A 55,949-nucleotide genomic window follows, 5' to 3' on the forward strand; every position below is an offset into this window, starting at 1 on the left:
ACCTTGGGCGGGGCCGCCGCCGCCGCCGGCCCCGCCCAAGGTTGCGAAGAAGCTGACCCCGCGCGGTTCGCCGCAAAGCTGGGTGACCGACGACGACTATCCGCCCGCCGCGTTGCGCTCGGGCGATGCCGGAACCGTCGGCTTCCGCCTCGACGTTGCTGCCGACGGACGCGTGACCAGCTGCACGGTTACATCGTCCTCGGGCTCGTCACTCCTCGACCAGACCGCCTGCCGCCTTCTTCAGCGGCGCGCCCGGTTCAATCCGGCCGAGGACGAGAATGGCAACAAGATCCCGGCACCGTTCGTGAGCCGGTTCACCTGGCGCATCCCACAATAAGTATAATCGCCGGGTTCCCCCTCCCCGGGGCCCGGCAGACCATGACGATTTAGATAGAGGAAAGACCCAACATGCTGACCACCATCCTTGCCGGTGCCGCTGCCGCAACCCCGCCGCCGCCGCAGAACTTCGACATTCTGCACGCCATGAACGAAGGCGGCGTCATCGCCTGGGGCACCGCAATCATCCTGACCGTGATGCTGTTCTTCTCGCTCTACATCCTGTTCACCAAGGTGTTCGAGCAGCAGAAGATCCTCAACCAGTACAAGCGCGTCCGCAGCACGTTCTGGAACAACCCCAGCCTGCGCGAAGGCGCGGCGAAGCTCGAGAAGAACTCGGCCTATCGCCAGATCGTCGACGACGCCCTGCTGGCCCAGGATCAGTACAAGCAGCTGACCGACCCGATCGAAGCGCATGACTGGCTGCACGGCTCGCTGCGCCGCTCGGAAGACGCAATCAACTCGCAGCTCGGCAACGGCCTGTCGTTCCTCGCGACCGTCGGCGCGACCGCACCGTTCATCGGTCTGTTCGGTACCGTCGTCGGCATCTTCCGCGCGCTGATCAAGATCGGCGCAGCGGGCGACGCTTCGATCGGCACGGTGGCCGGTCCGGTGGGCGAAGCGCTCATCATGACCGCACTCGGCCTGGTCGTCGCCGTCCCGGCAGTGCTTGCCTACAACTGGCTGCAGCGCCGCAACAAGGCGATCGCCGAGCAGATGAGCGGCTTCTCGAACGACGTGCTGGGCTATCTGGCTTCGGACGGCCGCGTGCGCCCGACCGCGTCGGGTGCCAAGGTTCCCCCGGCGGCCAAGCCGCCGGTGACCAGCACCACCGCGACCACGACTGCCAAGGCCTGAACGACCAAGGTCGCGCGGCGATGAGACCATCGCCGCGCGGCCAGCATCCCGGTTCGTTCCCGGGAGCAGGATGCGAAAGATAGGATTGCGCCAATGGCGATGAGTGTAGGCGGTTCCTCCGCAGAAAAACCGATGTCCGACATCAACACCACGCCCCTGGTGGACGTGATGCTGGTGCTCCTGATCATCTTCCTGATCGCGATTCCGGTGGCCATTCAGTCGGTCCAGCTGGAACTGCCGAAGGTGGCGTTCATCCCGACTCAGACCAAGCCGGAGAACGTGCTGCTCGCCGTTCGCGCCAGCCCCACCGGTCAGTGCGAAGTGTTCTGGGGCCAGACCCCGATCAACAGCGAGGATCTGCTGAAGCGCGGTTCCGACAAGCTGAAGGCAGTTGTCGATCGCCTGGGCGACGCGATCACGCCCGAAGACATTCCCGAAGTGCATGTGCGCGGCGACATCAACACGCCGTATCGCTGCATCGGCGGCGTGATCTACACGATGCAGAACGCCGGGTTCGTCAAGGTGGGCTTCATCTCCCAGCCGGTTGTCGCGCAGTAAGCGAAGTTCAGGAGTAATACGTCATGGCAATGAGCGCCGGCAAAGACGATGGCGAGCCGATGATGGAAATGAACACGACGCCGTTGATCGACGTCATGCTCGTTCTCCTCATCATGCTCATCATCACCATCCCGGCTCAGACCCATGCGGTGAAGGTCGACCTGCCCCAGAATACGGGCCAGAACACCCCGCCGCCGGTTGAGCCGCAAAAGAACAAGATCACGATCGACCCGCAGGGCCTGATCTACTGGAACGGCAGCCGCGTCGATCAGGTCACGCTGCGCCAGTATCTCGATGCCAGCGTACAGATCAGCCCGGAGCCGGAGCTGCACTTCCAGCCCGATCCGCAGGCACGTTACGAGGTCGTCGACAGCGTACTGGCGACGATCAAGCGTTCCTCGGTCACGAAGCTAGGCTTCGTCGGCAACGAGCAGTATCGCAACGACTTCTGATCCTGATCCAGGATCGAACGATATAGGGGCGGCTCCGGCCGCCCTTTTTTTGGCCTCGCCCGTCCCGCCTGGCGGCAATCTTCGTCGGCCTCATGGCGATGCCCGGTGCGATCCGCCCGCTCTGTCATCAAAGTGCAACATTCGCATTTGCGCCCGTGCCGGATCGGTGACAGCTTCATGTCATCGAACTGTAACATACGGGAGAAGATGTCATGCGTGCCATCGTCGCAGCGCTCGCCCTTACAGCCCCGCTCGCGCTCATGCCCGCCGCGCAGGCGGAGCGGCTCGAGGGTCCCTACGCTCACGCCACGATCCAGCGCGGCGACTATGCGACCGCCGAGCGCAAGCTCGCGGCCGAAGCGCGCGTGTTCCCGAACAAGCCAGAAGTGCTGCTCAACCTCGCTGCGATCTACGCCAAGACCGGCCGGGTGAGCGACGCGCGTGCATTGTACGACCGCGTTCTTTCGCTCGAGCCCGTGGCGATGGACGTGGCCGATGGCCAGGTCGCGCCTTCGCACCTGATTGCGAACCGTGGTCTGCGTCTTCTCGACTCGGCGCGGATGGCCGCACGCTAACCGCGCCGCGAAGCCGCGGTTCGCCGCGCCGGAACTAGACTGGATTTTCGGCCGCAAGGCGCGGCACAGTATTCTCGCGTCAAAGCCGCGGCAGCGTCACCCCGCGCTGGCCCATATACTTGCCGGCACGGTCGGCATAGCTTGTCTCGCACGGCTCGTTCCCCTTGAGGAACAGGAACTGGCAGGCGCCCTCATTGGCATAGATCTTCGCCGGCAGCGGCGTGGTGTTCGAGAATTCGAGCGTCACATGCCCCTCCCATTCGGGCTCGAGCGGCGTCACGTTCACGATGATCCCGCAACGGGCATAGGTCGATTTGCCCAGGCAGATGACGAGCACGTCGCGCGGCACCCTGAAATACTCGACCGTGCGCGCCAGTGCGAAGCTGTTGGGCGGGATAATACACACATCGGTCTGGCGATCGACGAAGCTGTTGGCGGCAAAGTCCTTCGGATCCACGACCGCGCTGTCGATGTTCGTGAAGATCTTGAACTCGTCCGATACGCGCGCATCATAGCCATAGGACGACAGGCCGTAGGAGATGCAGCCTTCCCGCCGCTGCGCCTCGACGAACGGCTCGATCATGCCGTGATCCTGGGCCTGTTCGCGAATCCAGCGGTCGGACAATATGCTCATGGACAGCGGTCTAGGCGAGCGTGCGCCCCGGCCGCAAGATCAACCGCCGATACCCAGGTCGGCCGGACCGAAGGCGTGCGGCAGCAGGTCGGACAGCCGGTGTGTCTCGAACCCCTTGCCTTCCGCACCCGCGCAATAGACCGTCAGATCGCGACCCCCCATCTGCGCCGCCTCGTTCAGCACCTGGCGACAGCGGCCGCAGGGACGAATCGGATCACTGCCGCGTGCGACGCCATCGCGCATCATCCCGCCGATGATGCCGATCGCAGTCACTTCGCGCAGCCGGCCTTCGGCATTGGCGCGCGCGGTTGCAACGGTCTCGGCACACAGCGACAGGCCATAGCTCGCATTCTCGAAATTGCAGCCGGTGACGATGCTGCCGTCGCTCAGCAGCAACGCGGCGCCGACCGCGAAGTTCGAATAAGGCGCATGGGCATTGCCGGCCGCCGTGCGCGCTGCCGCGATCAGCCGCAGCGCCTCAGCTTCGTTTCGTTCTCCGCTCATGGCGCCACCACGCTCCAGTTGATCGCTCGCTCGATACCATCGACGCGGCGGAAGCGGTTGCTCTGCCACATGCGCCACGGGCGCGCGGTATAGTCAGGCTTCATAAAGTCGCGCGCCGCCCAGATCGACCGTGGAATTGCTTCGCTGATGCCATATCGCTGCTCGAAATCGGCCGATACCCGCAGGACCACTGGCTTGCCGCTGTGTGTCTCGATCAGCGCTGCAGCCTCGCGCAAGTTTTCAAGCAGCACGTCGCGCGCCGGCCGGGCCGGGCAATCGGCATGAAAGTCGAGGTCAATCGCGGCGGGCAGCGCGCTCGGGTCGCGCGGCACGGCCGCGGCAAAGGCCCCGCCCTGCGCGCCGCCTGTCGCGCAGAGCGAATAGACATGGATCGCACCATGTCGGATACCCGCATCCGCTGCCGCCGCCCAATGTTCGGCGAAACGCGGGTCGCGTCCATCCGCGCCGATCGTCGCGCGCAAGTAGGCAAAGTCCACATCGCGCGCCCGGACCATCGCCCAATCGATCGCGCCGCTTTCCGCCGAGATGTCGATGCCTTGCACCGCATAGTCGGCACGCGGCGGCGTCCAGCCGCCGGCATAGCCCCAGCCCGTGGCGCTCAGCACGGCGATCGCAAGCGCCAGCCCGCCCAGGATACGTAACGACTTCATGCCTTGATGTGCAGCACGCAGATCAGGGTGAACAGCCGGCGCGCCGTGGCGAAATCGATCGCGATCTTGCCCTCCAGCCGCTCCATCAGCAATCGGGCGGCCTCGTCATGGATGCCGCGCCGCGCCATGTCGATCGTCTCGATCTGTTGAGCGGTCGCCTGTCGGATCGCCTGGAAATAGCTGTCGCAGATTGCGAAATAATCCCGGATCGGCCGCCGGAACCGCGCCAGCCCGAGGATCAGCGTCTCGAGATGGCTGTCGTCCTCGCGCTTGATCTCAAGTCCCAGCCGCCCTTCCTGAACCGACAGCGCGATGCGGTAGGGGCCGGCATAGCCGTCGGGATAGGCACGTTGGGGCGCGAAGCTGTTCTCCTCGATCAGATCGAAGATCGCGATGCGCCGCTCCTGCTCGATATCGGCCGATCGCCACAGAATCGTGCGCTCGTCCAGCGTGACATCGATGATCCGGGGGTCGGCCATCGCGCGTATCTACGCATCCCGCGCCGAAACGGGAACCGATTTTGCGTGTCGGCGACGGTAGCGCGAACCCCGTCCACGTTATACACAGCTGCCCGACATTCCGGCGTCGCGACGCCCTGTTAAGAGTGAACCATGGCCACCATCGCCCCCTTCCCCACCGCTGCGGCGGATGCCGCCCCGCGTTTGCCCCAGAATGTCGAGGCAGAGGCCGCGCTGCTCGGCGCGATGATGATCGACAATCGCCTGGCAGACGACATCGTCGAGGTGATCCAGGACCAGCATTTCTTCGAGCCGGTGCACGGCCGCATCTTCAAGGCGATCAAGACGCTGCGAAAGAGCGACATGCTGGCGACGCCGGTGACGCTCAAGCCTCTGTTCGAAAAGGACGAGGGCATGGCGCAGCTGGGTGGGCCTGCCTATCTCGCCCAGCTGACCGGATCCGGCGCCGGACTGATCGGGGCCCGGCAGTTCGCGCGGCAGATCTATGACCTTGCCCTGCTGCGCGAGCTCGTCGTGGTCGGCCGCGACATGGTCGAAAAGGCGCTGGATACCAGCGAGGACGTGAACCCGCGCGAGCAGATCGACCGCGCCGAAGAAGCGCTCTTCAAGGTCGCGGCCGATGGCGGGACGGCGAACACGGTCAAGTCGTTCAACGAAGCGACCAAGATCGCGCTGGAAATGGCCAAGAAGGCGCAGAGCGCGGGCGGCGGCGTCGCAGGGGTCACCACCGGGTTCGATTCGGTCAACGGCCGGATCGGCGGTCTGCACCACAGCGACCTCATCATCCTCGCTGGCCGTCCGGGCATGGGCAAGACCTCGCTGGTCACCAACATCGCCTATAATGCCGCGCGCCGGCTGATGGACGATATCCGCCTGGGCATCCCGCCCAAACAGTCGATCGGTGCCAAGGTCGCCTTCTTCAGCCTGGAAATGTCGGCCGACCAGCTGGCGATGCGCATCCTGTCGGAACAATCGAAGATCGCCTCCGAAGCCTTGCGCATGGGCAACATCAGCAAGGCCGAGTTCGGCCAGCTCGCCGCAGCTGCGGCGGATCTGGAACAGCTGCCGCTTTATATCGACGACACAGCGGGCCTTACGATCAGCGCGCTGCACAGCCGGGTGCGGCGTCTGCAGTCGAAGCATGACGGCGAGCTCGGCCTCGTCATCGTCGACTATCTTCAGCTGCTTCAGGGATCCGGCAACAGCCGCGACGGCAACCGCGTTCAGGAAATTTCGGAGATCAGCCGCGGGTTGAAGACGCTGGCGAAGGATATCAACGTTCCCGTGATCGCGCTCTCGCAGCTCAGCCGTGCCGTCGAAAGCCGCGAGGACAAGCGCCCGATGCTGTCGGACCTGCGCGAATCCGGCTCGATCGAGCAGGACGCCGACATGGTGTGGTTCGTGTTCCGCGAGGACTATTACGTCGCGGCGCGCGAACCCAAGCGGCCGCGCGAGGGCGACGATCCCAAAACGTTCGAGGATCACGCCAAATGGGCACTCGACATGGAGCGCGTCTATGGCCTGGCCGAGCTGATCATCGCCAAGCAGCGCCACGGCGCGACGGGCAAGGTGACGCTGAAATTCGAATCGAACATCACGCGCTTCAGCGACTATGCGGGCGAGGTCGACACGTCACCTTACGAATGAACCACAAAAAGAAGCGGGGGCACGTGGCCCCCGCTTCCCTGTCATGCCACTGGTTCAGCGCTCGTCAGGGCTGAACCCACCCATATTGCGCTGACCATCCTGCTCGCCCAGACCCAGCTGGTCCTCGTCCATGCCACCGGTGCTGCCCTGGCTGGCGCCCGCTTCGCCGCCGCCTTGCTGATTGATGTTCTGCTGGCCTTGTTGCTGGTCGATACCCTGGTTGCGCTGCTGATTCTGCTGCTGGTCACCGCCATCGCCATAGCCCGATGCCTGTCCGCCGCTTTGCTGGCCGGCATCCTGCTGCTGGTTCTGCTGCCCCTGCTGACGCTCCATGCCCTGGCTGCGCTGCTGGTTCTGATCGCGACCCATATCGCTGTTCTGGTCACGCTCGTTCATGGCTTCTCTCCTGAAAAGCCCCGCCCGAAGGATCAACCGATATGGACGACGCTTCGATCCGCCATTCGTCGCAGGCGATGGCAGTTCCACTCGAAACTCAGCCCCTGACCTCGATCAGGGGCAACCTGCGACCCAGCCGGAATGGAGCGCTCCCGAACTGTACGGTTCGGCATGCGTTGGGTGCGTACGTCGTGCATCCAGCGCGACGCTGATCGTCGCTCATGTTCGGCAGGCGCTGGACGCTACTCCGGAGCCGACTGAACCGTCTATTTTCAAATACTGATCAGCCGCCTATAAGGTGGGACGATGAGCATGCCCGCATGAACGAAACGACGGCCGGTGCGGGCAGCCAGACCCTGATGCGCGGCCTCGACGTGATGGAAGCGGTTGCGAGCGGGTCGCTCACGCTCGCCGAGATATCGAAGCGCTCTGGCCTGAGCCGCAGCACCGCCTATCGGCTGGCCGCCAGCCTGGTCGAACGTGGCTATCTGCGCGCCGTCTCGCGCGACGGCTATCGGCTTGGCCCCAAGCTGCTCGAGCTCGGCCATCTGGCGCAGGACCAAACTCAGTTGACCCAGGTGTCGCGCAGCCATCTCGAACAGCTGGCGCAAAGCACCGGCGACACCGTCCACCTCGGCATTCTCGATCGCGATCAAGCGCTGTACCTGGACAAGGTGCCCGGCCAGCGCCGCATCAACATTTCGAGCCGCGTCGGCGATCGCCAGCCGCTGACATCGACTGGCCTGGGCAAGGCGCTGATGCTCGACGATCGTATCGACCTATGGCGCGAACGCCTGAAGCGCGATCAATCGACCGGGACGCCGGCCGTGGATCAGTCGCTGTGGGAAGAACGGATGCGCGGCTATGTCGCGGCCGGTCGCGCCTATGACCTGGAGGAGAACGAAGACCAGATCCGCTGCGTCGCGGCACCGTTGCGCGACGCCACCGGCCGCATCGTCGGCGCGATCAGCGTGTCCAGCGCGGCGCAATATATGGCAGACACGCGCATGGAAGACTTAAGCGCCGAGGTGAAGGCTGCCGCGCATGCGATCAGCCGCGAACTTGGCTGGCGCGCCCCGATTGAAGGAGACGACGATGTTGCTTGAGGGAAAGACGGTGCTGGTGACCGGCGCATCGGCGGGGATCGGCCGCGCCGCGGCGATCGGTGCCGCACGTCACGGCGCGAATGTGGCGATCAACTATCATTCGGACGATGCCGGTGCCGCCGCCTGCGTCGCCGAGATCGAGGCGCTGGGCCGCACGGGCGTGGCAATCAAGGGGGACGTGGCTGACCCGGCGACGGCGCAGGACTTCATCGCCCGTTCGGTCGAGGCGCTGGGCCGTGTCGACGTGTTCGTCAACAATGCGGGCATCTGCCCCTTCCATGCCTTTCTCGACATGCCGGCCGAGACGGTCGACCGCACGTTCCGCGTCAACCTGCACGGCGCCTATTACATGGTCCAGGCAGCCGCCAACCAGATGGTGAAGCAGGGCGATGGCGGCGCGATCGTGGCGGTCTCGTCGATCTCGGCACTGGTCGGCGGCGAGTACCAGACTCACTATACGCCGACCAAGGCGGGTGTGCATTCGCTCATGCAGTCGGCCGCGATCGCGCTCGGCAAGCACGGCATCCGGTGCAATTCGGTGCTTCCCGGCACGATCCTGACCGACATCAACAAGGACGATCTGGCCGACCTCGACAAGCGCGAGCGGATGGCGGCCCGCGTGCCGCTCGGCCGCCTGGGCAAGCCCGATGACCTTGCCGGACCGATCATCTTCCTCGCCTCGGACCTTGCGCGCTATGTCACCGGCGCCGCGCTGCTCGTCGACGGCGGCGCGTTCGTGAATCTGCAATGAGCGTCGCGCCCGCCACCTGAGGCACCGCCCGCTCAGCCTGGCCCGATCAGCTTTTCGACGATCAATTCGGCCGCCTGTTCGGCGGTCAGGCGGGTGGTGTCGACATAGACTTCTGGGTCTTGCGGCGCTTCATAGGGGCTGTCGATCCCGGTGAAGTTGCGCAGGTCGCCGGCGCGGGCCTTGGCATAGAGGCCCTTCACGTCGCGTGCTTCGGCGTCTGCCAGCGGGGTGTCGACATGCACCTCCAGGAACTCGCCCGGCGCCATCATCGCGCGGACCATGTCGCGCTCGGCGCGGAAGGGGCTGATGAACGCCGCGATCACGATGAGGCCGGCATCGGTCATCAGCTTGGCGACCTCGCCCACGCGGCGGATATTCTCTACCCGGTCCGCGTCGGTGAAACCGAGATCACGGTTGAGGCCATGCCGCACATTATCGCCATCGAGCAGGAAGGTGTGGCGGTTCATCCGCGCCAGCTTCTTTTCGACCAGATTGGCGATCGTCGACTTGCCCGCGCCTGAAAGCCCCGTCAGCCAAATCACCGCCGGGCGCTGGTTCTTCATGCCGGCATGGTGATTGCGATCGAGGTCGACCGCCTGCCAGTGCACGTTCTGCGCGCGGCGGAGCGAGAAGTTGAGCATGCCGGCGGCGACCGTCGCATTGGTCAGCTTGTCGATCAGGATGAAGCCGCCAAGGTCGGAACTGTCGGCATAGGGCTCGAACACGATGCCGCGGTCGGTATAGACTTCGGCGACGCCGATGTCGTTGAGGCCGAGCGTCCTGGCCGACAGTTGCGCCATCGTGTTGACGTCGATCGTGTGCCGCGGCGGCTGGACCGTCGCGCTCACCGTCTGCGTGCCGAGCTTGAGCCAATAGGCGCGGCCTGGCAGCAGGTCCTCCTGATCCATCCAGACGATCGTCGCCTGAAACTGATCGGCAACCTGCGGCGGGGCGTCGGCGGCGGCAATCACGTCGCCGCGCGAGCAATCGACTTCATCGGCGAGCGTCAGCGTGACCGATTGGTTGGGTCCGGCCTGTGCAAGGTCGCCGCCAAACGTGACGATCCGGCTGACCGTGCTGGTGCGACCCGAAGGCAGGATGCGAACCGGATCGCCCGGCTTGATCGAACCGCCGGCAACCGTCCCGGCAAAGCCGCGAAAGTCCAGATTGGGGCGATTGACCCATTGCACCGGCATGCGGAACGGCCGTGCGTGGTCAGCCGCTCCGACCGGCACGGTCTCGAGATGCTCGATCAGCGCAGGGCCGGCGAACCACGGCGTGTTTTCGCTGAGCGCGGTGATGTTGTCGCCCTTGAAGCCCGAGATCGGGATGGCGGTGAAGGCGTCGATGCCGATGCCGGTCGCGAACTCGCGATAGTCGGCGACGATCTTGTCGAAGACCGCCTGGTCATAGCCCACCAGGTCCATCTTGTTCACCGCCAGCACGATGTGGCGGATGCCGATCAGGTGCGCGAGGTAGCTGTGCCGCCGCGTCTGGGTCAGCATGCCCTTGCGCGCATCGATCAGGATGACGGCGAGGTCGGCGGTCGAGGCGCCGGTGACCATGTTGCGAGTATACTGCTCGTGCCCGGGCGTGTCGGCGACGATGAACTTGCGTTTCTCGGTCGCGAAGAAGCGATAGGCGACGTCGATCGTGATGCCCTGCTCGCGCTCGGCGGCAAGGCCATCGACCAGTAGCGCGAAGTCGATCTCCTGCCCTTGCGTGCCGACGCGCTTGCTGTCGGCCTGAAGCGCTTCGAGCTGATCTTCGAAGATCATCTTGCTATCGTAGAGCAGCCGGCCGATCAGCGTCGACTTGCCGTCATCCACGCTGCCGCAGGTGATGAAGCGCAGCAGCGACTTGTCGCCATGCTGGGCCAGATAGGCGTCGATATCGGTCGCGATCAGCGCGTCGGGGCGATAGGCGGACGACATCAGAAATACCCCTCCTGCTTCTTCTTCTCCATGCCCGCGCCGCCGGCATCCTTGTCGATCACGCGGCCCTGCCGCTCGCTGGTGGTGGTGAGCAGCGTTTCCTGCACGACGTCACTCAAGGTCTTGGCCTCGCTCTCGACCGCGCCGGTCAGCGGGAAGCAGCCGAGCGTGCGGAAGCGGATCGAACGGGTCGTCAAGTCGAGCTTGCGCCCCAGCACTCGCTCCAGCCGCTCGACATCGTCGGCCATGAACAGCTGGCCTTCCCATTCGAAGGTCGGGCGCGGCGCCGCGAAATAGAGCGGCACGATCTCGATCCCCTCGGCCATGATATATTGCCAGATGTCGAGTTCGGTCCAGTTCGAGATCGGGAAGACGCGCATGCTCTCCCCCTTCGCCTTCTTCGCATTATAGAGGCGCCACAGCTCGGGCCGCTGGTTCTTGGGGTCCCAGCGATGGTTGGCGGTGCGAAAGCTGAACACGCGTTCCTTGGCGCGGCTCTTTTCCTCGTCGCGCCGCGCGCCGCCGAATGCCGCGTCGAAGCCGTATTTGTCGAGCGCCTGCTTCAGCCCCTCGGTCTTCCACAGATCGGTATGCAGCGCGCCATGATCGAACGGGTTGATCCCGCGCGCCTCCGCCTCGGGGTTGCGATAGACGAGCAATTCCATTCCCGCCTCGCGCGCCGCGCGCTCGCGCAGGTCGTACATGTCGCGAAACTTCCACGTCGTATCGACGTGCAGCAGCGGGAATGGCGGCGGCGCGGGGTAGAAGGCTTTCTTGGCCAGGTGCAGCATGACCGCGCTGTCCTTGCCGATCGAATAGAGCATCACCGGACGCTCGGCCTCGGCGACGACCTCACGCAGGATATGAATGCTCTCGGCCTCGAGCCGGGCGAGGTGGTTCATCGAAGTCACTGGGATTTGTCCGTCTGGAGATAGGGGTGCAGCGCCGCCGGCTGATAGGTGCCGGTGGCGACGAAGCCGGGATTGAAGAAGCGCGCCTTGCCATAGCGTAGTGGCGCGCCGTCGAGATCGAGCACCCGCCCCCCGGCGGCGCGCAGGATCGCGTCGCCAGCAGCGGTGTCCCACTCCATCGTCGGCGCCGGACGCGGATAGACGTCCGCCGCCCCGCTCGCGATCAGCACGAATTTGAGCGACGAGCCGATCGAAACGCGCTCCTGCACGCCGGCATCCGCCAGCCACGCTTCGGTTTGCGGCGTGCAGTGCGACGCGGACGCGACCGCACGTGGGTTGGTTTCGCACGGCCGCACTGCCAGCGGCGTCGCATCGCCCGTTTCGCCATGCGGTAGGCGCGGCGCGGTGAATGCCGTGCCCGCGGTCACGTCGCCCCAGTAAAGCTGATCGCGAGCGGGCGCATAGACGACACCCATGGTCGGAACGCCGTGCTCGATCAGGCCGATGTTCACGGTGAAGTCGGTCCCGCGCTTGATGAACTCCTTCGTGCCGTCCAGCGGATCGACCAGAAAGAATGCCGGACCCACTTCGGGTACGCGGCCGGCGGCGGCTTCTTCCTCGGCGACGATCGGTATTTCCGGCACGACCGCCTGCAATCCGTCGAGGATGACGCGCTCGCCATCACGGTCCGCCGCGGTCACAGGGCTGCCATCATGCTTCAGGTCATGCGCGACACTGGCGAGGAAATGATCCCAGATCACGTCGCCCGCCACGCCGGCGATCCGCACCAGATGATCCATCAGCGCCCCCCGGCTCGCCGCCGCCTCCAGCTGCATTCATCGTCTCCATCCTTGGCCACAGCGATCTAGCAGCCTGGCATATCCGACGTTACGCGATGCGGGCACCTGGATCGCACCAACCGTCAAACCCGATCACGACCCCGCCTTACGGCTGCGTCGCTTCAGGCATGTGCCTCTACCAGCCTCCCGCGGCGGAAGGGGGATGGAATTCGATTGCGCGGCAAAGCCAAACTTTGCTGTGGAGCAGCAGCGCGAATGCCGCTGGACCGCCCGATTGGCCGCTCAGTTCCCATGCGATCCCCAGTGCCCGCCCCAATGAATTTGCTCCGTTTTCGGAGTTGATGCGGCGTGGCGAGCGCACGCTCGTTCGCGCTTGAAGGCGGCGGACGCAGATCCACGAGCTCTGGACCGTCAAGCCGCCAAAGACATGGAGGAGAAGGGCATGGGTGCGCAGACGACGGGCACGGCAGAAATCATCGACAAGGCCACAGGCACCGTCACGCGCACTCCAGTCGAAGCGATCGACCTCAACGGCGCCAGCGTCGTGCGTCTGGCAATCGAGCGATCGCAGATCGCAGACGTGGCGCGCGACGGCGATGACTTGCTGCTTCGTCTCTCCGATGGCCGCGAAATCCGGATCGCCGATTATTTCGACGACAGCGGTCAGCCGATAAGCGACCTTGTCCTGCGCGAATCCGATGGCAAGCAGTGGCTGGCGCAGCTGAACCGGGACGGCACGCGCTATTCCGCGATCGAAGATGCAACTGAACTGGTCGCGGGTGCCGGCGGGCCCGGCGGCAGCTCGCTCGCGCCGGTCCTGCTCGGGTTGCTTGGTGCGGGTGGCGGCGCTGCGGCGTTGAGCGGCGGCGGCGGCGGTTCGGATGATCGCGCCAACGGTGGCTCTGGTCCTGGCAATGGCGCGGATACACAGCCGCCGGCCGCACCCACCGCCACGATCAATGCGACCGGAACTACGGTTTCCGGCACGGGTGAAGCGGGCGCGAGCGTCGAGGTGCGCAACGCGGCGGGCGCGGTCATCGGCCGTGGTCAAGTCGGCACCAACGGCAACTACTCGGTCGCGGTGGACCAGGCTCAAGCCAATGGCGAGCGGCTTTCAGTCGTCCAGACCGATGCGGCCGGCAACGCTTCGCCGCCTGCGACGCTCACAGCGCCCGACATCACTGCCCCCGCAGCGCCCTCGCTTACGATTGCGTCGGACGGCGCGAGCGCGGCCGGCACGGGCGAGCCGGGTGCGACGGTCACCGTGCGCGACGGCACCGGAACCATCATCGGCAGCGCAGTGGTCGGGGCGGACGGAAATGTCACGATCCCGCTCTCACCGCCCCAGGCGAATGGCGGCACGCTCCCCGCCGTTCAGACCGACGCGGCTGGCAATGCTTCGTCGGCGGCTACGCTCACCGCACCCGACATCACCGCCCCCGCCGCGCCGTCGCTTACAATTGCCTCGGATGGCGCGGGCGTGACCGGCACCGGCGAGCCGGGTGCGACGATCACCGTGCGCGACGGCACCGGAGCCATTATCGGCAGCGCAGTGGTCGGGGCGGACGGAAATGTCACGATCCCGCTCTCACCGCCCCAAGCGAATGGCGGCACACTCACCGCCGTCCAGACCGACGCGGCCGGCAATGCTTCGCCGGCGGCGACGCTTGCCGCACCCGACATCACCGCGCCCGCTGCGCCATCGCTCACCATCGCGCCGGATGGTGCGAGCGTGACCGGCACCGATGAGCCTGGTGCGACGGTTACGGTGCGTGATGAAGACGGCAATGTCGTCGGTTCGGCAAACGTGGGCGCGGACGGCAGCTTCAGCGTTACGCTGGCACCACCGCTGCTGAATGGCGAAGTGTTGACCGCCGTTCAGACTGACGCGGCAGGCAACAATTCGGCGGAGAGCACGGCTACCGCGCCGGATCTGACCGTACCGGCCGCGCCAGTCGTCACTGTCGCTCCGGATGGTACGGCGGTCACGGGAACCGGTGAAGCTGGGGCGACCGTCACGGTAACCGACACGAACGGCGCCGTCCTTGGCACCGGCGTGGTGCAAGGGGACGGCAGCTTCACGGTGCCCCTAGCGCCGCCCCAGGCGAATGGGGAAACGGTGACGGTCGTTCAAACCGATGCCGCAGGCAACGTCTCACCACCTGTTTCGGCGGTGGCACCCGACATTACCGCCCCGCCTGCACCGACGCTGGTCATCAGCGCCGATGGCACGACCGTCAGCGGTACCGGTGTGCCCGGCCTGTCCGTCACCGTTGCCGACCCGGACGGCAACGTTATCGCCAGGGTCAGGGTTCGCGCGGACGGCACCTTCACAACGGCGCTGACCCCGCCGCAGGTCGATGGCGAAGCTGTCAGCGCAGTTCAGGCCGATGCGGCGGGCAACATTTCGCCGCAGGCCACTGTCACCGCGCCGGACCTTACCGCCCCGGCCGTGCTCGCCGCCACCGTCAATGCCGATGGCACCGCCGTGGTCGGCACGGGCGAGCCGGGCGCGATCGTCACCGTTACGGCCGCGGGCGGCGCGACGCTGGGAAGCGTTGTTGCGGACGCCTTGGGCAACTTCACCGTTCCGCTGACGCCCGCCCAGGCGAATGGCGAGGCGATCACGGTGGTGCAGCGTGATGCGGCGGGCAATTTTCCCCCGCCGCTGCCGCTCATCGCACCGGACATCACGGGGCCCTCGGCGCCCGCCGCCATGATCGACGCGACCGGTACGGTCGTCAGCGGCCTCGGCGAACCCAATGCTACGATCATCGTGCGCAATGCCGATAATACGGTCCTCGCAACCGGTACGGCGACCGCAAGCGGCGCATTCTCGATCCCGCTTCCCACAGCGCAGATCGACAGCCAGGCGCTAGCGGTGACGCAGGCCGACGCCGCGGGCAATGAATCGCTCGCCACCGCGCTGACCGCGCCCGACCTTACTGCGCCGGCTGCGCCGACTGCCACCGTTGCCGCCGATGGCGGCACCGTTAACGGCAGCGGTGAGGCAGGTGCCACGATCATCGTTACCGATCCGATCGGGGTCGAGATCGGGCGTGGCACCGTGCAGGGCGATGGCACGTACGGCGTCACGCTCACGCCCCCCCAGATCGACGGCGAAATGCTTGGCGTTACTCAGACCGACAGCGCGGCCAATGTCTCGCCCCAGACGAACACGGTCGCTCCCGATCTGATCGTGAGCGATGCCCCCGACGCGCCGACCGCCTTCGTTTCCGCCGACGGCCTGACGGTCTCCGGCGTTGGCGAGGCCGGCGCGCTGGTCAGCGTGACGGGTCCGAACGGCGTCCCACTTGGCACCGCGACGGCAGGCGTCGACGGCAGCTATAGCGTGACGCTGACCACGCCGCAGCGGAACGGCGAGAGCCTGCGCGTCGTGCAGCCCGAGGCGGAGGGCGATCGATCCCCGCCAGCTACTGCCATTGCGCCGGCCCTGCCCGCTCCCGCCGCGCCGACGGCGACGCTCGACGCCGCCGGGGTGAGCGTGAGCGGTACCGGCGAACCGGCCGCGACGATCACGATCACCGGCCCCGGCGGCGGTGTGATCGGAACCGCGACCGTGGATGCGCGCGGCAATTATAGCAGTGTGCTGGCCACGCCGCAGACGAACGGCGAAACGCTCAGCGTCGCACAGACCGATGCGGCGGCCAACGTCTCGCCCGCCATTACCTTGATCGCACCGGACTTCACCGCGCCGGCAGCACCCGCCGCCACGATCGCTGCGGACGGCGCCAGCGTGACCGGCACTGGCGAGCCTGGCGCGACGGTCACCGTCCGCGCCGCGAGTGGCACGGTGCTCGGCACGTCGACGGTCGGGGTCGATGGCAGCTATACGGCGCCGCTCTCGCCTGCCCAGGTGAACAATCAGCCACTATCGGTCACTCAGAGCGATGCCGCCGGCAACCAGTCGCCGGCGACCGGCTTGACCGCGCCGGACCTCACCCCGCCCGCCGCGCCGACCATTTCGGTCACCGCGGATGGCACGGCCGTTTCCGGTCTGGGCGAGGCAGGTGCGGCGATCCGCATCACTGATCCGGCCGGCACGGTCATCGGTACCGCCACCGTGGCGGCGAACGGGACCTATGTCGCGGCGCTCAATCCGGCGCAGGTGAACGGCCAGCTGCTCACCGCCGTTCAGAGCGATGCTGCCGGGAACAGTTCGGCGCCGGTCAGCACCATCGCGCCCGACCTTGTCGCGCCCGATGCGCCGGCGATCGCGATCAGCGCCGACGGCAGCGTTGCGACCGGCACGGGCGAGCCTGGCGCGTCGATCGTCGTGACCGATGCCGCGGGCACCGTGGTCGGCGCGGGCGATGTGGCGGCCAATGGTGCCTTCACGATCGGGCTGTCGCCGCCGCAGGCTAATGGCCAAGTGCTGACCGCCGTGCAAAGCGACGCGGCCGGCAACAGTTCGCCGCCGGTTACGCTGACGGCACCCGACATCACGGCGCCCGCTATTCCGACGGGCACCATCTCGCCCGATGGTCTGCAAGTCACCGGTACGGGTGAAGCGGGCGCGACCGTAAGCGTCACGAATGGTGCCGGAACCTCGCTCGGCTCGGCGCAGGTGCAGCCCGACGGCAGCTATGTCGTCACGCTGACCCCGCCACAGACCAACGGCGAAGCGCTCAGCGTCAGGCAGAGCGATGCCGGCGGTAACGTCTCGCCCGCCGCTGCGCTGACGGCACCCGATCTGACCGCGCCCGGTGCGCCCGGCGCAACGGTGGCACCGGACGGCGCCAGCGTCACCGGCACCGGCGAACCCGGCGCAAGCGTCACGATCCGCGCGGCCGACGGCAGCGTGGTCGGCACGGCGACCGTCGGCGCCGACGGCAACTACATCGCGACGCTGAGCCCAGTTCAGGCTAACGGCGGCACGTTGAGCGTGGTGCAGACCGATGCCGCAGGCAATGCGTCACCCACCACCGTGGTGGCCGCGCCGGACATCACTGCGCCCACTGCGCCTGTCGCAACGGTGGGACCGGATGGCACCACGGTAACCGGCACGGGCGAGCCGGGCACAAGCGTCACGGTCACCTCGTCAACCGGCACGCCGCTCGGCACGTCGACGGTCGCTGCCGACGGCAGCTTCACGGTACCGATCGCGCCCGCACAGGCAAATGGCGAGTTGGTGCGCGTTACGCTCACCGATGCCGCCGGCAACGCATCGCCGGCCACGGCGGTCCGCGCGCCCGACATCACCGCTCCGGGCGCGCCCGCCGCGACCGTCTCGCCGGACGGCACTCAGGTCAGCGGGACCGGCGAGCCTGGCGCGACTGTCACCATCAGCGGCCCCGGCGGCGTGCTCGGCACCGCAGTCGTCTCGCCAAGCGGCAGCTATGTCGCGACGCTCACGCCGCCGCAGATCGACGGAGAAACCCTGACCGTCACGCAGCGCGACGCTGCCGGGAACCTCTCCCCGTCGATCAGCGTGGTCGCGCCTGACGGCACTGCGCCGAACGTGCCCACCGCAGCTGTCACTGCCGACGGATCGGCCGTCGTCGGCACCGGGGTGGCCGGATCGACGATCAGCGTGACCGGGCCAGACGGCACCGTCATCGGCACGGCGACCGTCGCGGGCGACGGCAGCTACACGGCAACGCTCACGACGCCGCAGCGCAACGGCGAACTGCTTGGCGTGACGCAGGCCGATGGGTCGGGCAACGTCTCGCCCCGCGTGCCGGCACTTGCACCCGACCTTACCGCGCCGAACGCGCCGACCCTGATCGTTGCCGGCGACGGCGCGACCGTCAGCGGCACGGGCGAAGCGGGCGCGACGGTCACCATCCGCAACGGCGCCGGCGCGGTGATCGGCTCCGCCGTGGTCGCTGCCGATGGCAGCTATGCCGCCGCGCTGACCCCCGCCCAGGCCAATGGCGGCACCCTCACCGCGACGCAGGCCGATACGGCCGGCAACATCTCGCTGCCCGTCTCCGCCGCCGCGCCGGACATCACGGCCCCGCTCGCTCCGACCGGCGTGGCGATCACCCCCGATGGTGCCACCGTCACCGGCACGGGCGAAGCCGGGGCGACCGTCACCGTGCGCAACCCGGCGGGCACGGTGATCGGCACCGGAACCGTCGCCGGCGATGGTAGCTTCAGCATCGGATTGACCACGCCGCAGGTCACCGGCGCGACGCTCAGCGTGAGGCAGGCGGACGCGGCGGGCAATCAGTCTCCGGCGGTTCCCCTCATCTCACCGTTCGACATCGCCGCCTTCGACAACAGCGATACGGTGGGCGTCGACCTGTTGCCCGTCACCAGCGCCGTGGATTTCGGCTCGGCGAACTATCTCGCGCTTGTCTCCCTGGGCCTGCTGAACCTCGACGCCAATGTGCTGGGCACCCCGTCCGTGAGCTTCACCGTCGCACCCGGTCATACGCTCGACGCCACGTTCAACTACGACGCCGTACTCTCGCTCGGTGCAGCCAGCGGTTATGCCGTGGTCGTGCAGCGCTTTGACGGCACGCAATGGGTGGCGGTCGATGGCAACGGCACGAACTCGTTGCTGCAGCTGCGGCTGCTCTCGGGCGATCTGAGTTCGACCGCCAGCTTTGGCCCGGGCCAGTATCGTGCGTTCGTCACATTCCAGGGCGCGGCAGGCGTCGGCGTGCTTGGCAGCCTGAGTGTGACGGGCACCGATGCCGACTTCACCGAGATCGGCGGCGTGGTGCCCAGAATCACGACCGGCAACGTCATCACCGACCCAGGTCCCGGGGGCCAGATCGATATCGTCAGTTCGCAGACGGTGGTGACCAGCGTCACCATCGGAGGCATTACGACCTCGATCGTCGCTGACGGCACCGTGGTCGATGGCGCGTTCGGCACGCTCACCATCAATCGCAACGGCAGCTACAGCTACACGCCGGATGCATCGGCGAGCGTCATCGGTCAGACCGAGACGATCGGTTACACGCTGCTCGACCCGAGCGACGGTGAAACCGAAAGCGCCGCGCTCTCGATCGCGATCACCAGTTCCGACGTCACCGCCGCACCGGTCGCCACGGATGACAGCGATATCGCCACGGTCACCTATCGTAACGTCGAAACCACATTGCCGCCGGCGCTGGAATTCAGCTTCAGCACGCCTGGCGCACTCGTCCTGCCGGTCACGCGTTCCGGAAGCGACAGCTTTACGGTTGCGGCCAATACGGTGTCGGACGTCACGATCACCGCGGTACGGACCGGACTCCTCTCGGTTCTGCCAAGCTATACCATCACGGTCACCGATGCGGCGACCGGCACGGTCGTGCGCACGGTGACACAGACGGCGGTTGCCGGCCTGCCGCTGGGTTCGGGTGTCACGGTCACCCTGCCCGACCTGCCGGCAGGTAGCTATAATTTCACCGTGTCGAGCACCAACGTGATCGGCACGGGCTACGACACCAGCGTGTATGTCGGTCAGACAGTGACGTATCTCAACGACTTTACCGTCGCGACCACCGGCCCGGCAGCGGGCAGCTTGCTGGCCAACGACACGGCCGGAACCGACTTCGTTACGGTTCGCGTCGATACCGGCGCGGGATTTGTCGAGGTGGGCGACGCAGGACTTACCGTCAATGGCAGCTACGGCCTGCTCACGCTGGATGAGGTCGGCAACTATGTCTACCAGCCCAGCGCCACGCTCGGCTATTCCGCGACCGACCTGCTCGACAGCTTCACCTATCAAATCGTGCAGCCCAACGGCGTCGTTTCGACGGCCACGCTGACGGTGACGGTCGATGTGCCGGCCGATGGCTTGTTGCCGCAGGGCGGCGGCGCAGATGTCGTGACGCTGGACGCGATGGTCCTGGGGCCGATCGAGGCCGATCCGATCGTGGTCGCCGAAGCGCCCCAGCCGTTCAGCATCGACTTGGTCGAGGATCAGGCAGAGCTGGATCAGGTGCTCGCGACCTATCTCGATGTGAACGATCCAGCGAATGGTGTTTCCGGTTCCGGCGGAGCGCTTGCTGCGTCGCCGCTCGACGTGGCGGTCGACCTCACCGCCGGCGGCCCGCTCGACTACCTGGTCCTGCCCAGTGACCTGGAGCACAACCGGCCTGAACATGTGTTGCAATATTGACGCACTCGACCTGCGCCCATTTCGCTATCCATCTGAAAGGGCGATGCAATTTGCCGTATCTTAACCCGCGTTCGCGACGTTGACGGTCATCTTCGTCGGGGAGCTGCGGCATGCGTAAGCCAATGCGTCGTCAACGTCTGGTATCGGCCCGCCTGTTCGCCGCGGGTGTGGTGCTCGCGCTCGTTCCGGCCGCGTTCGGCCAGGACCGGGTCGCGATGCCACCACCGCCGGACGCGCCCTTGACGCTGGATCGTGCGGCCAGACTTGCGCTGGCATGGCATCCCTCGGTCGTTCAGGCGGCAAGCGAGATCGGCGTTCAGGAACAGGCGATCGCAGAAGCGCGCGCCGACTATCTGCCGCGGATCAGCGCTGGCGTGGGCACCGGCTATGACAATCGCCTGAGCGACAGCTGGCGGCCGCGTCCGCAACTCGGCGCGTCGCAGATGCTGTTCGATTTCGGCAAGGTGCGCAGCGCCGTCGATGCCGCTCGTTCGGGCCGCGATGTCGAGCGCGCCGAGCTGCTGCTGGCGATCGATACGCTGGTGCGCGAAACCGGCTATGCAGTAATCGAAACGCAGCGTGCGGTGGCGCTCCACGCCGTGGCGCAGGATCAACTGGCCAGCGTTGCGGCCATCGGCAAGCTGGTGCGCGACCGCTACGAAGCCGGAGGCACGACCGAATCCGACGCGCTGCAGGCTCAGGCGCGGATCGATGCCGCGCGCGTCGCGCTGATCCAGATCGAGGCGGAGCAGCGGCGCTGGTCCAGCAACCTGGCATATCTGCTCGGCCGCGACAGCTTGCCGGCGGTTTCGCCCGAAACGCCCGATTGGCTCGCGGGCAGCTGTACCGGGCCGGCGCCCGACTGGGCCACCGTCCCCGCGATCATGGCCGCCGATGCGCGCGAAGATTTCGCCTCGGCTCAGCTGCGCCGCAGTCGGGCCGATCGCCTGCCCACCCTGTCGCTGGGCGGCGACGCTTCGACCGATTTCGCCTCGCCGTTCGGCGACCGCAGCCTCTACAATGTCGGGCTGCGCATTTCCGGCAATGTCTTCAGCGGTGGCGCGACCCGCGCGCGGGTACGCGGCGCCGACGCCGCGCTCGCGGCCGCGCGGGCCGGCGTGAAGCGCGCGCGGCTGGACAGCCGCCAACGCCTCGCCGAAGCGCGACAGCAGATCGACAGCCTGTCCGGCCTGACCGGCATGTTGTCGGCGCGCGAAACGGCGATGCGTAACACCGGTCGGCTCTACAAGCTGCAATATCTTGAGATGGGCACGCGCACGCTGGTTGACCTGCTCAACGCCGAACAGGAACTGCACGGCACGCGCTTCGAAGCGGTCAACACCGAACACGACCTGCGCCGCCTGCAGCTCGATTGCCTGTTTCATTCGGGGCGGATCCGCCAGGCGTTTGGCCTTGCCGGCACGCGCATCGGCGGAGTGGTCTTGTGAATGCCGTAACGCCGCTCGGGGGATCGTCCATGCCTGCCGACGCGGAAGACTGGCTCGATCTGCTGGCGCTTGCCGCGCGCCATTATGGGCTTGCCCCATCGCAACAGCGCGCACGTCTTTCCGCGGCATGGGAAGGCGGATCCACGCCGCAGGATCGCATCGCCGCGATCGCCCGTGGCTGCGGGCTGGCGATACGATTGCTCGCGCCCGGCGACATGCGGCTCAGCAGCCGGCGGCTGCCCGTCATCGTGTGTCTGGCCGATGGCGAGCTCGCGCTGATCTCGGCACTAGACGGGGCCGGCAACGCGACCTGCACCTTCGCGGGCGAAAAGGGGCTGGAAACCGAGATCGATCAGGCAAGGATCGAAGCGGATGCGAGCTTCTATGTCGTGCCACGGCCGGTACGCTCGGCAAGGGACGTGCGCGTCGATACCTATATCCGGCCCTATGAACCGCATTGGCTGCGCCGGATCCTGATGCGCAACGCCGGGGCCTATGGCCATGTCGCGCTTGCCTCGACGGTGACCAACTGCCTCGGCCTGGCCGGCGTGATCTTCTCGATGCAGGTCTACGACCGCGTGGTGCCGGCGCAGTCGATGCCGACGCTCAACATCCTGTTCATCGGCGTCGTGCTGGCGATCGCATTCGATTTCGCGCTGCGGCGGATGCGCGTCAACATCATCGACGTGCTGGGCAAGCGAGCCGATCTGCGCATCTCGGACGCGGTGTTTGGCCATGCGCTGCGCGTGCGCAACCAGGCGCGGCCGACCTCGACCGGCACCTTCATCGCTCAGCTTCGCGACCTCGATCAGGTGCGCGATCTCCTGACCTCCACCACGGTGGCGGCGCTCGCGGATTTGCCATTCTTCCTCTTCTTCCTCGCCATCTATTGGTTCATCGGCGGGCCGCTGGTGTTCGTGCCGGTCATCGGCCTGGTCCTGCTGGTCGTGCCGGGTTTGCTGGCACAGCGGCGGCTGCGCGCGCTCGCCACTGAATCGATGCGCGAATCCTCGCTGCGCAACGCCATGCTGGTCGAAGCGGTGCAGGGAATCGAGGATATCAAGACACTTCAGGCCGAAGGCCGGTTCCAGCGGCAGTGGAACCATTACAACGCCGTTGCGGGCGAGGCGCAGCTGAAGCTGCGCGCGCTGACGAACACGCTCAACAGCTGGACCATGAGCGTGCAGAGCCTGGTCTATGCCGCGGTGATCTTCGCTGGCGCGCCGCTGGTGATCGCCGGCGATATGACGACCGGCGCGCTCGTCGCCGCCTCGATACTGGGGTCGCGCATGATGGCGCCGATGAGCCAGGTTACGCAGTTGCTCAGCCGCTATCAGCACGCGCGGATCGCCATTGGCAGCCTCGACCAGATCATGGCGCTGCCGGTGGATGCGCCCGAGGCTGAGCACCGCATCCCGCTTCCCGTCGTGGCTGGTCGCTTCACGCTGCGCTCGGCCGCGTTCGGCTATACCGATCCCGATGCCCCCCCGGCGCTGCGCGTGCCGCAACTCGAGATCCGCGCGGGCGAGAAGATCGCATTACTTGGGCGCAACGGCGCGGGCAAATGGACGCTGCTGCAGGGACTCTCGGGACTCCTTCAACCCGTTGCGGCGAAGTGCTGCTCGACGATCTGGCGCTGGCACAGATCGATCCGGCCGACCTGCGCCGCCATGTGGGACTGCTGACGCAGAACAGCCGCCTGTTCCACGGCACGCTGCGCGAGAACCTGACGCTCGGCGCGCCCGGCGCATCGGACGCCGACATCTTCGCCGCCTTGAACATGGTCAGCGCCGACGGCTTCGTTCAGCGGCTCCGCAGCGGGCTCGAGCATGTCGTACTGGAGGGCGGGCTCGGCCTCTCGGGCGGCCAGGTCCAGTCGCTGCTGCTCGCGCGCCTGGTGCTGCGCCAGCCCAGCATCGTGCTGCTCGACGAGCCGACCGCCGCGATGGACGAGGGTGCCGAGCGACAGTTCATCGAGCGGTTCGCGCAATGGAGCGGCCAGCGCACCGTGGTGATCGCAACGCATCGCATGCGCGTGCTGGATCTGGTCGATCGTATCCTGGTGATCGACAATGGCGTGCTGGTGCTGGATCAACCACGCGATACGGCGTTGCAGACCATGCGGGCCGGCGCGCGCGCTGGCGGGCGGGCGGCATGATCGCCGCCGCCCTTCGCTCGCCGGCCGACCTCGCCGACGCCTTTGCCGAAGACGGCGAGCCCCGGCTGCGTTCGGCATCGCGGCTCGTCTGGGTTGTCGCGGCGCTGTTCGCGGTCGCGCTCGGCTGGGCGTGGCTCGCCAAGCTGGATGAGGTGGCGACGGGAACGGGCCGCGTCGTGCCGACCAGCCGTGAGCAGGTGATCCAGTCGCTCGAAGGCGGGATCCTTTCGAAGCTGTCCGTGCGACAGGATGACATTGTCGAAGCCGGGCAAGTGCTGGCACAGCTCGATCCCACCCAGGCGGGCTCGACGGTCGATGAGAGCGCCGCCAAATATCGCGCCGCGCTGGCGCGCAGTGCCCGGCTTCAGGCGGAAGTGACCGGCGCGCCGGTCGCCTTTTCGCCTGAACTCGCCAACTATCCCGACATCAAGGCCGTCGAGCTCCGCTTGTTCGAGGCGCGTCGGCGCAGCCTCGCCAGCTCCGAACAGCTGATCGATGAATCGCTGGCCCTGATCAATCGCGAGCTTGGCATCGGCGAGCGGCTGGTCACGATGGGCGCGGCGAGCAATGTCGAAGTGCTGCGGCTCAAGCGCCAGCGCGCCGACCTGCAACTCAAGAAATCCGAACAGCGGTCGCAATATCTGGTGGAAGCACGACAGGAGCTGACCAGGGCCAATGAAGAGGTGGAGGCGCTCGCCCCGGTCGTGCGTGGCCGCTCGGACGCCTTGCGCCGTCTGACCCTGCGCTCGCCGGTGCGTGGCGTCGTCAAGAATATCGAGGTGTCGACGATCGGCGGGGTGGTGCCGCCGAACGGGAAGATCATGGAAATCGTTCCGCTCGACGATCGACTGCTGGTCGAGGCGCGGATCGCGCCACGCGACATCGCCTTCATCCATCCCGGCCAGCGCGCCAGCGTCAAGATTACCGCCTATGACTATGCGATCTATGGCGGGCTGGAAGGACGAGTGACGAGCATCTCGCCCGACACGATCCGGGACGAGGTGAACCCGGAAATCCATTATTATCGCGTGTTCGTGCGGACTCAGGCCGACGCGCTGACGAACACGGCGGGCAAGCGGTTCGCGATCGGTCCGGGCATGATCGCCACCGTCGATGTCCACACCGGCAGCAAGACGGTCCTGCAATATCTGGTCAAGCCGCTTAACCGCGCCCAGGAAGCATTGCGCGAGCGTTGAGGCATGCGCGGTAAGCCCTTCTTAACGCCATGCGCCCGATCATTGCCCGACCATGACTGAAAAGTTGGTAACGGCTCAGGCGGCCGATCGCCCTCCCTCATCCCGCACTGCCAACCAATCCCTCGCCGCGCTTGCCCGGCACACGCTCAAGGCGCGCGCCGCCATCGCGGGGCTCTTCCCGGACGAACTTTTCCTCGAATCCGCATGGGACATCATGCTCGAGCTGTTCGTCGCGCGCGCGGAGGGCAAGCCGCTGTGCATCAAGGATCTCGTGGCGATCAGCCGCGGCAGCCCCACCAGCACACTGCGCCGGATCGACCGGATGGAGGCATCCGGCCTGATGCAGCGGCGGCTGGACCCGCGCGATCATCGGCGCGTCACCGCGGACCTCACCGAACATGGGCACACGGTGATGGTCCTGCTGCTCGAACAGCTTTACGGTCCGGCTGGGAACGAGCGTGGCGGCCCAACCGGCTTCTCCCCTGCCTGAGGTCAGCGGAACCGGCGAACCGCCGGTTGAACCGATTGGGCAGCTGGCTCATCGCCATCCCGACGCCAGGGGGCAGGTAGCGCGAGGGCCAAAGCTGAGCCCGCCACCATAAGGCCCGGCACGCGTCTCGTCTCCTGCTGGCGACGAGCGAAGGGGTTCAGCGCGAATGAATGTCCAAGTTGAGGAACGCGTCGTCGCAGGCCCAATTGCCGAATCGTTTGGTATGCTCGGCCATGCTCACCCAGCTCGACGCGACGCCCATTTCTGACCGGAAGTGGTGCCCCATACACTACCGCAATGGGCACTCAAATCATTGGGAAATCATTATACCGACTGCCGATTTCGGTTTTGAGGGCCAGCGGATATCGAATCTCATCGAGAAGGCAGGGTCACCAGCTTGCCGTCGGCACAGATCAGGGTGAAATTGGCGAGTTCATAGGCACGCCCCGGCATTTCTGCTGCGTCTCTGCCGACAGGGTCTGTCTGTACCAGGACGCATATTCCTCCAGTACATGCCTTCCTCAGATCGAGAAAACGCTGCCTCGAAACCTGCTCGCGCACCGATTGATCGACACTCAGGATGATCCCGACCCGCCAGAAATCATGCGCGGAGATATATTCGGCTTCATACCAGTGAACATAGGTCCGCTCGAGGTGCTGGCGTGCTGTTTCCCCCGCACGAGGCCGGCGCTTGGTATGGAAATCGTTCAGCCATTTGCGACTTTCGTCCATCAGGCGAACAGGGCGTCCTTGCTGTCGAAATGCCAATAAACGCTGCCGGTAGGCAGATTGGCCTTGCGTGACACGCGGGGAATGGTCGTTCCCTGATAGCCGAATTCATGGGCCACCTCGAGCGTTGCATCCAGAATGCGCTGCCGATTTGCCGCCGTCGAACGATGCTCTTCACGACGCCGCTGAGGCTTCTCAGTTTCGCTCATGCGAGAAACAACCCCTTTTGATTCATGACGGAAATAGTTGGCCTGCGGGTGCGGCGCCAACCGTGGCGAGGCCAATTGGCCGCCGCATGTCAGCAATATGCAGGAGCCAGAATAGGTTCAGGCCCGCCCTATCTGTAGGAGGCGCCGAACCTCGATGTCAAAGGCGCGAAGCCGATTGCACAACTCCCGCGGTCGGCCAGGCCGACCCCGGCGCCAGCGACTGACACTCGATTGCCTGGACAACCTGGGTGAGCAATTCCAGCAATAACGCATCGGGCACGCGATGCCGCCAAGACATGGCCTGCGACACCGAAATTGCCGCGAGCACCCTGCCGTCCGCCCGCCGCAACGGCACCGCCATGCAGCGCAGTCCCGGCACGATCTCCTCGTCATCAACGGCAAAGCCCTGCACCCGAACCGCTTCCAGTTCGGCGCGCAACAGGCCGGGATCGACAATGGTCCGCTTAGTCAGCGGCACGAACGGTCCGCCGGCCAGATAGATATCGCGCTCCGCGTCGGGCAGATGCGCCAGCAGCACCTTTCCCATGCCCGAGCAATAGGCCTCCAACTGCATTCCGATCCGCGTGAACAGGGCATTCGCCCCCCGCCCGGTCTTGATCCGATACGTCACCATGTCGTTCTCAAACGTGCCGAACTGCACGACGCTGCGCACGCGCGCGGCCAGTTCGTGGAGCAGCGGCGCGGCCAGATTGGCGACGATCTGCTTCTCGTCCAGCCGGTGTAGCATGCCCAGCAATCGCGCGCCGGCAACGTGCCGGCCTTTGCCCGATGGCAGGAGGTAGCCTTCCGCCACGAGCGTAGTGACCTGCCGGTGCGCCGTCGCCAACGGTATGCCCGCCTGCCGGGCCAATTCCGCGACATTACCGCGCCCACCATCGGCGATTACCGCGTCGAGCATCGTCAGAGTACGTTTGAGCGACGCAATCTGTGGCGTGCCTGTGCTCATAGCAAATATCTCATATCGTGAGATTGTATCATTCCGGTCGGCTGGCGCCAAGCGCGCCGCGACTATATCCGAGGGGCAAACAACAAGGGCAAAACAGATGGCGCAACCCACCGACGATCAACTCGCGCGCCGCTTGCGCGATGCCTATGCTGGTGGCGCGGTTGCGCCGTTGCGCGACGGTCTGGACCCGGTCGATGCCGATCGCGCTTATGCGGTGCAGACAATCAACACCCGATTCTGGGAAGCCCAGGGCCGCCGGATCGTCGGACGCAAGGCGGGGCTCACCGCCAAGGCAGTCCAGACCCAGCTTGGCGTCGACCAGCCCGATTTCGGGGTGCTGTTCGATGACATGGCGGTGGTCGATGGCGGCACGCTCGATCCTGCCCGCACGATCCAACCCAAGGCCGAAGCCGAGATCGCCTTCGTGCTGGGCAAGGATCTGCTCGATCCCGATACGACCGTCGAGATGGTCGCCGATGCCGTCGCCACCGTCCACGCCGCGATCGAGATCGTGGATAGCCGCATTGCCGACTGGAAGATCACCTTCGCCGATACGGTGGCGGACAATGGCTCCTCGGCATTCTTCGTGCTGGGACAGGAGGGTAAGGCGCTGGCCGGGCTCGACCTGTTTACCTGCGGCATGGTGATGGAAATCAACGGCGCGATCGTGTCGCTCGGCGCCGGCGCGGCGGCGCTCGGCCACCCCCTCAATGCCGCCACATGGCTGGCGCAGACGCTGGCCCGCCGGGGCGAGCCGCTCAAGCGCGGCGACATCCTGCTCGCGGGCGCGCTCGGGCCGATGGTCGCGCTCAATCCCGGCGACCATGTTCGCGCCATCGTCGGCGGTGTCGGCACCGCCAGCTTCACCTTCGAAGGAGCCTGATCCCATGGCAAAGACCAAGGTAGCGATCATCGGATCGGGCAATATCGGCACCGATCTGATGATCAAGATCCTGCGCCTGTCGGACGTGCTGGAAATGGGTGCCTTTGTCGGCATCGACCCCGAATCCGATGGCCTGAGGCGGGCGGCGCGGATGGGCGTGCCGATCACTGCCGGCGGGATCGACGGGCTGATCGCGATGCCCGAATTTGTCGACATCGCCATCGTCTTCGACGCGACTTCGGCCGCCGCCCATGCCCGGCATAGCGAAGTGCTGCTGGCGCATGGCAAGCGGGTGATCGATCTCACACCAGCGGCCATCGGCCCGTACACGGTGCCGCCGATCAATGGCGACGCCAATCTCGACGCGCTGAACGTCAATATGGTGACGTGCGGCGGCCAGGCGACGATCCCGATCGTCGATGCCGTCAATCGTATCGCCAAGGTACATTATGCCGAAATCGTCGCCTCGATCGCATCGAAGAGCGCCGGTCCCGGCACCCGCGCCAATATCGACGAGTTCACCGAAACCACCAGCCGCGCCATCGTCGAAGTCGGCGGTGCCACGCGCGGCAAGGCGATCATCGTCCTCAATCCCGCCGAGCCGCCGCTGATCATGCGCGATACGGTTTATTGCCTGGCGGAGGACGGCGATCCGGCAGCGATCGCCGCGTCGGTCGAGCAGATGGTAGCCGAAGTGCAGCGCTACGTGCCCGGATACCGGCTCAAGCAGGCCGTGCAGTTCGAGCATATCGGCTCGAACCAGCCGTTGCGCATCCCCGAGATGGATGGCGAGTTCACCGGCCTGAAAGTCACCGTGTTCCTCGAGGTCGAGGGCGCGGCGCATTATCTTCCCGCTTATGCCGGCAATCTCGACATCATGACCTCGGCCGCGCTCAAGACCGCGGAAAAGATCGCTGAGCGCGCGCAGCAGAGGATGGCCGCATGACCTTCGATCCAACGGTGACCAAGCTCTACATCCAGGACGTCACGCTGCGCGACGGCATGCACGCGATCCGCCATCAATATGGTCTCGATCATGTGAAGGCGATTGCCCACGCGCTCGACCAGGCCAAAGTCGATGCCATCGAAGTCGCGCATGGCGACGGGCTCGCTGGCTCGTCGTTCAACTATGGCTTCGGCGCGCATACCGATTGGGAATGGATCGAGGCCGTCGCAGATGTTTTGGACCACGCGGTGCTGACCACCTTGCTGCTGCCCGGTATCGGCACAGTCCACGATCTCAAGCACGCTTATGCGCTGGGGGTCCGCTCGGTCCGCATTGCCACCCACTGCACCGAGGCGGACGTCTCGAAGCAGCATATCGAAGCTGCTCGCAATCTTGGCATGGACGTCTCGGGCTTCCTGATGATGAGCCACATGTCCGAGCCAGAAGCGCTGGCAGCCCAGGCGAAGCTGATGGAAGATTATGGCGCGCACTGCGTCTATGTGACCGACAGCGGCGGCGCGATGAACATGGACCAATATGCCGCGCGTCTGCAGGCCTATGATCGCGTTCTGAAGCCGGAGACCCAGCGTGGTGTGCACGCCCATCACAATCTGAGCCTGGGCGTGGCGAACTCTGTCGTCGCGGTGCAGAATGGCGCGTTGCGCGTGGACGCCAGCCTTGCCGGAATGGGTGCGGGGGCGGGTAACGCGCCCCTCGAGGTCTTTATCGCCGCGTGCGACACCTATGGCTGGGAGCATGGCTGCGATCTCTTCGCGCTGATGGACGCCGCCGAGGACATTGTCCGCCCGTTGCAGGACCGCCCGGTCCGCGTCGACCGCGAGACGCTGACGCTTGGATATGCCGGGGTCTATTCGAGTTTTCTGCGCCACGCCGAAAAGGCTTCCACGGAACATGGCATCGACACGCGGGCGATCCTCGCCGAACTCGGCCGGCGCAAGATGGTCGGCGGGCAGGAGGACATGATCGTCGATGTCGCGCTCGATCTGGCCGCGCAGGGCGTAAGAAAGAGCAGCTAACCCACCATAGCCAATTACCGGCTGATACAGGCGACGCAGCGCGGCTCCGTTCGAGATCTATCGATCAGCGGCTAGTGGGCGCCCGCCGGTGTGTCAGGTGTATCGGTCAATCTTCCGGCGCAATTTGTATTTGCAGGTCGCCCGGCAGCTCATCAACCTTGAGTTGGCACGAAAGCCTAGATTGCGCAGTACGATGCTCGGAGCTGTCGAGTAGATCATCTTCGTCCTGAGACATCGGGCTCAGGGATTCGACCGTCGCCGGGTCCACATAGACGTGGCAGGTGGCGCACGAACAGCATCCCCCGCACAGCGCGAGCAGCTCGTCGACGCCGCTTTCGCGGATCGCCTCCATCACCGAAAGGCCCGGCGACGCGGTAACCGTCCTTTCCTCTCCCGAGCGGGTGACAATAGTGATCGACTTCATCTTGATAAACTCCAGGGGGCTCGCCCGACAAAGGTTATGACTGGGATTGATCGGGCTGGCGGCCGAGCACGGGCATCGGCTCGATCCGGAAGGCGCCGGCGAACTGCATGAGAAGCAGCGGATGGGCGTCGCGACCGCGCAGCCCGGCGAGATCCTTGTCCAGCAGCATCCTGATCTCCGGCTCGGATACGCGCGTGCCGATCGTGGCCAAAGTCACCTCGTCGAGCAGCGTCGGTTCACGGACGATGCGGCGGATCAGGCGGTCGAGCTCGAGGTTCATCGTTCGAAAAGCCGCGCGATCGCCATGCCGGTCGCCCATTCCGGAATCGCCTCGTAGCTGAGCGTCGTGCCGGGACCGCTGCCGGCCGCCATCACCGTGATCCAGTTGCGGATTTCCTGCCCGCCATTGCCGGCCTCCCGATCGATCCTGTCGACTTCCAGCGCCGTCAGGGCGTCGATGTCGCCGGCCTCGACTCGTCCGAGAAACCATCTATCGAAGTCAGCGTTTATGTCGCCCATTTCGGGCGTTGCAACCCAGTGCGACAGGCCGCCGCCGGCCAGCAGGAGCACCCGCTCCTCGGTCGGCCGTGCCGTGATCGCGGCGCGAAGCATGCGGCCCAGTTCGGCGCAGCGTCGAAACGGCGGCAGCGGCGCGGTGCTGGCGTTCTGGAAGATCGGCACCAACGGAATGTCCATTTCAGGCCGCAGCAACGTCAAAGGACACATGAACCCGTGATCGAGCTTGGGCTCGACCGACCAGGACAGGTCGAAGCCCGCAGCGACGCCGAATCCGAGCAGGTGCGCGGCGAAATCGCCCGCGATCGACACGTCGCGCGACGCCACCCCGGCGTCGCCCCAGCCCGTGCTTTGCGTTCCCAGCCCGATGCAGATCTGCGGAAAGCTCTCATAAAAGAAGCTGTTGAGATGCTCGCTGCTGACCATCACGATCAGGTCCGGCTCGAGCGCGGCGATTTCGGCGCGAAGCCGGGCGAAAGCGGCGTGCACGCGATCCTGGGCGGCATCGGCCCCCGGCGCATATTTGCGGATGGTCATGGCGGTGTGCGAGACGCCATACCCCGCCACGATTTGCGCCATCTCAGCCGGCTCCGGCCACGCGCCGCGCCGACTCCGCAGCCTTGAGGAAAGCGAAGACGACGCGGTTGAATTCTTCGGGTTTCTCGAACTGGGGCCAATGCCCGGCGTCTTCCATCAGATACCATTGCGCCCCGGGGATGACCCGGCTCGCTTCCTGCCCGACTTCCCACGGCATGGTCGGGTTCTGTCGGGTCCACAGGACGAGCGCGGGGCAGGCAATCCGCGCGAGGCGCTCGCGCGTCAAGGTCCAGGCATTGCCACCGGCGCCCGTCAACTGGCCGACCATCCCGCCGGAGAGCGCCATGAAATCCGCGTCGGAATAAATGCGGTAGCGCGTTTCGACCAGCTCGTCGGTCACCACGCTCTTGTCGTGCATCAGCCATTCGAGTCTCGTGCGGACGCTTTCGCGGGTCGGTGCCTCGGTCGCCTTCGCCGTGGCCGAGCCGACCTTCGCGCCGATCTTGCGAGTCAGCTCTGCGGCGTCGTCGCCCACCTCGAGGCCCGCGCCCGTCACGCAGACATAGCCGAGCACGCGCGCCGGGTGGTTGACCGCGATCCATCCGGCCACCCATCCGCCCAGCGATTGGCCGACCAGATAGGCCGAGCCGATGCCTTGCGCGCTCATATAGGCCATGACATGCTCGCCGAGCGCAACCGTCGAATATTCGATGTCCGCCTTCTCGGTCAGGCCGTGGCCGAGCATGTCGATCGCATGGACTTCGAAATCGGATGGGAACGCCGTGACGTTGCGAATCCAAGTTTCGGCGTGCCCGGTGATGCCATGCAACAGGATCACCGGCGTGCCGCGGCCCGCGACGATGCTGCGCGTGCGATAGCCGCCGGCATCGCTGAACCGCACTTCCGCACCCATTGCGTCGATCCAAAAGCTTGCCCGCATCCCTCATCCCAACATTGACTTTAACTTCGATATCGAAGTAATTACCGCCCGATGGCATATTTGTCTAGAACCTGTTTCGCCTGGGTGGCGCGAATGTCCAGCGCAGAGCCGCAGCGATGAGCGGGCGCGCGATCCGGCTGGGCATTTCGGGGCTGGGGCGGGGATTCGTGCTGAGCCTGCCGGCGATGCGCGCCCATCCCCATATCGAGCTGGTCGCAGCCTTCGACCCGCGGCCCGAGGCGCGTAGCGCGTTCGCGCGCGACTTTGGCGGGCGGGCTTATGCCGATTTTGCCGCGCTGTGCGCCGATCGCGAGATCGATGCGATTTACATTGCCTCTCCGCACCAATTCCACTGCGAGCAATCGATCCGGGCCGTGCAGGCGGGCAAGCACGTGCTGGTCGAAAAGCCGATGGCGCTGGACTCGGCGGAGTGCCGCCGCATGGCAGCAGCGGCATCCGAGGCGCAGGTCGCACTGCTGGTGGGTCCGAGCCACGGATACGACTCGCAGATCGAGCTGACCCGCCGCCTGATCGACACCGGCGCATACGGCCAGGTACGCATGTTGACGATGCTTACCTATACCGATTTCCTCTATCGCCCGCGCCGGGCCGAGGAGCTCGACCCGGACCAGGGCGGCGGCGTCGTCTTCAGCCAGGCATCGCACCAGATCGACATCGTGCGCCGCCTGATCGGGTCGGAGATCGAGAGCGTGTTCGCGCGGACGCTGAGCTGGGACCCGGGGCGGGGCGGCGAGGGGGCGTATAGCGCGATGCTGAACTTCGCCTGCGGGGCATGCGCGACTTTGGTCTATAACGGCCACGGGCTGTTCGACACCGACGAGTTCGCCGGCTGGATTTCGGAGACCGGCTTTCAGAAAGCCCCGCGCGCCGGGCCCTCCGCCCGCAGCCGCCTGCCTGAAGACGGCGAAGCGCAGCTGAAGGCTGGCCGCGGCTTTGGCGGCGCTTTGGCGGATGTCGACGCGGCCGTGCAGCATCCGCCGCATCACGAGCATTTCGGATTGCTGATCGTCAGCTGCGACGGAGCGGATTTCCGCCCGACCCCGGTCGAGGTGATCGAACTGGGCCATGCCGGCGTGCGCGCGCATCCGCTGCCGTCCTCCGCCCTCCCGCGACAGTCGGTCTTCGACGCGCTGGTCAGTACGGCGCGCGACGGCGTGGCTCCGGTGCATGGCGCCGAATGGAGCGCGGGCACGATCGCGGCGTGCGAAGCGATCCGTCGTTCCGCTGCCGAGAGGCGCGTGATCAACTTGCTTCCCCACACCTGAGGGCCTGATTCATGACGAGATTGAACCTAACCCTGGCCTGCTGGGACTATGACCGGACGCGCGCGATTGCGGACGGGCGCGTTCGCGTCGACGGCATCGACCTCAACTATGTCAGCCTGCCGGTCGAGGAGACCTTTTTCCGGATGCTGCGCTTCGGCGAATTCGACGCCGCCGAACTGTCGCTGTCATCCTATTGCGTATCGCTGGCGCGGGGCGATTCGCCGTTTGTCGCGATCCCGGTCTTCCCCTCGCGCTTCTTCCGCCACAGCTGCATCTTCGTATCGGCGACGAGCGGGATCGAACGCCCCGAGGATCTGGCCGGCAAGCGCGTCGGCGTACCCGAATATCAGATGACCGCGCCGGTCTGGATTCGGGGAATCCTGCACGACGAATATGGCATCGATCCCGCCTCGCCGACCTACTTCACCGGCGGAGAGGAAGAACCCGGGCGCGAGGAGAAGCTCAAGCTCGACCTGCCCGAGAAATTCCGCCTCGTGCCGATCGGCTCCGAACGGACGCTCAGCCGGATGCTGGCGGACGGCGAAATCGATGCGCTGCACACCGCGCGCGCGCCGAGCAGCTTCCACCATAGCCCGCATCTGGTTCGCCGCTTGTTCGCGGACCCGGTGGCCGTCGAGAAGGACTATTATCGCCGGACCGGCATTTTCCCGATCATGCACGTCATCGCGATTCGGCGGGAAGTGTATGAACGAAACCGCTGGATCGCCCAGTCGCTGCTCAAGGCATTTGTCGAGGCGCAGCGCCACACCTACGAGGATCTGATGATCTCGGCGGCGCTGAAGACGATGCTGCCGTGGCAGATCGCTGCCGTGGAGGACACGGTCCGCACACTGGGCGAGGATTGGTGGCCGTACGGCCTCGAGCGGAACCGCGCCGCCCTCGACACCTTCCTGCGCTACCATCACGAGCAAGGGCTGTCGGCGCGCCAGCTGGCGGTAGAGGAACTGTTCGCGCCGGAGACGCTGGAGGCATTCCGCATCTAGGACTGCATGCAATTGGATTGGATAGCGTGCGGTTGGGCGATGGTCGTCTCCCCTCGATCAAGAGTTTCAATAAGCTTGAAATGCAGGATCTCGCATGCTGAGGTGGATGCGCTGCCGCTCGGCGGCCGCTCTTTGACAGGGTCGATCCCGGCGAGAACGCGAACCGCGATTAAGGAATTCCGCATGGAGGATCGCCGCGGGAACATGTGGATAGTATGACCTTGGTGTGACATTCGTTTCGCTACATGCGCGCGCAACAGGGCGATAGCCTCACTCTTGATCGAGGGCTCCAATTGTCCTGACCCTGGACCTAGCCTGAAGGCTGATCGCTTTCGATCGTCTTGATCTCGATATCGAGGTTGCGGATCATCCGCGCCAGCACTGACAGGCAGGTTTCGAGCTCGCGCTTGGCGATGCCCCTCGCGGCGACTTCGTTGATCTCGATCGCGTGGTGCATCAACTCGCCCTCGAGCGCGCGGCCTTCCTCCGTCAGGTTCACGGCGAATTTGCGGCGATCGACGGTGTCGCGGGTGCGGGTCACCAGCCCGGCCTCGATCATCCCGTTGATCAAGCTGACGGTGGTCGTCTCGGTGACGTTGGTAAGGTCGCTGAGCCGCTTCTGGGTCACGCCGTCCTCCGACCAGAGGGCGCGCAGATAATACCAATAGCCGGTCTTGAGCTTGTGCGAACTCAGGCGCGCGTTCAACAGCCGGTCGAACCCGCGATGACATGCGCGAACTTGTCGGCCAAGGCTCCGGTCTGGCGGCAGTTTCTCCGACTTTATCATCTTCCCCCGGGGCGCAGCAGATGGGACAACGCCGACGCATACCTTCGACGTCGAGGTACCCTTGCGGGAGATCATGGTTTGTGCGGGCAAGGCGGTCAAGGCGTCTGTCCGCCGCCGGCACCGAGCGGCACGGTCGCGCGGCAACGGCCATGTCGTGGGATCCAATCCCGACCCAGCGTGGCCACGTCCAGACCGATGTCGATCGCCGGCGCCGACTGCGTAATGCGCCCAACCGAGACGAAGTCCACGCCGGTCTCGGCTATGGCGCGAATCGTATCCAGCCTGACCCCGCCCGACGCCTCCAGCGGCACACGGCCTGCGACAAGCCCCACTGCCACCCGCAACGCCTCAAGATCGAAATTGTCGAGCAGGAGCATCGTCGCGCCGCCCTCCAGCGCAGGGGCGATCTGGTCGATCGTGTCGACCTCGACCTGGATCCGGTCATGCCCCCCACGCCGTGCCGCCGCGACCGCTTCGGTCACGCCGCCGGCGCCGGCGATATGATTGTCCTTGATCAGCACCGCTTCGTCGAGACGCATGCGGTGGTTTTGCCCCCCGCCGATCCGCACCGCATATTTCTCCAGCAGGCGCAGGCCCGGTAGGGTCTTGCGAGTATCGAGCAGCACGCATCCGGTGCCCGCGATCTGGTCGACATAGGCGCGGGTCAGCGTAGCCACGCCTGAGAGGTGCTGGACCAGATTGAGGGCGGAGCGCTCGCCCGCCAGGAGGCCCCCCGCCGGGCCAGAGATGCGCATCAAGGCCGTTCCGGGCGGCACCAGCGCGCCGTCTGCGACGAGGACGTCGATGGTCAGCAGCGGATCGACGGCGCGAAATATCGTCGCGGCCAGTGCCAGCCCGGCGACGACTGCGGAATCGCGGGACGCCATGGTCGCGGCAAGGGTCGCGCCGGGCGGAAGCGTGGCGGCCGAGGTGATGTCTCCGCCCGGGCCCAGATCCTCGGCAAGCAGATCGGCAACGAAGCGGCGCTCATCGAACCCCGCGATCAATGCCGGCGGCGCTTCGCTCATACGTTCTCGACCACGATCTCGCGCTTTTCCTGATAGCGGCGCGCATCGAGCGTCTTCCAGTCCACCGTCTTGGGGATGACACCTTCGAACGAGCGCAGCTTGACGTGCGGGATACGCGGCTGTGCCGTGCCGATCGCCGGCTTGCCGGCTTCGACCGCCTTCGCCGCGGCAAGCATCTGGCGGCGGAAGCGAACGATGGCGAGGTCGCTGGAGCCGAGCATGTCGTGACTGCGATCAGCGATCGGGCCCATCGATTCCCACATCGCCATGTCCTGCGCGGGAATGCCGGTGATGCCGGTAAAGTCGCCGTTCTTCATCGCCTCGCGATCCTGCATGTAATCGTTCGAAGCGTTCCGCAGCTTGCGGTAGTTGGCATCGAGGTCGACGCCGACGCGCGCGGCGCAGAACCGGCGCCAGGCTTCCTGCTCGATCCCCTTGGTCTCGTGCCAGGCGATCCAGTAGAACATGCAGTTCACGTCATCGATCGGCACCAGCATCTGGGCGAGATTATACTGGTCGTTGGGCGGGATGAGGACCGTGAACGGCGCCACGAACAGCGTCGAGCGCACATATTGATGGGTTTCCTCGTTCACCAGCGGGCGGCGTATCGCCGCGTAGCGGAAGCCGTAGCTGGTCACTTCGGATTCGATGCGCGGCGCCTTGTCGACGGTAGGCCGGAACCAGGCTTCGTCGGTCGCGGTCGAGCCATCGACATCGGCCGCCGAGGGCATGTTGGTCGAATGCAGGCTGGAGCTGTGCGCGGAATCGATCGAGCCTTCGAGCACCTGGGCCCAATTGCAATCGACGTGCATCTTGACGATGCTGATCCGGGTGTCCGGCGTCGGCGCCCAGGCGGGCATGTCGAAATCGGACGGCGCCTCGGGATCGCCCATCCACACCCACACGAAACCGCCGGCTTCGCGCACCGGATAGGAGCGATGCTTCGCCTGCCTGCACACCCGCTCGGCGCTGGGCTCGCAGGCCATGTCGAGGACGTTGCCTTCAACATCGAACTTCCAGCCGTGATAGAGGCAGCGCAGGCCGCCTTCCTCGTTCCTGCCGAAATAGAGCGACGCGCGGCGATGGGGGCACTGCTCCTCAAGCGCGCCGACGCGACCGTCGGTACCGCGGAACACGACCAGATTCTCGCCCAGCAGGCGGGCGCGGACCGGCGCGCCATCGGGTTCGGCGACCTCTTCGATCATGCAGGCCGGCATCCAGTGCGCCCTCATGATCTTCCCCATGGGCGCGGCACCTTCCACGCGGCAGAGCACGTCGTTGAGTTGGGGAGTCACCTTTTACTGCTCCTGTTGAGTGCCAGCGATCGGCCCATACCGTCACCGAAAACGCTTCGATATCGAAGTATATAACGGGCGTGATTCTGCTTGTCCATAGCGTGGCTCCCCGATCATCCTTTTTGCGGAACAGGCCCGCCTTGATGGCCAAAGCAGCCGACATCGAGCACGGTGCCGCTGATCTGCCGCGCGGATGGCGAGAGCAGGAAGGCGACGGCTTCGGCGACTTCCTCGGGCTCGACGATATCGCCAGAGACGGTGGTCCGCGCCGCTTGGTCGAACCCGGGCGCAGCCGCGGCGCCGGTGGTCATGCCGGTCCGGGTCGGCCCGGGCACGACCATGTTGACACGGATGTGCTGGTGCAGATGATCGCGCGCTAGCGCCATGGTGAGGGCGTGCAGGCCGCCCTTGCTGGCGCTGTAGGCGAGCAGATCGGCGCGGCCCCATTGCGAGCCGGAGCCGATATTGACGATGGCGCCGCCGCCCGCCGCCGCCATATGCGGCACGACCGCGCGGCTCATCAGAAACGGCCCGGTCAGGTTCACGGCCAGTACGCGCTGCCACATTGCGGTGCTGGTCTGCAGGATGTCGCCGCGGGGATGGACCGCGGCATTGTTGACCAGCGCGGCGATGCCACCGTGGCGATGCAGGGCAGACTCGACGATCATCGCGACGTCTTCTTCCTTGCTGACATCGGCATCGAGCAGGTCGGCGGACAGGCCGCGCGCTTCGAGCGCCCGATGCGTCCCCTCGACCCCGTCATGCGCGACGCTGCCCGTCTGCCCGTCGAGCCCGAAAGCGAGCACGGCATGGCCGCGCTCGGCCAGGGCGAGGGTGATCGCCCGGCCGATGCCGAAGGTGCCGCCGGTAACGATTGCGCAGCCGGGCATCGTCAGAACAACGTCGTCAGGTTCTTGGCGAGCAGCACATTCTGGTCGAGCCATATCGTGCGCTTCGCGATGCGCAGGCCGTCCGCAGTGCGGCGCAGGACATCGCGGCGCTTGCCGACATAGATGTCGGTCTCGCTCTGCATGCGGTTCTTGTAGATCAGGAAGCGCGATCCGGCTTCGACCGTGTCGCCCTCCGCCGCATGAATGCGGACATTGGTGACGAGATGCGAGATGCGCGACAGCGGCTCTTCCGCCCAGTGGACCCCGCTAAGGATTTGCTCGACGCGCGCGACGAGGATCTGCTTGTCGTCGTCGAACCAAGCCACATCCTGCTGCGGACGCGTGAACTGCGCCGCGCGATTATTGTGCGCGACATTGCGAGTCATCGGCATGAAATAGCGAACGTCGTCAGCCAGGAGCTCCAGCCATTCGCGAAGCCGCCATTCGTCGAACATGTCGGCCTCGAGGAAATAGAATTGCTCGACTTCGTGGACGAGGGCCGGAAGGGAATGCTGAAAAGCCACGTTCTCCATCAGCCCTGCCCCCCGGACAGCATGGACTGCCAATGCCGATAGAAGCCGCGCTGGTTATGCTCGGTGAACCCGGCCGCCACGGTGGTGTGGGGCAGATTCCAGCCGGCGAGCAGCGAATCGTCGGTCTCGCGTCCGAGCTGGTAGTTGAAATCCAGCTTGCGCGCGACGTTGCCGTGACACGCCTCATGCGCGTAGTTCCAATTCTCCAGATCGTCCTGCTCGGTCATGCCGGACGGACCCTGATAGCGAATGGCATAATGCCGCATCACATCCTTCACCGCTTCCGGAGCGTCCTTGGGGACAAGATACCAGCGCCACGCCTCGGTGCGATCGGCGCCGCGCGGGTTCCAAACTGCGATGCTGTAGCGGCCGTTCGAATAGGACATGTTGGGGAACACGGTCCCGCCGGCGCCGTGCAGGCGCGCCAGCGGTCCCAGTCGCTGCTGCCGCTTCTCATAGGCATCGGCGAAATAGCGGTCCACTTCCGCGTATTTGCCATATTCGGAAGTGTAGGGATAATCGTCTTCGAACAGCCGCCCGCGCGCACTATGGCCGCCCTTTGCAATCGAGGCGTTGATCAGCTTCATCGGCCGCTTGACCGCATCGCTCTGGTGCCGGCCCAGCTCACCGGACGGGCTGATCGCGATCTGATCGACCGACGCGTGGCTGATGCCGTGATAGAAATCGCCGGCGAAGTTTTCCGCGCCCCATTTCCAGTTGGCAGGGATCGGCCACTTCATCACGCCGCCGATCACTTCCCATTCGCCGATGCCGCCATCGGGCATCCGCAGGAAGTCCTCCAGGAAGAATGCCATGTCGCCCAGGCTTTCGAGGAACGGCTGCGCCTGCGGGTCCCAGTTGACCCAGATCATGCCATGGAAGTCGAAGAGATGGGGCGGCTCGATCAAGCCCCATTGGCTCTTGTCGAGCACGCCCTGATAGCCGTTGGTGAATTCAGGCACGCCAAGCAAGGTGCCATCGCTGGCATAGGTCCAGCCATGATAGGGGCACAGGAAACGCCGCGTATTGCCTTCATCGAAACGGCAGACCCGCATGCCGCGATGCCGGCAGCTGTTGAGGAAGACGTGGACCTTCCCCTTGGTGTCGCGGCTGAGGATCACCGAATCCTCGCCGGTCGTCGAGAGGAAGAAGTCGCCCGGGTTTGGAATCTGGCTGACATGGCCAACGAAAAGCCAGCTCTTGGCGAACACGGTCTCGCGTTCGCGGGCATAGACTTCGGCCGACGAGAATATCTCGCGGCTGATCAAGCCGTCGTCGGTAACGAGCGTGTCTAGGTCGAGGGGCATCTGATGTTCCGCTCAGGAGGGGGTTGCTGAAATGTCGCCGTCGCCGACGGCAGCCGGATAGGGGCCGAGGCGCATGATCACCACCGCAGCCGCGACCGTTCCGGCGATGCAGGCAACCAGGCCCGGCTGATAGCTTCCAAAGGCGTCGAAGGCGTGCCCGAGCGCCGAGACGCCTACCGCGCTCGCGACGGTAAAGACGGTGATCATCAGGCCGGTATAGCGGCCGATGCTGGCCAGGCTCAGATACCGGGTGGTCAAGTAGATCACGATATCCGCCTCCGCGCCCGCGGTCAGCCCGACCAGAATGAAACCGACCCAGAGGATCCCGTTCGATCCCGCGAGGAGGATGATCGTGATCCCGACGCCCGCCAGCAGGAAGAAGCCGGCAGACACCCACGGAGCGAAGAACCGGTCCATCAGATAGCCGCCGGCGACGCGGCCGACGATGCTGGCGCTAGCCATCGTCGACACTATCGCCGCGGCCGCCAGCCGGTCCAGCCCGCGGTCGGTCAACAGGGCAATGCCGTGAACCAGCACGCTGCCGACGCTGGCCGAGATTAGGAACACGCCGCTGACGATGATCCAAAAGGGGTAGGTCCGCCAACCCGGCTGGGTCTTGGCCGACGAGGCCGCATCGCGCGGCTGCGGCGCGGCGGCTGCCCGGCCCCTGAGCCCGACGAGGATTGCAGGAATTGCGACAAGCGGAACGATCACCGCAAGCCCGAGCAGGCCCGTCCGCCAGTCATAGGTGTCGATAAGATAGCCAGCGTAGCGGGGCAGAAGCGCACCGCCCAGCCCGACGCCCGCCGAGCCTATTCCCAGCGCCAGGCCACGACGGCGATCGAAGGTGCGAGTGATCGCCACCGAATACGGAACGGCCGTCGTCCCGCCGGCGAGGAAGCCCATTACCGGGAAGAGGATCAGAAAGGTGATCTCGCCGCCCGCCTGCGAGATCGCGGCGAGCGATAAGGAAAACAGGATGACCGACGCCAGGGCGGGGCGCGCGGGACCCCAGCGATCGACCAGAACGCCGAAGAAGGGGATGCCGATGCCCAGCCCGATCAGAAACAGCGAGATGCCGGTCGAGGCGCCGCCCCGTGTCCAGTGATATTCGCGAACGATATCCTTGAGGAAGCCGCCAAGGGCATAGTGGCCGATCGAGCCGGCGCTGACCGCCATGCCGAAGGTCATCGCCGCCACCAGCCACCATGATTGCCGAACCTCGCCGATGGCCGGGCCGGAGCTGCCATGCTCCGTCCCCTCGAGCCTGTACGCGACTGTCATCTGATTGGCCCTTGCTTCGTTGCATGCTGGGCGCCCGCAGGGCGCTGCGCCACTCAATACCCTCCATCGCCGAACGGCACGCGGAGCGAAACACCCCAGGTGCGCGGCGCGCCGACGGCGCGGGCGCTGGTCCCGAACGGAGTCAGCAGTGGCTGCGCGAACGGATAATATACTTCGTCGGTCAGGTTGTTGACGAATAACGCGAGATCGAACTTGGCGGATGCCACGTTGCGCCAGTCGAGCCGGAAGTTCACCGTGCTGAAACCGGGCAGACGGCTCAGCCGGTTGAGGCAGTTGAAATAGGTGCCAGCCGGGCCGCAGTTCGACGTGGCATTGTCCGATGGGGTCATGCCGCTCTGGCCGGACCAGGTGAGAAATGCGGAAACCTCGCCGGCGCTTTCTGGAAGCGGCAGGTCGTAACGGACGCTCGCGCTGTACTGATTGTAGGGCACGAAGCCCAGCGGCGCGTCACTCAGGTCGATGATGTTCTGAACGCCGGAGATCACCTGGATGTCGGTGTATTTGGTATATTTGGGCCGGATAAACGCGTAGCTGCCCGAGAATTGCAGCCGACGCGTCGGGCTGATGCTCAGCTCGAATTCGCCGCCGTACATCCGAAGCGAGCTGGCATTGTTGACGCCGCTGGAAACGCCGCCGTTGCTAGCGGTGCGGAATGTCTGGCGCTGGATGTTACTGAACCATTCGTAGAAGGCGGCGGCGTTGAAGCGCACCCGGGCGCCACCGACGCGGAAATTGCTCTTGAGCCCGGTTTCAAGCGACTTTACGAATTCGGGTTCGAACGAGACGCCCTCGAGGCTGCCGGTGATTGGCGGCGAGTTGTTGAAGCCGCCAGCGCGATATCCGACATTGTAGCTGAGATAGGTCAGGACATCTGGGCTGATCTTATAGCTCAGGCTCGCATCGTAGGTGGGCTCCGTATAGGAAATCTCCGTCGGCACGGCGCAGGCGTCGCGATCGAACGACGTGGTCGTGACGCTATTTGCCACACACCGATAGGCCGTCGGGTTCATTCCGGTGGTGTTCTGCCCGCGGTACACGACCGCGCGTTTGTCGTGGGTCACGCGAATGCCACCGGCGATGTTCAGACCCTGCAAGAGGTCGGACAAATCGTACTCGGCGTGCAGGAACGCCGCATAGCTCTGATTCCGCGCGAAGGTCTCCGAACGGTTACGCACGGGATAGCGGGTCCTGACATAGTCCCGCACCGCCTGGGGCTGGGTGGAGAGGAATTCGGGCGAGGCGAGGTAGCTGAACTGGACGCTGTCGAATCCGTCCGTCCCCTGTTCCTTGAAATAATAGGCGCCCAGCACATAGTCGAACTTGCCGGCATCGCCCTGTATCTGGAACTCCTCGCTCCACGACGAGCTGTTGAGACGGCCGAACTCGTGATGAAACAGGTCTACCGCCGAGCCCGTCAGATAGGGGTCGGGATATCGGTTCGCGACGTCGCGATAGCCGATCACATTCTTGAGCGTGATCTTGCCGAGGGGAGTGTCGCCCAATTCGATCTGGGTGTTGTTCTGGATCGTGCGGGCGCGATCGTACACATCCGCAAAGGTGCCAGGCTGGTTGCGATACTCATAAGGTCCCAGTGCCTGCGCCCGCGCCAGTTCGGACTGGAGCGCCGTGATGATCGCCGCGCGCGCCGGCCCGAGGCCGGAGGTGACGCCGTCGGGCGCGACGACGTAGAGCTTCATCGCCGCGTCGGCGCCGCCGCCCTTGTAATAGCTGCCGATGAAGGTCGATTCGAAATTGTCGCTGGGCCGGAGGCGGATCGAAAGGCGTGCGGAGGTGGCGTCGAGCTCGTTCGCATAGCGATCGTTGACCACGTCGTGCATGTATCCGTTGCGCCGGCTCATCTTGCCCGCAGCGCGGATGGCGATGGCGTCGCCGATCGGGATGTTGATCATCCCCTCGACATCGCGCATCTCGTAATTTCCGGCACCCAATTCGACATATCCCTCAAAGCGGTCGCTGGGGCGATTGGGCTCGACCAGCACCGCACCGCCGGTGGAGTTGCGGCCGAACAGCGTACCCTGGGGCCCGCGCAGGACCTGGACCGACTGAAGGTCGTAGAGGCTCTGGTTGGTTCCCGTCCCGCGCGACAGGTTGAAGTCGGCGAAATAGATGCCGACGGCCGGATCCAGAAGCAGCGTCTGCGACGTCGCCCCTTTCAGCCCGCGGATCGAATAGCTGGGCGAGCTTCCGCCGCGCACCGATTGCGAGGAGCTAAACCCCGGAGCGACGCGCGCCAGATCCTCCACCTTCACGACGGCCTGATTGCGCAGCGTTTCGCCCTCGAGCGCGGTGATCGCGACCGGCACGTCCTGGAGGCTTTCGGCGCGGCGGCGCGCGGTGACGAGAATCTCGCCGTCATCGGTAACGTCGGCGACTGCGGAGTCCTGCGCCTCGGGCGCAGGGTTCGCTTCCTGAGCCAGTGCCGGTGCTGCCGTGAAGATCGCAGTGGCCGCGCATGCCAGCAACCATGCCCTGGTGCTTCTGGCCGGCGCGAGGGTACGGGCGCGGCCCTCGATACGGCGCCCCATAGGTCCCATGCGGAATTCTTCCATGTCATCCTCCCTGCTGTCCGATCCGTTGGCTCCAACAGGCAAGCGAAATCACTCTCGGAAGCACGGTTGGGCGCCCCGGTCATGACGTCGCCGGAGCCCTTTTGCCCGGCCGGACGTATTTGAAACAACTGCTATATCGAAGTATGTGGCAGTCACTGAAAAGCCTGTCAAGCGCAGGCCGAATCTGGTTTGCAGTGAAGTACGCGGGGCGCAGGGTTGCCGGATCGCGACAGCGGGCATCGGCTCCACAATCGCCCAATATACTTTTATCTCGTAGTATATTAGGCGTCGGTGCGGAATCGGGCCGGTGCGGCGCGCGGGAGAGGTTGAATGCAGAATCGCTACGATGTCGTGATCGTGGGCGCGGGGCATGGCGGCGCGCAGACCGCCATCGCGCTGCGCCAGAATGGATTCGACGGATCGGTCCTGATCTTGGGGGACGAGCCCGAATTACCGTACGAGCGCCCTCCCCTCTCCAAGGAATATCTGGCTGGCCAGAAGACCTTCGACCGGCTGCTGATTCGCCCGGCGGCATTCTGGGATGAGCGCCATGTCGAAATACGCTTGAGCACCCGCGTGATCGCAATCGACGCCGACGCGCATCGCGTGACGACCGATACCGGCCGGACGTTCGGATATGGCGCCTTGGTCTGGGCTGCCGGGGCCGCCCCGCGAAGGCTGTCCTGCCAGGGGCACGACCTGGTTGGCGTCCACACCATTCGCACGCGCGCCGACGCCGATCGCATGCGCGATGCCCTGGTCGGCGTTGAGGAGGTGGTCGTGATCGGCGGCGGCTATATTGGGCTGGAGGCGGCGGCGGTGCTAACCAAGTCCGACAAGAAGGTCGTACTGGTAGAGGCGCTTGACCGGGTGTTGGCTCGAGTCGCGGGCGAGGCGCTGTCACGCTTCCTCGAGCAGCAGCATCGCGCCCATGGCGTCGAACTTCGCCTAGGCACCACAGTCGAAGCGATAGAGGGTGATGCCCGGGCGACCGGTGTGCGCCTGACGGGTGGCGAGGTGGTCTCCGCGCAGATGGTGATAGTCGGAATCGGCGTCTTGCCGGCGGTGGAGCCGCTGGTGGCGGCGGGCGCTGAGCACGGCAATGGAGTCGCGATCGATGCACAATGCCGCACCAGCCTGCCCGACGTGTACGCAATCGGCGACTGCGCGCTCCATGCCAACCGCTTCGCTGCCGGGGCCCGAGTCCGCCTAGAATCGGTGCAGAATGCGGCCGACCAGGCGGCAGTCGCAGCCAAGGCAATTCTCGGCATGGACGTCGCCTATGACGTGGTTCCGTGGTTCTGGTCCAACCAGTACGACCTCAAAGTGCAAACCGTTGGCCTTTCGACCGGGCACGATGCGACCGTCGTCCGTGGCGACCCTGCCAGCGGCAGCTTTTCGATTCTGTATCTCAGACAAGGCAGGATAATTGCGCTCGATTGCATCAATGCGGTCAAGGACTACGTCCAGGGACACAGGCTAGTGGCCGAGGCCATGTCCCCCGATCCCGCCGCCCTCGCCAATATTGCCACGCCGCTAAAAGAACTGGCTGACGGGCATCAGGCCGTTTGACCGATCTCGATACGTCGAACGGATGATAGATTTTCTACAATGGTGTCGTTTGAGGCTGCCGCATCGTTGCGCGACTCGAGAGCGCCGCGAATTCGCTGACCTCTGCAAATCCGCAGACGTCTGCTCGGAGCCCGCCGCTGGCCACCCGCAGTTTAGCCTCTTCGAACACGCGATCGGCGGACACTGATCCGACGCCCAGCTTCTATCGGAAACAAAAAATACTCAAAAAGACAGTCGAACAAGTCGTCGGATACGTTCGGGTGTCTACCGACGAACAAGCGGAACACAGGACCAGCATCGACAGCCAGGAAGCTCACACGCGTTGATGCCGACACAAAAGGGGCTCGGCACGTCCCACTTTCCCAAGTGGCCATCGACGTGATCCGGCAAATCAAGCGAAGGGATGGGGCACGTTACCTGTTCCCCAGCCGCTTCGACCCGGCCAAGCCGCTCGGCTCGATCAAGCACTCGTGGCAAACCGCGCGGTACGAGGCGAAGCTTGGTGATCTTCGCATCCACGACCTTCGACACTCTGCCGCATCGTTTATGATCAACAGCGGTGTCGATCTATTCGCGGTCGGCCGAGTTTTGGGCCATGCCTGCTACCAGTCCACCCAACGCTACTCGCATTTAGCCAACGACACGCTGCTGGCCGCCGTCGAGGCGGGCGCGAAGAAGCAGGCAGTCGATTGGGCTGCCTAAAATGCACGCTCTCGCCCATCCGGTTCGCGCCGGGTGGGGTTTTTTCTCACTTAATTTTTTCGGAGACGCGGCCGCTGCGCTGCGCTCCACATATAGGACCAAATATGACTACTGAAGTCTCGGCCGCCCCTAGGGTCAGGACCCATTGATGTGAGCGTCGCGATCTGATTCAGGCTCCGTGAGGAGACCTAGATGAGCGACCTGTTTTGGCTGACGGACGAGCAGATGGAGCGGCTGCGACCGTTCTTCCCCAAGAGCCACGGCAAGCCGCGCGTTGACGATCGACGGGTGTTGAGCGGCATCGTGTTCGTGAACCGCAACGGGCTGCGGTGGCGCGATGCGCCCAGCGCCTACGGGCCGCACAAGACGCTCTACAACCGGTGGAAGCGCTGGGGCGCGGCGGGCGTGTTCACGCGGATGATGGAAGGGCTTGCGGCGGCGGGAGCCGAGCCGAAGACGGTGATGATCGACGCCACCTACCTGAAGGCGCACCGCACGGCTTCGAGCCTGCGGGTAAAAAGGGGGATCCCGGCCGCCTGATCGGGCGCACCAAGGGCGGCATGAACACCAAGCTCCACGCCCTCGCCGACGCGCATGGCCGCCCCTTGAGCTTCTTCATGACCGCCGGCCAGGTCAGCGACTACACCGGCGCGGCAGCGCTGCTCGACGATCTGCCAAAGGCGCAGTGGCTGCTCGGCGACCGCGGCTACGACGCCGACTGGTTCAGGGACGCTCTCCAGGCCAAGGGTATCCAGCCCTGCATCCCGGGTCGGCGATCCCGCAACGAGCCGGTCAGGTACGACAAGCGGCGCTACCGGCGCCGCAGCCGCATCGAGATCATGTTCGGTCGCCTCAAGGACTGGCGCCGCGTCGCCACCCGCTACGATCGCTGCCCGACCGTCTTCTTCTCCGCCATCGCCCTCGCTGCCACCGTCATCTTCTGGTTATGGCCAATGAGTCCTGACCCTAGGTCTTCATAAGTACGCGAGGCATCGACGCCGGCCGCGAGCAGTGCGTCGCGCTGCGGCGCCAGCGTTTGCGATCCGTCAGCCTTGGACACCCTCACATATCCGCTGAGCATCATGATCCCGCCAGAAAATATATCCACCACCCTGCAATGTGCTGGTGGTTTTCGCAACGGGTTTTCCGATGTTGAGGAAGCGTCGCTGTGGCAAAATCCATCGCGCATTGGTAGTGCTGGCCGCCCTTCCCAATCGGGATAGGCCAAACTGAAAGTCAGGCGATCGTATCCACCACACCGCCGTCAACACGTAGCGCCGCACCGGTGGTCGCGGACGCCTGTGGAGAGGCGATGTAGACGCACAGGTTGGCGACTTCCTCGACCGTGGCAGCACGCCGAATAATCGAGGACGGTCGGTGCGCCTTGACGAAATCGGCGCCGGCCTCTTCCAACGATTTGCCCGAGGTCACCTCGTCCGCCAATATTTCGGCCACGCCCTCCGACAATGTCGGACCGGGAAGGATGGCATTCACTGTTATACCCGTACCTGCCATGCGCTTGGCCAGGCCACGCGATAGGGCAAGGTCGGCGGTCTTGGTTACGCCGTAGTGGATCATGTCCGCCGGGATGTTCAGGCCGGATTCCGAGGACAGGAACAGCACGCGACCCCAGCCCTTGTCCCGCATCCCGGGCAGATAGGCTCGGGACAGGCGCACGCCCGACAGCACATTGACCCGGAAGAAGCGTTCCCACTCCGCGTCCGGCGTCTCGAAAAAGTCCTGCGGGCCGAAGATGCCGGCATTGTTGACCAGGATGTCGACCTCCGGAAGCGCGGATACGATGGCATCACATCCGGCTTCCGTGCCGACGTCTCCGGCCACACCGCGCACATCGGCATCCCCGACCTCACGCTTTAGCTCGGCCACCGCCGCCTGGGTGCGGCTCTCGTCGCGCCCGTTCAGGACGACGATCGCCCCGGCTGCCGCCAACCCCTTCGCGATCGCAAAGCCGATGCCGACGGTCGAGCCGGTCACGAGCGCCGTCTTGCCGGAAAGGTCGATGTTCATGCGCTATCTCCAGGGATGGTCGTTATCGGTCGGAGTTGTCCGTAACGTCAGCCCTGCACGGCGAGTTGCGCCCGCACGGCGTCGGCCAGCGGCGTCGTCGGACGTCCGATCAGCTTCGAGAGCTGATGACCGTCATCGAACAGCGCACCGTTTGAGGCATCGACGTCCCACGCCGCAAGCCCCTCGGCGAAACCCTCGGGCAGGCCGACCTGCTTCAGGATTGCAGCGTATTCGGCCTGCGGTAGATCGCGGTACGGGATGTCGCGACCGGTCTGGGGCGAGATCTCGGCGGCAAGGTCGGCAAGCGTCACCGCGTCGTCACCGGCCAGCTCATACGTCTTACCCTCATGACCCCCGCTGGTCAGCACGACGGCTGCGGCCTCGGCATAATCGGCGCGGGTCGCAAGCGACAGGCGTCCCTCGCCAGCGCTGCCTACGAACGCGCCGTTCTCCAGAGCTGCCGGGATCGAGGCGGTGTAATTCTCGGTGTACCAGCCATTACGCAGGAGGGTCGTCGCGATACCTGAAGACGCCAGCAACGCTTCGGTTGCACGGTGCTCTTCGCCCAGGCTGATCGGCGAACGGTCGGCGTGCAGCAGGCTGGTATAGACGATACGCTTGATGCCCGCCTGCTTGGCGGCCTCAATGACGTTGTGATGCTGCGCCTCGCGCTGCCCGACCTCGCTCGATGAGATCAGCAGCAGCGTGTCGATCCCGGCCAGTGCCGGAGCAAGCGTCTCGGGCTGCGCGTAGTCGAAAGCGCGTGCCTCGACGCCCAGAGCGCTGGCCTTCTCGGGCGAGCGCACCAGCGCGACGATCGGCTCGCCGGTCGACTTGCGCTTCAGGCTCTCGATGACGAGGCGGCCAAGCTGGCCGGTCGCGCCGGTGACGGCGATGGTCATGACAATTCTCCTTCGGTGACGCGGTGAGATCAGTTGAAACGGAAGCCGGAGATGGCGGTCGACAGCACTTCCTCGGCATAGACCCGGGCGCCTTCGCCTTCGGCCGCGCCGGCCGCGACCATCAGGGGCAGCAGATGCTCCTCCTTGGCCGGGGGATGCGCGAACCGCGCCGAGGGCGCATCCGCCCAGTGCGCCAGACGCTCGGCCCGCTGCGGGCCGTCCAGCTCCATGCTTTCGGCCAACCACTGGTCGAACGCCTGCGATCGCGGTGTCGAGCGCGGGTCGCCATAGGCACGCATGTTGTGGAAGCTCATGCCCGAGCCGAGGATCAGCACGCCCTCCTCACGCAGTGGCGCGAGGGCGCGGCCCGCAGCAACATGGAGGGCTGGGTCCAGCCCGCGCTCGACGGACATCTCGATCAGCGGAATGTCCGCATCCGGAAAAGCCACCTTGAGGGGGACGAACACGCCGTGATCCAGGCCCCTCTTTGCGTCGACAGAGGAAGGGATACCCGCATCCTTGAGCAGGGCCGCGGCACGGGCGGCGAGCGCGGGTGCGCCCGGCACGTCGTAGCGCAGCTGATAGGTATGGGGCGGGAAGTTGTAATAGTCGTAGATCAGCTCGGGCCGTTCGGCGCCGGTGAAGGCGAAGCCGTCCGTCTCCCAGTGTCCCGAGACGACGAGGATGGCCTTGGGCTTTTCGGCGAGCGCATCCGGCAAGCTGCGCAGGAACGCTTCCATACCGCTCCACACGCCGCGTGGATCGTCCATGAAGAAGCAGGGGCCGCCGCCATGCGGGATGAAGTAGGTGGGCTGGACGCTCATGGTCATACACTCCGGTGCAGGCGCCGAGGAGGCGGCCTGGATCATCGTTCGATCTGCTGACCGGAAATATGTGCCCTCTATCGCGCGATGATAATCTGCCGAGTAGAAGGATCAGCTTCAACCACGGGTAGGAAATCATGGCGGATCGGTTGACGGGTATGGACGTGTTCGTAAAGTCGATCAGGCTCGGTGGCATCTCTGCTGCCGCACGCGATCTGCACATGTCGCCGGCGATGGCGGCCAAGCACCTAGACGCCCTCGAAGCGCGGCTCGGCACCACGCTGGTCCAGCGCTCGACGCGTCGGCTGTCGCTGACCGAGGCAGGCACTGACTATTTCGAAAAGGCCGAACGTATCCTGATGGAGATCGGAGAAGCCGAGGCGGAGGCATCGTCGCGGTCGATCACCGCCCAGGGACTGCTGCGCGTCAGTGCGCCCGCCACCTTCGGCGTTCTGCACCTTGCCTCACTCATCCCTGCTTTCTCCGCACGTCATCCCGAGGTGACGATCGAACTGGGCTTCAACGATCGTTACGTCGACCTGCTGGAAGAGCGTTGGGATGTCGCCGTACGGATCGGGCGCCTCGCCAACAGTGCGCTTGTTGCCCGCAAGCTCGTGGCGATGCGCGTCGTGTTGTGTGCCGCCCCCTCTTATTTGGCGAGGCGGGGAACGCCAACCCGCCTGGCCGATCTCGGCGATCACGATTGTCTGGGCCACACCAACGCGTCGCTTGCAGGAACGACATCGTGGGCGTTCGGCAAAGACGGGACGATCAAGGTGCCGATCTCAGGATCGATGTGTTCCGACAATGGCGAGGCCTTGGTTCGCGCTGCCATCGCGGGCCAAGGGCTGGTCTATGGGCCACGCTTTATTGCGGCAGAGGCGCTTCGCGCCGGCCAGTTGAGCGAGCTTGAGCTGGACGAGCCGCCTATGATGCTGGGAGCGGCATATGCCATCACACACCCGACGCGGCGCCCCGCCGCCAAGACGCGGGCGTGGATTGACTTCTTAGCCGAAGCACTCCCCTCTCTTGGCACCGATTGGTGAGATGCCGAGCTAGCAGACGTCCCGAGCTTTCACCCGAGGACCGCGTCTGCTATCTCGAAACATCACGGTCTTTTACGATTTTAGATATCAGTGAACCAGCGAAAGCGACGCCCACAACCGCACATGGCTGGCATCGATAACGCCGAGCCTTGGTCCCTTTCAGTTGGTGCAGCGGGGGCCGCGGGCGCGGCGGACGTTGAGTGAGCGTGAACCGCATCACTGCCAACCCTCGATGACGATCTTGCCGCGTGCGGTAGTACTCTCAAGCGCCTGGTGCGCGCGCTTGAGGTTCGCGGCGTTGATGGGGGAGAACCGTTCGGTGAGGGTGGTGCGCACCTCGCCGGCGTCCACGAGGCTGGCGATGGCCGACAGGATCTGACCCTGCGTTTCCATATCAGCGGTCTCGAACATTGACCGGGTGAACATGAACTCCCAGTGGGTCGACACTGATTTCCGTTTGAACGGTACGACATCGAGTGTCTTGGGGTCGTCGATGAGTGCGAAGCGTCCCTGCGGGGCGATCAGCTCGGCGATCTGCTCGATATGCTCGTCGGTGTGCGTGGTCGAGAAGACGAAAGCAGGCGCGCCGATGCCCAAATTCGCCACTTGCCGAGCCAGCGGCTGGCGATGATCGATGACATGGTGCGCACCGAGCTCACCCACCCAGGCCTGCGTTTCAGGGCGCGAGGCCGTCGCAATGACGATCAGCTCGGGTACTTGGCGAGCAAGCTGAATTGCCATCGAGCCTACCCCGCCAGCACCCCCGACAATCAACAGCGCATGTGCTGCACCGGCTACAGGAGTACGCACGGACAATCGCTCGAAGAGGGCCTCCCACGCAGTTATCGCCGTCAGCGGCAACGCCGCTGCCTCTGCCCAATCGAGGCTGGCCGGCTTCTTTCCGACAATGCGCTCGTCGACCAAGTGCAGCTCGGCGTCCGTCCCGTCGCGGCCGATGCTCCCCGCGTAGAACACTTCGTCCCCGGCTTTGAAGCCGTTCACGTCCGGGCCGACGGCACGAACGACACCGGCGGCATCCCAACCCAGCACACGCCAGTCGCCGTGGATCGGACCCGAGCCGCTGCGGACCTTCGTATCAACCGGGTTTACCGAGACGGCCTTCACCTCGACGAGGAGATCGCGGCCAGTGACTATGGGATCGGGAAGCTCGATGTCGACGAGCGATTCCGCACGATCGATTGTGCCGTGCTGCTGATAAGCGACTGCGCGCATGATAAGTCCTGTCGTTTCAGAGGCTATAAAGCGATACTTGGTGAGTCCGGGGATATGCACAACCGACGTCGCCAGTCCGACAGCGTCCCTCAGGCTGGCGACGGCGTGGCTGCCGCTGCCGTCTTCCCCTTAAGATCGGTGATAACCTCGCCGATTAGAGCCCGCAGCCAGCGATGCGCAGGGTCGTGCCGGTAGCGGACGTGCCACGCCATCTCAACGGGGAAGCTGCCGAGGTCGACCGGAGCCGGCAGGATCTTCAGCCGGGGGTCGTGCATCAGCCGCCTGCAGATGAGTGAGGGTAGGGTGGCGCAGTAGTCGGTCACCGCCACCATCTCGGCTACCGCGAAGAAGTTTGTCACGGAGATTGCGACGTCACGCTTCAGCTGCTGCTGCGCCAGCGCCTGGAACAGCCCGGCGCGCATCCGTCCGGGCGGCACGATGTTGACGTGCTTCATCGCCTCGAACTGCTCGCGCGTCATGGCATCGCCGACGCCCGGATGGTCGGCGCGGACGGCGCAGGCGAGCCCTTCGTCCATCAGGTGCTGGACGACGAGGTTGTCGGGCGGATCGACGATGCGGCCCAGCACGAGCGCCGTCGTGCCCGACACGACGCCCGTTTCCACAAGATCGTTCCCGTAAGGCGTCAGACGAAGCTTTATGCCGGGGGCGACCTTCTCCAGGCGCGCCACGATAGCGGGGACGAGGACGAACTCGACATAGCCGTTTGGCGCGATCGTGAAGAGCCGTTCGGCCTGTACGGGGTCGAAGGCCTGCTGACCGAGGACCGCGTCGTCAAGCTGCGCGAGTGCCTCGGCGATCAGCGGCGAGAGTTCAAGCGCGATCGGGGTCGGCTGGATGCCGTAGCGCTCGCGGACGAACAGTTGGTCCTGAAGCATCAGTCGTAGACGCGATAGGGCGTTAGACAGGGCGGGCTGTGTCATGCCCATGCGCTCGGCGGCGCGCGTGACGCTGCGCTCCTCCATCAACGCGACGAAGATCGGCAGCAGGTTCAGATCGTAGCGCATGCAGTCATCCTGTTAGCGTTATATCTGAAATCAAAAAGATAAACTTCTGGAATATGTCAACAACGCCCATTTCCCATTCATCGGCGACGGACGCCGCGAACATGGAGGTTCAGATGAGCAAGGGACAGGTTCTCGTTCTTGGATCGAACGCGACGCAGATCGGTCTGCGTGGCGGCGGTACCGCGACGGTCGGTCAGTATCTCAACGAGACGGCGGTCCCCGCGCTGGCTCTGCTCGACGCCGGCTATGATATCGTTCTCGCCACGCCCAATGGGGCCAAGCCGCACATCGACGCCGTCTCCGTTTCGGTTGATCATTTTGGTGGCGATGAGACGGCATTCCAGCGAGCCAACGACTTTTTTGCCAGCCACCCGGCGATGAACGACGTCCGCAGCTTGCGCTCTGTCGTCGAGGGCGGCCTGGACGGCTTCGTCGGAGTGTTCGTGCCGGGCGGCCACGCTCCCGTCGTCGACCTGATGCAGGACCACGACGCGGGCACGATCCTCCGTCACTTCCACACGGCGGCCAAGCCGACCGCGCTCCTCTGCCACGGACCGGTAGCCGTTGTCGCTACGCTCGACGATGCTCCGGCCTTCCGCAAGGCGCTGGAGGAAGGCGATGACGCCGGGGCGGCCGACCTGGCGCGAGACTGGATCTACTCGGGCTACCGCATGACCGTCTTCTCGGCGAGCGAGGAGAAGATCGCCGAGGAGCAAGTACTGAAGGGCGAGCTCTTCTTCGACATGGAAAAGGCGCTGCGCTCGGCCGGTGGCGTAGTCTCGGTCACTGACAAGAACTTCGCTTCGAATGTCGTCGTGGACCGGGAGCTGATCACGGGTCAGAATCCGGCGTCGGACCAGGCCATGGCCGACGCTTTGATCGAAGCCCTCGATCGCGCCGCTGCGTGAGTACCAGGATGACGGGCGGGGCGCTCAGGATGCGCCCCGCTTCGCATATAACCATTACAAGGAACGGTGCCATGACAGCCAACGTGAAGATCGTCGCCGTGCTCACCGCCCGTGCGGATACCGTCGACCGCCTGCACGCTCTGCTCGACGCCATGTTAAAGCCGAGCCGTGCCGAGCCGGGCAATTTGCGCTACGATCTCTGGCAGGACCAGAGCGATCCGAACCGCTTCGTCCTCGACGAGCTGTACGCGGACGCGGATGCGGTTACCGCCCACCGCGCGACGCCCCACTTCCAAAACTATCTGTCTCAGATCGGCGATCTGGCCGAGCGCGCCGCGTTTGTCCTCAACCCCGTCTTGTCAACCTGAGGATGGTGCCAATGGGCAAGCCTGAAGAATGGGTGGGTACGGCACGGCTTGCAAAGGCGTTCGACACAGACGTGTTGCGAATGACCGGTCTGTTGGCACCTGCGCTTCGCGCGGGGCTCTTGGGCCTCATTCATTTACGCGCCTATCGCTGGCGCGGGGCC

The 55,949-nt window shown here is 65.3% G+C and carries 52 protein-coding genes and 2 pseudogenes (1 of these 54 running past the window's edge); 25 read left to right on the forward strand and 29 right to left on the reverse strand.

Annotated features, from left to right (window positions below):
* The 5 genes from BFL28_RS08435 to BFL28_RS08455 all read left to right on the forward strand — a co-directional run.
* Window positions 1-337: energy transducer TonB (locus BFL28_RS08435; RefSeq protein ID WP_131818620.1), on the forward strand; the 337-nt coding region annotated here is incomplete at its 5' end.
* Window positions 338-408: 71 nt separating this feature from the next.
* Complete coding sequence (locus BFL28_RS08440) at window positions 409-1,194, forward strand: MotA/TolQ/ExbB proton channel family protein (protein WP_069320149.1); 786 nt, start codon at window positions 409-411, stop codon at window positions 1,192-1,194.
* 93 nt (window positions 1,195-1,287) lie between these two features.
* Window positions 1,288-1,752 carry an ExbD/TolR family protein gene (locus tag BFL28_RS08445; protein WP_069320150.1) on the forward strand — a complete coding sequence of 155 codons (465 nt, stop codon included), beginning with the start codon at window positions 1,288-1,290 and terminating at the stop codon, window positions 1,750-1,752.
* Between the two features lie 23 nt (window positions 1,753-1,775).
* Window positions 1,776-2,204, forward strand: a complete 429-nt coding sequence (locus BFL28_RS08450) for an ExbD/TolR family protein (protein WP_069320151.1) — start codon at window positions 1,776-1,778, stop codon at window positions 2,202-2,204.
* A gap of 212 nt (window positions 2,205-2,416) precedes the next feature.
* A complete protein-coding gene (locus BFL28_RS08455) occupies window positions 2,417-2,779 on the forward strand; it encodes a tetratricopeptide repeat protein (protein ID WP_069320152.1) in 363 nt (120 codons plus the stop codon).
* Window positions 2,780-2,858: 79 nt separating this feature from the next.
* On the opposite strand, the gene dcd is transcribed toward BFL28_RS08455, so the two are convergent.
* From dcd to BFL28_RS08475, 4 genes are read right to left on the reverse strand one after another with little or no spacing between them, the layout of a single operon-like run.
* Complete coding sequence (dcd, locus tag BFL28_RS08460) at window positions 2,859-3,413, reverse strand: dCTP deaminase (RefSeq protein WP_069320153.1); 555 nt, start codon at window positions 3,411-3,413, stop codon at window positions 2,859-2,861.
* Between the two features lie 39 nt (window positions 3,414-3,452).
* Window positions 3,453-3,917, reverse strand: a complete 465-nt coding sequence (locus tag BFL28_RS08465) for a cytidine deaminase (RefSeq protein WP_069320154.1) — start codon at window positions 3,915-3,917, stop codon at window positions 3,453-3,455.
* The gene (locus BFL28_RS08470) at window positions 3,914-4,588 is read right to left on the reverse strand and encodes a GH25 family lysozyme (RefSeq protein WP_069320155.1); all 675 of its coding nucleotides are present in this window, start codon (window positions 4,586-4,588) and stop codon (window positions 3,914-3,916) included. Before BFL28_RS08470 ends, BFL28_RS08465 begins: the two co-directional genes overlap by 4 nt.
* Window positions 4,585-5,067 carry a UPF0262 family protein gene (locus BFL28_RS08475; RefSeq protein ID WP_069320156.1) on the reverse strand — a complete coding sequence of 161 codons (483 nt, stop codon included), beginning with the start codon at window positions 5,065-5,067 and terminating at the stop codon, window positions 4,585-4,587. The genes BFL28_RS08470 and BFL28_RS08475 overlap by 4 nt, the downstream gene beginning before the upstream one ends.
* Window positions 5,068-5,199: 132 nt before the next feature.
* Between BFL28_RS08475 and BFL28_RS08480 the strand changes: the two genes are divergently transcribed.
* Window positions 5,200-6,714, forward strand: a complete 1,515-nt coding sequence (locus tag BFL28_RS08480) for a replicative DNA helicase (protein WP_069320157.1) — start codon at window positions 5,200-5,202, stop codon at window positions 6,712-6,714.
* 54 nt (window positions 6,715-6,768) lie between these two features.
* Here BFL28_RS08480 and BFL28_RS08485 read toward each other — a convergent pair whose 3' ends face one another.
* Window positions 6,769-7,110: a hypothetical protein gene (locus tag BFL28_RS08485; protein ID WP_069320158.1), complete on the reverse strand. Its 342-nt coding sequence runs from the start codon at window positions 7,108-7,110 to the stop codon at window positions 6,769-6,771.
* Window positions 7,111-7,430: 320 nt separating this feature from the next.
* On the opposite strand from BFL28_RS08485, the gene BFL28_RS08490 reads away from it, so the two are divergent.
* Complete coding sequence (locus tag BFL28_RS08490) at window positions 7,431-8,216, forward strand: IclR family transcriptional regulator (RefSeq protein ID WP_069320159.1); 786 nt, start codon at window positions 7,431-7,433, stop codon at window positions 8,214-8,216.
* The gene (locus BFL28_RS08495) at window positions 8,206-8,967 is read left to right on the forward strand and encodes an L-rhamnose 1-dehydrogenase Lra1 (RefSeq protein WP_069320160.1); all 762 of its coding nucleotides are present in this window, start codon (window positions 8,206-8,208) and stop codon (window positions 8,965-8,967) included. The genes BFL28_RS08490 and BFL28_RS08495 overlap by 11 nt, the downstream gene beginning before the upstream one ends.
* 32 nt (window positions 8,968-8,999) lie before the next feature.
* Here BFL28_RS08495 and cysN read toward each other — a convergent pair whose 3' ends face one another.
* The 3 genes from cysN to cysQ are packed head-to-tail and all read right to left on the reverse strand — an operon-like array spanning window position 9,000 to window position 12,648.
* Complete coding sequence (cysN, locus tag BFL28_RS08500; RefSeq protein ID WP_069320161.1) at window positions 9,000-10,901, reverse strand: sulfate adenylyltransferase subunit CysN; 1,902 nt, start codon at window positions 10,899-10,901, stop codon at window positions 9,000-9,002.
* Entirely contained in the window at window positions 10,901-11,803 is a 903-nt protein-coding gene (cysD, locus tag BFL28_RS08505) for a sulfate adenylyltransferase subunit CysD (protein WP_069320162.1), read from the reverse strand. Before cysD ends, cysN begins: the two co-directional genes overlap by 1 nt.
* Window positions 11,804-11,808: 5 nt before the next feature.
* A complete protein-coding gene (cysQ, locus tag BFL28_RS08510; RefSeq protein ID WP_069320163.1) occupies window positions 11,809-12,648 on the reverse strand; it encodes a 3'(2'),5'-bisphosphate nucleotidase CysQ in 840 nt (279 codons plus the stop codon).
* Window positions 12,649-13,054: 406 nt separating this feature from the next.
* Here cysQ and BFL28_RS08515 point away from each other — a divergent pair, with 406 nt between their 5' ends.
* The 5 genes and pseudogenes from BFL28_RS08515 (at window position 13,055) to BFL28_RS08535 (ending at window position 25,987) form a co-directional block, all read left to right on the forward strand.
* Entirely contained in the window at window positions 13,055-20,695 is a 7,641-nt protein-coding gene (locus BFL28_RS08515) for a BapA/Bap/LapF family large adhesin (RefSeq protein ID WP_173655712.1), read from the forward strand.
* A 110-nt stretch (window positions 20,696-20,805) separates the two neighbouring features.
* Window positions 20,806-22,143 (forward strand): TolC family outer membrane protein, encoded by a 1,338-nt coding sequence (locus BFL28_RS08520; RefSeq protein WP_241527270.1) that lies wholly within the window; start codon window positions 20,806-20,808, stop codon window positions 22,141-22,143.
* 560 nt (window positions 22,144-22,703) lie between these two features.
* Window positions 22,704-24,301 (forward strand): annotated as a pseudogene (locus BFL28_RS08525) (ABC transporter transmembrane domain-containing protein).
* Window positions 24,298-25,497, forward strand: a complete 1,200-nt coding sequence (locus BFL28_RS08530; RefSeq protein WP_069320165.1) for an HlyD family type I secretion periplasmic adaptor subunit — start codon at window positions 24,298-24,300, stop codon at window positions 25,495-25,497. The pseudogene BFL28_RS08525 and the gene BFL28_RS08530 overlap by 4 nt, the downstream one beginning before the upstream one ends.
* Before the next feature lie 52 nt (window positions 25,498-25,549).
* Entirely contained in the window at window positions 25,550-25,987 is a 438-nt protein-coding gene (locus BFL28_RS08535; protein WP_069320166.1) for a MarR family winged helix-turn-helix transcriptional regulator, read from the forward strand.
* 372 nt (window positions 25,988-26,359) lie between these two features.
* Here BFL28_RS08535 and BFL28_RS08540 read toward each other — a convergent pair whose 3' ends face one another.
* From BFL28_RS08540 to BFL28_RS08550, 3 genes are all read right to left on the reverse strand, one after another.
* Window positions 26,360-26,719 (reverse strand): hypothetical protein, encoded by a 360-nt coding sequence (locus BFL28_RS08540; RefSeq protein ID WP_069320167.1) that lies wholly within the window; start codon window positions 26,717-26,719, stop codon window positions 26,360-26,362.
* Window positions 26,719-26,985: a TetR/AcrR family transcriptional regulator gene (locus BFL28_RS08545; protein WP_206599097.1), complete on the reverse strand. Its 267-nt coding sequence runs from the start codon at window positions 26,983-26,985 to the stop codon at window positions 26,719-26,721. The genes BFL28_RS08540 and BFL28_RS08545 overlap by 1 nt, the downstream gene beginning before the upstream one ends.
* A 97-nt stretch (window positions 26,986-27,082) precedes the next feature.
* On the reverse strand, window positions 27,083-27,892 hold the full coding sequence (locus BFL28_RS08550) for an IclR family transcriptional regulator (RefSeq protein ID WP_079247029.1): 810 nt from the start codon (window positions 27,890-27,892) through the stop codon (window positions 27,083-27,085).
* Window positions 27,893-27,989: 97 nt separating this feature from the next.
* Here BFL28_RS08550 and BFL28_RS08555 point away from each other — a divergent pair, with 97 nt between their 5' ends.
* The 3 genes from BFL28_RS08555 to dmpG are packed head-to-tail and all read left to right on the forward strand — an operon-like array spanning window position 27,990 to window position 30,758.
* Window positions 27,990-28,775, forward strand: coding sequence for a 2-keto-4-pentenoate hydratase (locus BFL28_RS08555; RefSeq protein ID WP_069320170.1), 786 nt, complete (start codon window positions 27,990-27,992; stop codon window positions 28,773-28,775).
* Between the two features lie 4 nt (window positions 28,776-28,779).
* Window positions 28,780-29,721, forward strand: coding sequence for an acetaldehyde dehydrogenase (acetylating) (locus BFL28_RS08560; RefSeq protein WP_069320171.1), 942 nt, complete (start codon window positions 28,780-28,782; stop codon window positions 29,719-29,721).
* Window positions 29,718-30,758, forward strand: a complete 1,041-nt coding sequence (gene dmpG, locus BFL28_RS08565) for a 4-hydroxy-2-oxovalerate aldolase (protein WP_069320172.1) — start codon at window positions 29,718-29,720, stop codon at window positions 30,756-30,758. The genes BFL28_RS08560 and dmpG overlap by 4 nt, the downstream gene beginning before the upstream one ends.
* Window positions 30,759-30,864: 106 nt before the next feature.
* Here dmpG and BFL28_RS08570 read toward each other — a convergent pair whose 3' ends face one another.
* The 4 genes from BFL28_RS08570 to BFL28_RS08585 are packed head-to-tail and all read right to left on the reverse strand — an operon-like array spanning window position 30,865 to window position 33,175.
* Window positions 30,865-31,182, reverse strand: coding sequence for a 2Fe-2S iron-sulfur cluster-binding protein (locus BFL28_RS08570; protein WP_069320173.1), 318 nt, complete (start codon window positions 31,180-31,182; stop codon window positions 30,865-30,867).
* 34 nt (window positions 31,183-31,216) lie between these two features.
* Window positions 31,217-31,462: a hypothetical protein gene (locus tag BFL28_RS08575; protein ID WP_069320174.1), complete on the reverse strand. Its 246-nt coding sequence runs from the start codon at window positions 31,460-31,462 to the stop codon at window positions 31,217-31,219.
* Window positions 31,459-32,277: a DODA-type extradiol aromatic ring-opening family dioxygenase gene (locus BFL28_RS08580; RefSeq protein WP_069320175.1), complete on the reverse strand. Its 819-nt coding sequence runs from the start codon at window positions 32,275-32,277 to the stop codon at window positions 31,459-31,461. Before BFL28_RS08580 ends, BFL28_RS08575 begins: the two co-directional genes overlap by 4 nt.
* Before the next feature lies 1 nt (window position 32,278).
* Window positions 32,279-33,175: an alpha/beta fold hydrolase gene (locus BFL28_RS08585; RefSeq protein WP_079247030.1), complete on the reverse strand. Its 897-nt coding sequence runs from the start codon at window positions 33,173-33,175 to the stop codon at window positions 32,279-32,281.
* Between the two features lie 116 nt (window positions 33,176-33,291).
* Between BFL28_RS08585 and BFL28_RS08590 the strand changes: the two genes are divergently transcribed.
* Entirely contained in the window at window positions 33,292-34,461 is a 1,170-nt protein-coding gene (locus tag BFL28_RS08590; RefSeq protein ID WP_069320176.1) for a Gfo/Idh/MocA family protein, read from the forward strand.
* A gap of 11 nt (window positions 34,462-34,472) precedes the next feature.
* The gene (locus BFL28_RS08595; protein WP_069320177.1) at window positions 34,473-35,465 is read left to right on the forward strand and encodes a substrate-binding domain-containing protein; all 993 of its coding nucleotides are present in this window, start codon (window positions 34,473-34,475) and stop codon (window positions 35,463-35,465) included.
* Window positions 35,466-35,775: 310 nt separating this feature from the next.
* On the opposite strand, the gene BFL28_RS08600 is transcribed toward BFL28_RS08595, so the two are convergent.
* The 8 genes from BFL28_RS08600 to BFL28_RS08635 form a co-directional block, all read right to left on the reverse strand.
* Window positions 35,776-36,171 (reverse strand): MarR family winged helix-turn-helix transcriptional regulator, encoded by a 396-nt coding sequence (locus BFL28_RS08600; RefSeq protein ID WP_241527271.1) that lies wholly within the window; start codon window positions 36,169-36,171, stop codon window positions 35,776-35,778.
* Window positions 36,172-36,347: 176 nt separating this feature from the next.
* The gene (gene nadC / locus BFL28_RS08605; protein WP_069320179.1) at window positions 36,348-37,280 is read right to left on the reverse strand and encodes a carboxylating nicotinate-nucleotide diphosphorylase; all 933 of its coding nucleotides are present in this window, start codon (window positions 37,278-37,280) and stop codon (window positions 36,348-36,350) included.
* On the reverse strand, window positions 37,277-38,524 hold the full coding sequence (locus tag BFL28_RS08610) for a Rieske 2Fe-2S domain-containing protein (RefSeq protein WP_079247034.1): 1,248 nt from the start codon (window positions 38,522-38,524) through the stop codon (window positions 37,277-37,279). Before BFL28_RS08610 ends, nadC begins: the two co-directional genes overlap by 4 nt.
* 164 nt (window positions 38,525-38,688) lie before the next feature.
* A complete protein-coding gene (locus BFL28_RS08615) occupies window positions 38,689-39,465 on the reverse strand; it encodes an SDR family NAD(P)-dependent oxidoreductase (RefSeq protein WP_069320181.1) in 777 nt (258 codons plus the stop codon).
* A gap of 2 nt (window positions 39,466-39,467) precedes the next feature.
* On the reverse strand, window positions 39,468-39,998 hold the full coding sequence (locus BFL28_RS08620; protein ID WP_069320182.1) for a 3-phenylpropionate/cinnamic acid dioxygenase subunit beta: 531 nt from the start codon (window positions 39,996-39,998) through the stop codon (window positions 39,468-39,470).
* The gene (locus tag BFL28_RS08625; RefSeq protein ID WP_069320183.1) at window positions 39,998-41,305 is read right to left on the reverse strand and encodes an aromatic ring-hydroxylating oxygenase subunit alpha; all 1,308 of its coding nucleotides are present in this window, start codon (window positions 41,303-41,305) and stop codon (window positions 39,998-40,000) included. Before BFL28_RS08625 ends, BFL28_RS08620 begins: the two co-directional genes overlap by 1 nt.
* Window positions 41,306-41,317: 12 nt before the next feature.
* Window positions 41,318-42,589: an MFS transporter gene (locus BFL28_RS08630; protein ID WP_069320184.1), complete on the reverse strand. Its 1,272-nt coding sequence runs from the start codon at window positions 42,587-42,589 to the stop codon at window positions 41,318-41,320.
* Between the two features lie 53 nt (window positions 42,590-42,642).
* The gene (locus tag BFL28_RS08635; protein ID WP_079247031.1) at window positions 42,643-45,180 is read right to left on the reverse strand and encodes a TonB-dependent receptor; all 2,538 of its coding nucleotides are present in this window, start codon (window positions 45,178-45,180) and stop codon (window positions 42,643-42,645) included.
* Between the two features lie 330 nt (window positions 45,181-45,510).
* On the opposite strand from BFL28_RS08635, the gene BFL28_RS08640 reads away from it, so the two are divergent.
* The 3 genes from BFL28_RS08640 (at window position 45,511) to BFL28_RS20115 (ending at window position 48,434) form a co-directional block, all read left to right on the forward strand.
* Window positions 45,511-46,752 carry an NAD(P)/FAD-dependent oxidoreductase gene (locus BFL28_RS08640; RefSeq protein ID WP_069320186.1) on the forward strand — a complete coding sequence of 414 codons (1,242 nt, stop codon included), beginning with the start codon at window positions 45,511-45,513 and terminating at the stop codon, window positions 46,750-46,752.
* Between the two features lie 204 nt (window positions 46,753-46,956).
* Complete coding sequence (locus BFL28_RS21425) at window positions 46,957-47,454, forward strand: site-specific integrase (protein ID WP_277621000.1); 498 nt, start codon at window positions 46,957-46,959, stop codon at window positions 47,452-47,454.
* 192 nt (window positions 47,455-47,646) lie between these two features.
* Window positions 47,647-48,434, forward strand: a protein-coding gene (locus tag BFL28_RS20115; protein ID WP_119184573.1) for an IS5 family transposase whose coding sequence is annotated in 2 segments (ribosomal slippage) — window positions 47,647-47,980 and window positions 47,980-48,434 — 789 coding nt in all. Because the reading frame shifts where the segments join, the coding sequence is not laid out codon by codon here.
* Here BFL28_RS20115 and BFL28_RS21430 read toward each other — a convergent pair.
* The 4 genes and pseudogenes from BFL28_RS21430 to BFL28_RS08670 form a co-directional block, all read right to left on the reverse strand.
* Window positions 48,413-48,535, reverse strand: a pseudogene (locus BFL28_RS21430) (recombinase family protein); the annotation flags it as partial. The gene BFL28_RS20115 and the pseudogene BFL28_RS21430 overlap by 22 nt on opposite strands.
* Window positions 48,536-48,690: 155 nt before the next feature.
* A complete protein-coding gene (locus BFL28_RS08660; RefSeq protein WP_069320190.1) occupies window positions 48,691-49,482 on the reverse strand; it encodes an SDR family NAD(P)-dependent oxidoreductase in 792 nt (263 codons plus the stop codon).
* A 47-nt stretch (window positions 49,483-49,529) separates the two neighbouring features.
* Window positions 49,530-50,384, reverse strand: a complete 855-nt coding sequence (locus BFL28_RS08665) for an SDR family oxidoreductase (RefSeq protein WP_069320191.1) — start codon at window positions 50,382-50,384, stop codon at window positions 49,530-49,532.
* Between the two features lie 29 nt (window positions 50,385-50,413).
* A complete protein-coding gene (locus BFL28_RS08670) occupies window positions 50,414-51,253 on the reverse strand; it encodes a DODA-type extradiol aromatic ring-opening family dioxygenase (RefSeq protein ID WP_241527272.1) in 840 nt (279 codons plus the stop codon).
* A 92-nt stretch (window positions 51,254-51,345) separates the two neighbouring features.
* On the opposite strand from BFL28_RS08670, the gene BFL28_RS08675 reads away from it, so the two are divergent.
* Window positions 51,346-52,254, forward strand: coding sequence for a LysR family transcriptional regulator (locus BFL28_RS08675; RefSeq protein ID WP_069320192.1), 909 nt, complete (start codon window positions 51,346-51,348; stop codon window positions 52,252-52,254).
* 216 nt (window positions 52,255-52,470) lie between these two features.
* Here the strand turns inward: BFL28_RS08675 and BFL28_RS08680 are convergent, their stop codons facing one another.
* A complete protein-coding gene (locus BFL28_RS08680; protein WP_069320193.1) occupies window positions 52,471-53,487 on the reverse strand; it encodes a zinc-binding alcohol dehydrogenase family protein in 1,017 nt (338 codons plus the stop codon).
* 89 nt (window positions 53,488-53,576) lie between these two features.
* A complete protein-coding gene (locus BFL28_RS08685; protein ID WP_069320194.1) occupies window positions 53,577-54,512 on the reverse strand; it encodes a LysR family transcriptional regulator in 936 nt (311 codons plus the stop codon).
* 113 nt (window positions 54,513-54,625) lie between these two features.
* On the opposite strand from BFL28_RS08685, the gene BFL28_RS08690 reads away from it, so the two are divergent.
* The 3 genes from BFL28_RS08690 to BFL28_RS20895 all read left to right on the forward strand — a co-directional run.
* Window positions 54,626-55,420: a type 1 glutamine amidotransferase domain-containing protein gene (locus BFL28_RS08690; protein ID WP_069320200.1), complete on the forward strand. Its 795-nt coding sequence runs from the start codon at window positions 54,626-54,628 to the stop codon at window positions 55,418-55,420.
* 71 nt (window positions 55,421-55,491) lie between these two features.
* Window positions 55,492-55,788 (forward strand): putative quinol monooxygenase, encoded by a 297-nt coding sequence (locus BFL28_RS08695; RefSeq protein ID WP_069320195.1) that lies wholly within the window; start codon window positions 55,492-55,494, stop codon window positions 55,786-55,788.
* A gap of 11 nt (window positions 55,789-55,799) precedes the next feature.
* On the forward strand, window positions 55,800-55,949 hold the 5' portion of the coding sequence (locus BFL28_RS20895; RefSeq protein ID WP_158011638.1) for a hypothetical protein. It continues 27 nt past the right edge of the window; 150 of the gene's 177 nt are visible here — the first part of the coding sequence; the start codon lies at window positions 55,800-55,802; the stop codon falls past the right edge of the window.

Source organism: Sphingomonas turrisvirgatae, from assembly GCF_001721295.1.
In the GTDB taxonomy this organism is placed as follows: domain Bacteria; phylum Pseudomonadota; class Alphaproteobacteria; order Sphingomonadales; family Sphingomonadaceae; genus Sphingomonas; species Sphingomonas turrisvirgatae.

What these genes read in the sequence shown, in the direction of transcription:
- BFL28_RS08440 (WP_069320149.1), top strand. Translation starts at nt 409, where the DNA reads ATGCTGACCACCATCCTTGCCGGTGCCGCTGCCGCAACCCCGCCGCCG.
- BFL28_RS08445 (WP_069320150.1), top strand. Translation starts at nt 1,288, where the DNA reads ATGGCGATGAGTGTAGGCGGTTCCTCCGCAGAAAAACCGATGTCCGAC.
- BFL28_RS08450 (WP_069320151.1), top strand. Translation starts at nt 1,776, where the DNA reads ATGGCAATGAGCGCCGGCAAAGACGATGGCGAGCCGATGATGGAAATG.
- BFL28_RS08455 (WP_069320152.1), top strand. Translation starts at nt 2,417, where the DNA reads ATGCGTGCCATCGTCGCAGCGCTCGCCCTTACAGCCCCGCTCGCGCTC.
- dcd (WP_069320153.1), bottom strand. Translation starts at nt 3,413, where the DNA reads ATGAGCATATTGTCCGACCGCTGGATTCGCGAACAGGCCCAGGATCAC.
- BFL28_RS08465 (WP_069320154.1), bottom strand. Translation starts at nt 3,917, where the DNA reads ATGAGCGGAGAACGAAACGAAGCTGAGGCGCTGCGGCTGATCGCGGCA.
- BFL28_RS08470 (WP_069320155.1), bottom strand. Translation starts at nt 4,588, where the DNA reads ATGAAGTCGTTACGTATCCTGGGCGGGCTGGCGCTTGCGATCGCCGTG.
- BFL28_RS08475 (WP_069320156.1), bottom strand. Translation starts at nt 5,067, where the DNA reads ATGGCCGACCCCCGGATCATCGATGTCACGCTGGACGAGCGCACGATT.
- BFL28_RS08480 (WP_069320157.1), top strand. Translation starts at nt 5,200, where the DNA reads ATGGCCACCATCGCCCCCTTCCCCACCGCTGCGGCGGATGCCGCCCCG.
- BFL28_RS08485 (WP_069320158.1), bottom strand. Translation starts at nt 7,110, where the DNA reads ATGAACGAGCGTGACCAGAACAGCGATATGGGTCGCGATCAGAACCAG.
- BFL28_RS08490 (WP_069320159.1), top strand. Translation starts at nt 7,431, where the DNA reads ATGAACGAAACGACGGCCGGTGCGGGCAGCCAGACCCTGATGCGCGGC.
- BFL28_RS08495 (WP_069320160.1), top strand. Translation starts at nt 8,206, where the DNA reads ATGTTGCTTGAGGGAAAGACGGTGCTGGTGACCGGCGCATCGGCGGGG.
- cysN (WP_069320161.1), bottom strand. Translation starts at nt 10,901, where the DNA reads ATGTCGTCCGCCTATCGCCCCGACGCGCTGATCGCGACCGATATCGAC.
- cysD (WP_069320162.1), bottom strand. Translation starts at nt 11,803, where the DNA reads ATGAACCACCTCGCCCGGCTCGAGGCCGAGAGCATTCATATCCTGCGT.
- cysQ (WP_069320163.1), bottom strand. Translation starts at nt 12,648, where the DNA reads ATGCAGCTGGAGGCGGCGGCGAGCCGGGGGGCGCTGATGGATCATCTG.
- BFL28_RS08515 (WP_173655712.1), top strand. Translation starts at nt 13,055, where the DNA reads ATGGGTGCGCAGACGACGGGCACGGCAGAAATCATCGACAAGGCCACA.
- BFL28_RS08520 (WP_241527270.1), top strand. Translation starts at nt 20,806, where the DNA reads ATGCGTAAGCCAATGCGTCGTCAACGTCTGGTATCGGCCCGCCTGTTC.
- BFL28_RS08530 (WP_069320165.1), top strand. Translation starts at nt 24,298, where the DNA reads ATGATCGCCGCCGCCCTTCGCTCGCCGGCCGACCTCGCCGACGCCTTT.
- BFL28_RS08535 (WP_069320166.1), top strand. Translation starts at nt 25,550, where the DNA reads ATGACTGAAAAGTTGGTAACGGCTCAGGCGGCCGATCGCCCTCCCTCA.
- BFL28_RS08540 (WP_069320167.1), bottom strand. Translation starts at nt 26,719, where the DNA reads ATGGACGAAAGTCGCAAATGGCTGAACGATTTCCATACCAAGCGCCGG.
- BFL28_RS08550 (WP_079247029.1), bottom strand. Translation starts at nt 27,892, where the DNA reads ATGAGCACAGGCACGCCACAGATTGCGTCGCTCAAACGTACTCTGACG.
- BFL28_RS08555 (WP_069320170.1), top strand. Translation starts at nt 27,990, where the DNA reads ATGGCGCAACCCACCGACGATCAACTCGCGCGCCGCTTGCGCGATGCC.
- BFL28_RS08560 (WP_069320171.1), top strand. Translation starts at nt 28,780, where the DNA reads ATGGCAAAGACCAAGGTAGCGATCATCGGATCGGGCAATATCGGCACC.
- dmpG (WP_069320172.1), top strand. Translation starts at nt 29,718, where the DNA reads ATGACCTTCGATCCAACGGTGACCAAGCTCTACATCCAGGACGTCACG.
- BFL28_RS08570 (WP_069320173.1), bottom strand. Translation starts at nt 31,182, where the DNA reads ATGAAGTCGATCACTATTGTCACCCGCTCGGGAGAGGAAAGGACGGTT.
- BFL28_RS08575 (WP_069320174.1), bottom strand. Translation starts at nt 31,462, where the DNA reads ATGAACCTCGAGCTCGACCGCCTGATCCGCCGCATCGTCCGTGAACCG.
- BFL28_RS08580 (WP_069320175.1), bottom strand. Translation starts at nt 32,277, where the DNA reads ATGGCGCAAATCGTGGCGGGGTATGGCGTCTCGCACACCGCCATGACC.
- BFL28_RS08585 (WP_079247030.1), bottom strand. Translation starts at nt 33,175, where the DNA reads ATGCGGGCAAGCTTTTGGATCGACGCAATGGGTGCGGAAGTGCGGTTC.
- BFL28_RS08590 (WP_069320176.1), top strand. Translation starts at nt 33,292, where the DNA reads ATGAGCGGGCGCGCGATCCGGCTGGGCATTTCGGGGCTGGGGCGGGGA.
- BFL28_RS08595 (WP_069320177.1), top strand. Translation starts at nt 34,473, where the DNA reads ATGACGAGATTGAACCTAACCCTGGCCTGCTGGGACTATGACCGGACG.
- nadC (WP_069320179.1), bottom strand. Translation starts at nt 37,280, where the DNA reads ATGAGCGAAGCGCCGCCGGCATTGATCGCGGGGTTCGATGAGCGCCGC.
- BFL28_RS08610 (WP_079247034.1), bottom strand. Translation starts at nt 38,524, where the DNA reads ATGGGGAAGATCATGAGGGCGCACTGGATGCCGGCCTGCATGATCGAA.
- BFL28_RS08615 (WP_069320181.1), bottom strand. Translation starts at nt 39,465, where the DNA reads ATGCCCGGCTGCGCAATCGTTACCGGCGGCACCTTCGGCATCGGCCGG.
- BFL28_RS08620 (WP_069320182.1), bottom strand. Translation starts at nt 39,998, where the DNA reads ATGGAGAACGTGGCTTTTCAGCATTCCCTTCCGGCCCTCGTCCACGAA.
- BFL28_RS08625 (WP_069320183.1), bottom strand. Translation starts at nt 41,305, where the DNA reads ATGCCCCTCGACCTAGACACGCTCGTTACCGACGACGGCTTGATCAGC.
- BFL28_RS08630 (WP_069320184.1), bottom strand. Translation starts at nt 42,589, where the DNA reads ATGACAGTCGCGTACAGGCTCGAGGGGACGGAGCATGGCAGCTCCGGC.
- BFL28_RS08635 (WP_079247031.1), bottom strand. Translation starts at nt 45,180, where the DNA reads ATGGAAGAATTCCGCATGGGACCTATGGGGCGCCGTATCGAGGGCCGC.
- BFL28_RS08640 (WP_069320186.1), top strand. Translation starts at nt 45,511, where the DNA reads ATGCAGAATCGCTACGATGTCGTGATCGTGGGCGCGGGGCATGGCGGC.
- BFL28_RS08660 (WP_069320190.1), bottom strand. Translation starts at nt 49,482, where the DNA reads ATGAACATCGACCTTTCCGGCAAGACGGCGCTCGTGACCGGCTCGACC.
- BFL28_RS08665 (WP_069320191.1), bottom strand. Translation starts at nt 50,384, where the DNA reads ATGACCATCGCCGTCACCGGCGCGACCGGCCAGCTTGGCCGCCTCGTC.
- BFL28_RS08670 (WP_241527272.1), bottom strand. Translation starts at nt 51,253, where the DNA reads ATGATCCAGGCCGCCTCCTCGGCGCCTGCACCGGAGTGTATGACCATG.
- BFL28_RS08675 (WP_069320192.1), top strand. Translation starts at nt 51,346, where the DNA reads ATGGCGGATCGGTTGACGGGTATGGACGTGTTCGTAAAGTCGATCAGG.
- BFL28_RS08680 (WP_069320193.1), bottom strand. Translation starts at nt 53,487, where the DNA reads ATGCGCGCAGTCGCTTATCAGCAGCACGGCACAATCGATCGTGCGGAA.
- BFL28_RS08685 (WP_069320194.1), bottom strand. Translation starts at nt 54,512, where the DNA reads ATGCGCTACGATCTGAACCTGCTGCCGATCTTCGTCGCGTTGATGGAG.
- BFL28_RS08690 (WP_069320200.1), top strand. Translation starts at nt 54,626, where the DNA reads ATGAGCAAGGGACAGGTTCTCGTTCTTGGATCGAACGCGACGCAGATC.
- BFL28_RS08695 (WP_069320195.1), top strand. Translation starts at nt 55,492, where the DNA reads ATGACAGCCAACGTGAAGATCGTCGCCGTGCTCACCGCCCGTGCGGAT.